The 57671-nt window shown below is 36.6% G+C and carries 66 protein-coding genes, 1 tRNA gene and 2 rRNA genes (1 of these 69 running past the window's edge); 40 read left to right on the plus strand and 29 right to left on the minus strand.

What is annotated here, in order from left to right; translation table 11 throughout:
* From N2201_01415 to N2201_01430, 4 genes are all read left to right on the plus strand, one after another.
* Positions 1-101, plus strand: a 23S ribosomal RNA gene (locus N2201_01415); the annotation flags it as partial.
* Between the two features lie 50 nt (positions 102-151).
* Positions 152-403 (plus strand): four helix bundle protein, encoded by a 252-nt coding sequence (locus tag N2201_01420; protein ID MCX7784879.1) that lies wholly within the window; start codon positions 152-154, stop codon positions 401-403.
* Between the two features lie 133 nt (positions 404-536).
* Positions 537-653, plus strand: a 5S ribosomal RNA gene (gene rrf / locus N2201_01425).
* A 251-nt stretch (positions 654-904) separates the two neighbouring features.
* Positions 905-1561 carry a prepilin-type N-terminal cleavage/methylation domain-containing protein gene (locus N2201_01430; GenBank protein ID MCX7784880.1) on the plus strand — a complete coding sequence of 219 codons (657 nt, stop codon included), beginning with the start codon at positions 905-907 and terminating at the stop codon, positions 1559-1561.
* A gap of 83 nt (positions 1562-1644) precedes the next feature.
* Here N2201_01430 and N2201_01435 read toward each other — a convergent pair whose 3' ends face one another.
* The 5 genes from N2201_01435 to smpB all read right to left on the minus strand — a co-directional run bounded on the left by N2201_01435 (position 1645) and on the right by smpB (position 5873).
* Positions 1645-2613 carry an RluA family pseudouridine synthase gene (locus N2201_01435; GenBank protein ID MCX7784881.1) on the minus strand — a complete coding sequence of 323 codons (969 nt, stop codon included), beginning with the start codon at positions 2611-2613 and terminating at the stop codon, positions 1645-1647.
* A gap of 94 nt (positions 2614-2707) precedes the next feature.
* Positions 2708-3436 carry a ribonuclease PH gene (gene rph, locus N2201_01440; GenBank protein MCX7784882.1) on the minus strand — a complete coding sequence of 243 codons (729 nt, stop codon included), beginning with the start codon at positions 3434-3436 and terminating at the stop codon, positions 2708-2710.
* 17 nt (positions 3437-3453) lie between these two features.
* Positions 3454-4269: a glutamate racemase gene (gene murI, locus N2201_01445; protein ID MCX7784883.1), complete on the minus strand. Its 816-nt coding sequence runs from the start codon at positions 4267-4269 to the stop codon at positions 3454-3456.
* 94 nt (positions 4270-4363) lie between these two features.
* The gene (locus N2201_01450; protein ID MCX7784884.1) at positions 4364-5419 is read right to left on the minus strand and encodes an N-acetylmuramoyl-L-alanine amidase; all 1056 of its coding nucleotides are present in this window, start codon (positions 5417-5419) and stop codon (positions 4364-4366) included.
* Between the two features lies 1 nt (position 5420).
* On the minus strand, positions 5421-5873 hold the full coding sequence (smpB, locus tag N2201_01455) for an SsrA-binding protein SmpB (protein ID MCX7784885.1): 453 nt from the start codon (positions 5871-5873) through the stop codon (positions 5421-5423).
* Positions 5874-6385: 512 nt separating this feature from the next.
* Between smpB and secA the strand changes: the two genes are divergently transcribed.
* Both secA and N2201_01465 read left to right on the plus strand, forming a co-directional pair.
* Entirely contained in the window at positions 6386-9424 is a 3039-nt protein-coding gene (secA, locus tag N2201_01460) for a preprotein translocase subunit SecA (protein MCX7784886.1), read from the plus strand.
* Positions 9425-9500: 76 nt separating this feature from the next.
* Entirely contained in the window at positions 9501-9914 is a 414-nt protein-coding gene (locus N2201_01465) for a hypothetical protein (protein MCX7784887.1), read from the plus strand.
* A 17-nt stretch (positions 9915-9931) separates the two neighbouring features.
* Here N2201_01465 and sppA read toward each other — a convergent pair whose 3' ends face one another.
* From sppA to N2201_01480, 3 genes are all read right to left on the minus strand, one after another.
* A complete protein-coding gene (gene sppA, locus N2201_01470) occupies positions 9932-10807 on the minus strand; it encodes a signal peptide peptidase SppA (protein ID MCX7784888.1) in 876 nt (291 codons plus the stop codon).
* 72 nt (positions 10808-10879) lie between these two features.
* Positions 10880-10953: transfer RNA gene (locus tag N2201_01475), tRNA-Ile, on the minus strand.
* A 156-nt stretch (positions 10954-11109) separates the two neighbouring features.
* A complete protein-coding gene (locus N2201_01480; GenBank protein ID MCX7784889.1) occupies positions 11110-12033 on the minus strand; it encodes an OprO/OprP family phosphate-selective porin in 924 nt (307 codons plus the stop codon).
* Between the two features lie 177 nt (positions 12034-12210).
* On the opposite strand from N2201_01480, the gene N2201_01485 reads away from it, so the two are divergent.
* From N2201_01485 to N2201_01500, 4 genes are all read left to right on the plus strand, one after another.
* Complete coding sequence (locus N2201_01485) at positions 12211-13182, plus strand: CoA transferase subunit A (protein ID MCX7784890.1); 972 nt, start codon at positions 12211-12213, stop codon at positions 13180-13182.
* A 54-nt stretch (positions 13183-13236) separates the two neighbouring features.
* Positions 13237-14001: a 3-oxoacid CoA-transferase gene (locus N2201_01490; protein ID MCX7784891.1), complete on the plus strand. Its 765-nt coding sequence runs from the start codon at positions 13237-13239 to the stop codon at positions 13999-14001.
* A gap of 6 nt (positions 14002-14007) precedes the next feature.
* The gene (locus N2201_01495; protein MCX7784892.1) at positions 14008-15183 is read left to right on the plus strand and encodes an acyl-CoA dehydrogenase family protein; all 1176 of its coding nucleotides are present in this window, start codon (positions 14008-14010) and stop codon (positions 15181-15183) included.
* Between the two features lie 87 nt (positions 15184-15270).
* Positions 15271-16413, plus strand: a complete 1143-nt coding sequence (locus N2201_01500) for an acyl-CoA dehydrogenase (GenBank protein MCX7784893.1) — start codon at positions 15271-15273, stop codon at positions 16411-16413.
* A 1468-nt stretch (positions 16414-17881) separates the two neighbouring features.
* Here the strand turns inward: N2201_01500 and N2201_01505 are convergent.
* The 3 genes from N2201_01505 to N2201_01515 form a co-directional block, all read right to left on the minus strand.
* Positions 17882-18787, minus strand: a complete 906-nt coding sequence (locus N2201_01505) for a sugar phosphate isomerase/epimerase (protein MCX7784894.1) — start codon at positions 18785-18787, stop codon at positions 17882-17884.
* A 47-nt stretch (positions 18788-18834) separates the two neighbouring features.
* Positions 18835-19071, minus strand: coding sequence for a NifU family protein (locus tag N2201_01510; GenBank protein ID MCX7784895.1), 237 nt, complete (start codon positions 19069-19071; stop codon positions 18835-18837).
* 234 nt (positions 19072-19305) lie between these two features.
* Positions 19306-20328 (minus strand): tRNA 4-thiouridine(8) synthase ThiI, encoded by a 1023-nt coding sequence (locus tag N2201_01515; GenBank protein MCX7784896.1) that lies wholly within the window; start codon positions 20326-20328, stop codon positions 19306-19308.
* A gap of 571 nt (positions 20329-20899) precedes the next feature.
* Here N2201_01515 and N2201_01520 point away from each other — a divergent pair.
* The 3 genes from N2201_01520 to N2201_01530 are packed head-to-tail and all read left to right on the plus strand — an operon-like array spanning position 20900 to position 22962.
* On the plus strand, positions 20900-21673 hold the full coding sequence (locus tag N2201_01520; GenBank protein MCX7784897.1) for a hypothetical protein: 774 nt from the start codon (positions 20900-20902) through the stop codon (positions 21671-21673).
* Positions 21674-21716: 43 nt separating this feature from the next.
* The gene (locus tag N2201_01525; protein MCX7784898.1) at positions 21717-22682 is read left to right on the plus strand and encodes an NAD(P)-dependent oxidoreductase; all 966 of its coding nucleotides are present in this window, start codon (positions 21717-21719) and stop codon (positions 22680-22682) included.
* Between the two features lie 52 nt (positions 22683-22734).
* Positions 22735-22962: a hypothetical protein gene (locus N2201_01530; protein ID MCX7784899.1), complete on the plus strand. Its 228-nt coding sequence runs from the start codon at positions 22735-22737 to the stop codon at positions 22960-22962.
* Between the two features lie 360 nt (positions 22963-23322).
* Here the strand turns inward: N2201_01530 and N2201_01535 are convergent, their stop codons facing one another.
* Both N2201_01535 and aspS read right to left on the minus strand, forming a co-directional pair.
* A complete protein-coding gene (locus tag N2201_01535; protein ID MCX7784900.1) occupies positions 23323-24513 on the minus strand; it encodes a peptidoglycan DD-metalloendopeptidase family protein in 1191 nt (396 codons plus the stop codon).
* Positions 24513-25808, minus strand: coding sequence for an aspartate--tRNA(Asn) ligase (gene aspS / locus N2201_01540; GenBank protein MCX7784901.1), 1296 nt, complete (start codon positions 25806-25808; stop codon positions 24513-24515). Before aspS ends, N2201_01535 begins: the two co-directional genes overlap by 1 nt.
* A gap of 425 nt (positions 25809-26233) precedes the next feature.
* On the opposite strand from aspS, the gene N2201_01545 reads away from it, so the two are divergent.
* The 5 genes from N2201_01545 to N2201_01565 all read left to right on the plus strand — a co-directional run bounded on the left by N2201_01545 (position 26234) and on the right by N2201_01565 (position 32764).
* The gene (locus N2201_01545; protein MCX7784902.1) at positions 26234-27679 is read left to right on the plus strand and encodes a glutamine synthetase beta-grasp domain-containing protein; all 1446 of its coding nucleotides are present in this window, start codon (positions 26234-26236) and stop codon (positions 27677-27679) included.
* Positions 27680-27756: 77 nt separating this feature from the next.
* The gene (cdaA, locus tag N2201_01550) at positions 27757-28521 is read left to right on the plus strand and encodes a diadenylate cyclase CdaA (protein ID MCX7784903.1); all 765 of its coding nucleotides are present in this window, start codon (positions 27757-27759) and stop codon (positions 28519-28521) included.
* Between the two features lie 60 nt (positions 28522-28581).
* The gene (locus N2201_01555; GenBank protein MCX7784904.1) at positions 28582-31296 is read left to right on the plus strand and encodes a DUF2723 domain-containing protein; all 2715 of its coding nucleotides are present in this window, start codon (positions 28582-28584) and stop codon (positions 31294-31296) included.
* 130 nt (positions 31297-31426) lie between these two features.
* The gene (locus N2201_01560; protein MCX7784905.1) at positions 31427-31756 is read left to right on the plus strand and encodes a hydrogenase maturation nickel metallochaperone HypA; all 330 of its coding nucleotides are present in this window, start codon (positions 31427-31429) and stop codon (positions 31754-31756) included.
* A gap of 804 nt (positions 31757-32560) precedes the next feature.
* The gene (locus N2201_01565; protein ID MCX7784906.1) at positions 32561-32764 is read left to right on the plus strand and encodes a cold shock domain-containing protein; all 204 of its coding nucleotides are present in this window, start codon (positions 32561-32563) and stop codon (positions 32762-32764) included.
* Between the two features lie 58 nt (positions 32765-32822).
* Here N2201_01565 and N2201_01570 read toward each other — a convergent pair whose 3' ends face one another.
* Positions 32823-33908, minus strand: coding sequence for a radical SAM protein (locus N2201_01570; GenBank protein MCX7784907.1), 1086 nt, complete (start codon positions 33906-33908; stop codon positions 32823-32825).
* Between the two features lie 404 nt (positions 33909-34312).
* Between N2201_01570 and rpsJ the strand changes: the two genes are divergently transcribed.
* From rpsJ to N2201_01660, 18 genes are all read left to right on the plus strand, one after another.
* Positions 34313-34630: a 30S ribosomal protein S10 gene (gene rpsJ / locus N2201_01575; protein MCX7784908.1), complete on the plus strand. Its 318-nt coding sequence runs from the start codon at positions 34313-34315 to the stop codon at positions 34628-34630.
* Positions 34627-35244, plus strand: a complete 618-nt coding sequence (rplC, locus tag N2201_01580; protein MCX7784909.1) for a 50S ribosomal protein L3 — start codon at positions 34627-34629, stop codon at positions 35242-35244. The genes rpsJ and rplC overlap by 4 nt, the downstream gene beginning before the upstream one ends.
* Positions 35245-35463: 219 nt before the next feature.
* Complete coding sequence (gene rplD / locus N2201_01585) at positions 35464-36099, plus strand: 50S ribosomal protein L4 (GenBank protein MCX7784910.1); 636 nt, start codon at positions 35464-35466, stop codon at positions 36097-36099.
* Between the two features lie 3 nt (positions 36100-36102).
* Positions 36103-36390 (plus strand): 50S ribosomal protein L23, encoded by a 288-nt coding sequence (gene rplW / locus N2201_01590; protein MCX7784911.1) that lies wholly within the window; start codon positions 36103-36105, stop codon positions 36388-36390.
* Positions 36391-36487: 97 nt separating this feature from the next.
* A complete protein-coding gene (rplB, locus tag N2201_01595) occupies positions 36488-37312 on the plus strand; it encodes a 50S ribosomal protein L2 (protein ID MCX7784912.1) in 825 nt (274 codons plus the stop codon).
* Positions 37312-37605 carry a 30S ribosomal protein S19 gene (gene rpsS / locus N2201_01600; GenBank protein ID MCX7784913.1) on the plus strand — a complete coding sequence of 98 codons (294 nt, stop codon included), beginning with the start codon at positions 37312-37314 and terminating at the stop codon, positions 37603-37605. The genes rplB and rpsS overlap by 1 nt, the downstream gene beginning before the upstream one ends.
* Complete coding sequence (gene rplV / locus N2201_01605) at positions 37605-37958, plus strand: 50S ribosomal protein L22 (GenBank protein ID MCX7784914.1); 354 nt, start codon at positions 37605-37607, stop codon at positions 37956-37958. Before rpsS ends, rplV begins: the two co-directional genes overlap by 1 nt.
* The gene (rpsC, locus tag N2201_01610) at positions 37958-38596 is read left to right on the plus strand and encodes a 30S ribosomal protein S3 (protein MCX7784915.1); all 639 of its coding nucleotides are present in this window, start codon (positions 37958-37960) and stop codon (positions 38594-38596) included. Before rplV ends, rpsC begins: the two co-directional genes overlap by 1 nt.
* A 4-nt stretch (positions 38597-38600) precedes the next feature.
* On the plus strand, positions 38601-39029 hold the full coding sequence (gene rplP / locus N2201_01615; GenBank protein MCX7784916.1) for a 50S ribosomal protein L16: 429 nt from the start codon (positions 38601-38603) through the stop codon (positions 39027-39029).
* Positions 39030-39114: 85 nt separating this feature from the next.
* Complete coding sequence (rpmC, locus tag N2201_01620; protein ID MCX7784917.1) at positions 39115-39345, plus strand: 50S ribosomal protein L29; 231 nt, start codon at positions 39115-39117, stop codon at positions 39343-39345.
* Positions 39342-39587, plus strand: a complete 246-nt coding sequence (rpsQ, locus tag N2201_01625; protein MCX7784918.1) for a 30S ribosomal protein S17 — start codon at positions 39342-39344, stop codon at positions 39585-39587. Before rpmC ends, rpsQ begins: the two co-directional genes overlap by 4 nt.
* 26 nt (positions 39588-39613) lie before the next feature.
* Positions 39614-39982 (plus strand): 50S ribosomal protein L14, encoded by a 369-nt coding sequence (gene rplN, locus N2201_01630; protein ID MCX7784919.1) that lies wholly within the window; start codon positions 39614-39616, stop codon positions 39980-39982.
* Positions 39979-40299 (plus strand): 50S ribosomal protein L24, encoded by a 321-nt coding sequence (rplX, locus tag N2201_01635; protein ID MCX7784920.1) that lies wholly within the window; start codon positions 39979-39981, stop codon positions 40297-40299. The genes rplN and rplX overlap by 4 nt, the downstream gene beginning before the upstream one ends.
* A 2-nt stretch (positions 40300-40301) precedes the next feature.
* Entirely contained in the window at positions 40302-40847 is a 546-nt protein-coding gene (gene rplE, locus N2201_01640) for a 50S ribosomal protein L5 (protein ID MCX7784921.1), read from the plus strand.
* Positions 40848-40961: 114 nt separating this feature from the next.
* Complete coding sequence (locus N2201_01645; GenBank protein ID MCX7784922.1) at positions 40962-41147, plus strand: type Z 30S ribosomal protein S14; 186 nt, start codon at positions 40962-40964, stop codon at positions 41145-41147.
* Between the two features lie 58 nt (positions 41148-41205).
* The gene (gene rpsH, locus N2201_01650; GenBank protein MCX7784923.1) at positions 41206-41595 is read left to right on the plus strand and encodes a 30S ribosomal protein S8; all 390 of its coding nucleotides are present in this window, start codon (positions 41206-41208) and stop codon (positions 41593-41595) included.
* 165 nt (positions 41596-41760) lie between these two features.
* A complete protein-coding gene (locus tag N2201_01655) occupies positions 41761-42912 on the plus strand; it encodes an ABC transporter substrate-binding protein (protein ID MCX7784924.1) in 1152 nt (383 codons plus the stop codon).
* 378 nt (positions 42913-43290) lie between these two features.
* Positions 43291-43617, plus strand: a complete 327-nt coding sequence (locus N2201_01660; GenBank protein ID MCX7784925.1) for a hypothetical protein — start codon at positions 43291-43293, stop codon at positions 43615-43617.
* A gap of 154 nt (positions 43618-43771) precedes the next feature.
* Here the strand turns inward: N2201_01660 and N2201_01665 are convergent, their stop codons facing one another.
* From N2201_01665 to N2201_01735, 15 genes are all read right to left on the minus strand, one after another.
* On the minus strand, positions 43772-44980 hold the full coding sequence (locus N2201_01665) for a hypothetical protein (protein MCX7784926.1): 1209 nt from the start codon (positions 44978-44980) through the stop codon (positions 43772-43774).
* Between the two features lie 111 nt (positions 44981-45091).
* Positions 45092-47014: a hypothetical protein gene (locus N2201_01670; protein ID MCX7784927.1), complete on the minus strand. Its 1923-nt coding sequence runs from the start codon at positions 47012-47014 to the stop codon at positions 45092-45094.
* A 223-nt stretch (positions 47015-47237) separates the two neighbouring features.
* A complete protein-coding gene (locus tag N2201_01675) occupies positions 47238-47588 on the minus strand; it encodes a C4-type zinc ribbon domain-containing protein (GenBank protein ID MCX7784928.1) in 351 nt (116 codons plus the stop codon).
* Between the two features lie 82 nt (positions 47589-47670).
* On the minus strand, positions 47671-48129 hold the full coding sequence (locus tag N2201_01680) for a PTS sugar transporter subunit IIA (protein MCX7784929.1): 459 nt from the start codon (positions 48127-48129) through the stop codon (positions 47671-47673).
* Positions 48130-48189: 60 nt separating this feature from the next.
* Positions 48190-49773, minus strand: coding sequence for an arginine--tRNA ligase (gene argS / locus N2201_01685; GenBank protein ID MCX7784930.1), 1584 nt, complete (start codon positions 49771-49773; stop codon positions 48190-48192).
* Complete coding sequence (rsfS, locus tag N2201_01690; protein ID MCX7784931.1) at positions 49770-50114, minus strand: ribosome silencing factor; 345 nt, start codon at positions 50112-50114, stop codon at positions 49770-49772. The genes argS and rsfS overlap by 4 nt, the downstream gene beginning before the upstream one ends.
* 142 nt (positions 50115-50256) lie before the next feature.
* A complete protein-coding gene (locus tag N2201_01695; GenBank protein MCX7784932.1) occupies positions 50257-50667 on the minus strand; it encodes a LytR C-terminal domain-containing protein in 411 nt (136 codons plus the stop codon).
* Between the two features lie 48 nt (positions 50668-50715).
* On the minus strand, positions 50716-51444 hold the full coding sequence (locus tag N2201_01700; protein ID MCX7784933.1) for an NTP transferase domain-containing protein: 729 nt from the start codon (positions 51442-51444) through the stop codon (positions 50716-50718).
* The gene (locus N2201_01705; protein ID MCX7784934.1) at positions 51410-51790 is read right to left on the minus strand and encodes an aspartate 1-decarboxylase; all 381 of its coding nucleotides are present in this window, start codon (positions 51788-51790) and stop codon (positions 51410-51412) included. The genes N2201_01700 and N2201_01705 overlap by 35 nt, the downstream gene beginning before the upstream one ends.
* 6 nt (positions 51791-51796) lie before the next feature.
* The gene (gene rplQ / locus N2201_01710; protein MCX7784935.1) at positions 51797-52186 is read right to left on the minus strand and encodes a 50S ribosomal protein L17; all 390 of its coding nucleotides are present in this window, start codon (positions 52184-52186) and stop codon (positions 51797-51799) included.
* A gap of 3 nt (positions 52187-52189) precedes the next feature.
* Positions 52190-53200, minus strand: coding sequence for a DNA-directed RNA polymerase subunit alpha (locus N2201_01715; GenBank protein MCX7784936.1), 1011 nt, complete (start codon positions 53198-53200; stop codon positions 52190-52192).
* Between the two features lie 57 nt (positions 53201-53257).
* The gene (rpsD, locus tag N2201_01720; GenBank protein ID MCX7784937.1) at positions 53258-53869 is read right to left on the minus strand and encodes a 30S ribosomal protein S4; all 612 of its coding nucleotides are present in this window, start codon (positions 53867-53869) and stop codon (positions 53258-53260) included.
* Positions 53870-54251: 382 nt separating this feature from the next.
* Positions 54252-54623 (minus strand): 30S ribosomal protein S11, encoded by a 372-nt coding sequence (gene rpsK, locus N2201_01725; protein ID MCX7784938.1) that lies wholly within the window; start codon positions 54621-54623, stop codon positions 54252-54254.
* 14 nt (positions 54624-54637) lie between these two features.
* Positions 54638-55027, minus strand: a complete 390-nt coding sequence (gene rpsM, locus N2201_01730; protein ID MCX7784939.1) for a 30S ribosomal protein S13 — start codon at positions 55025-55027, stop codon at positions 54638-54640.
* A 357-nt stretch (positions 55028-55384) separates the two neighbouring features.
* Positions 55385-55582, minus strand: a complete 198-nt coding sequence (locus tag N2201_01735) for a hypothetical protein (GenBank protein ID MCX7784940.1) — start codon at positions 55580-55582, stop codon at positions 55385-55387.
* Positions 55583-55694: 112 nt separating this feature from the next.
* On the opposite strand from N2201_01735, the gene rpsR reads away from it, so the two are divergent.
* The 4 genes from rpsR to tyrS all read left to right on the plus strand — a co-directional run.
* Positions 55695-55907: a 30S ribosomal protein S18 gene (gene rpsR, locus N2201_01740; protein ID MCX7784941.1), complete on the plus strand. Its 213-nt coding sequence runs from the start codon at positions 55695-55697 to the stop codon at positions 55905-55907.
* A gap of 37 nt (positions 55908-55944) precedes the next feature.
* A complete protein-coding gene (gene rplI, locus N2201_01745) occupies positions 55945-56388 on the plus strand; it encodes a 50S ribosomal protein L9 (protein MCX7784942.1) in 444 nt (147 codons plus the stop codon).
* A 72-nt stretch (positions 56389-56460) separates the two neighbouring features.
* A complete protein-coding gene (locus N2201_01750) occupies positions 56461-56943 on the plus strand; it encodes a bifunctional nuclease family protein (protein ID MCX7784943.1) in 483 nt (160 codons plus the stop codon).
* Between the two features lie 29 nt (positions 56944-56972).
* Positions 56973-57671: the 5' portion of a tyrosine--tRNA ligase gene (tyrS, locus tag N2201_01755; GenBank protein MCX7784944.1), read on the plus strand. The gene runs 507 nt beyond the window's last position; the window shows 699 of its 1206 coding nt (coding positions 1-699); it begins with the start codon at positions 56973-56975; its stop codon lies beyond the right edge, outside the window.

Here is a 57671-nt window from a genome sequence, read left to right on the forward strand (position 1 = left end):
CCCTAAAGGCTCGTCGTAGCCTACGATGTCGATAGGTCACAGGTGTAAGCCCGGTAACGGGTTGAGCCAAGTGATACTAATCAGCCGTGCGGCTTGTGATTCCTGCCATTTTTAGTTGTTAGTCAATAGTCTTTAGTCGTTAGGAGGAAAGATGAGTAGAAACTATCGACAATTAAAAGTCTGGGAATTAGCACACCTAATGACAAAAGAAATATACAAAATTACGCAAAAATTTCCAAAACAGGAAATTTTCGGACTTGTATCTCAAATGCGAAGAGCAAGTGTTTCTATCCCAGCAAATAATGCAGAAGGTTCGGGCAGGAAAAGTAAAAAAGATTTTTATCTACTGCGCTTGCTTCATGTAGTTAACTCGGTTATTATTTATACCTCTCAAAAGATTTAGGATATATTCAGCAAATAGAGCATAGCCGACTTGAAATTATATGCAATAGTGTCGGCAAAATGCTTAATAGTCTAATTAAAAGCATTGAAACAACTAAAGACTAACGACTAAAGACAAACGACAATAAAAAATTCCCGGTGGCAATACCGGAGGGGAAACACCTCTTCCCATTCCGAACAGAGTCGTTAAGCCCTCCAGGGCCAATGGTACTGCGCTGGTAACGGCGCGGGAGAGTAGGTCGTCACCGGGTTATATAGATGTTTCAATCATATAAAACTGAAGAGATATATTAATATTATTTTTTGTAGATTCAAAATGATTTGTTTAAAAATTAACAATTGGTAGTGTATAATATTTAGACTTGATATGCTAAAAATTTTTTGCTTGACAAATCATGAATTTTCTGTTAAAATAATATAGATATGAAAAATACCTCCAATTTTGCTTGGAGCAAAAATGGAAAAAGATTTTTTATTCTAACAAGAGAGGAGGTGAATAAACATGCGTAACGAAAAAGGATTCACCTTAATTGAATTATTAGTTGTGATTCTCATCATCGGTATTCTACTCGCATTGATTCTACCGAACTTTGTCTTAATGCAAGAAAGAGCCCGAAGAGCCAGTGTGAAGAATAATATGCATGTCTTCCAATTAGCAATGGAAGCATTTGCAACTGACCATATGGGAATTTTCCCCTCAGGCGATTTGTTTGCATCTGATGACCCAGCAGATAGAGGGCTTATCTGCTATTTCCCTGGTGGTGATGCTTTAGCACAACCTGACCCAACTGCTGGTCGTTTACCAATTAACCCCTATGCAACCACATTGTATACAATTGATGAAGACTTATTCTATTCTAATACCAATCCGCCGGAGTTCGGTGATGCAATTTTTGAGTCGTCTGGCGAGAATGCACGTGTTCGAACTGATGACCCAGAGGGTTGTCCGTATGAAGGATGGCTTCTTCCTGGTGATGGCGAAAATACTCAAGGAACAATTGTGGTTGGCACTTGGCCCGAAGCTGATTCAGAAACTGGTGTAAAAGAATATGGTATTGCTGGTTGGGGCAGAGTCTATTCTGCTGATGAACATTTTCCAATGTTCGATTTAGACCCAGCAGCTCCAGATGTGATGGTTTTCTTCATTCTTCACAACTAATACCTCAAATATTTTCAAGGGGGCAGAAATGCCCCCTTTTATTTTAGATTCTTTTTTGAATCTACTTAAGAGAATTTTTTTCGTTAAAAATTTACTCTAAGGAAATCCAATAGATTGGTCATATCTTCGGGTAGTGGTGCGGTAAACTCAAGATACTTATTAGTTCTTGGATGAATAAAACCTAACTTTACCGCATGTAATGCTTGGCGATGAATCATTGAGAGTATTTTCTTAAAAACCGGTGCTTCAGATTGTGAGCGAATTAAACTGGGACTTCTGCCCCCATAATCAGCATCGCCCACAACCGGATGTCCATAGTGGTAAAGATGGACTCGAATTTGATGCGTGCGACCAGTTAAAAGTTTTAACCGAAGATAAGTGGCAATTTTGAACCTTTCAATCACCTCAAATTGAGTTACTGCATTTTTAGCGGAAAATGGCGTTACGGCCATCTTTTTTCTGTCAAGACTATGACGACCAATCGGTGCTGAGATTGTTCCTTGCGACTGAGGAAAGTCTCCCCAAGCAATGGCTAAGTATTCACGAGTTATTTTACGGGCTTCAATTGCTTGACCTAAATAAGATAAGGCAAAATCAGTTTTGGCAAATACCAATAAACCAGTAGTATCTTTATCTAAACGATGGATAACACCAGGCCGAACTTTGGAATCAGGGTGTTCGGGTAAATGACGACAGTGATATAAAAGTCCTTGAACTAAAGTGCCACTATTATGACCACGCGCAGGATGCACAATAATACCTGCAGGTTTGTTAACAATAATTATGTCCTCATCCTCATAAACAATATTTAAGGCCATCGGTTCGGGTGTGATTTTTAACTCCTCTTCGATTTCAAATCGTGCCTGAATCTCATCACCGGGTTTTACTCGATAACTGGGTTTGGTAATTTTTCCGTTAACTAAAACTGCTCCGGCTTCAATTAATTTACAGACCCGATTGCGCGAAACACCAATCCCAGATAATAAGAGATAATGGTCCAATCTCTTTCCCCACATCTTTTCCGAAACAATTCGTTGAAACTCCTTTTCCATAGATTAATATATCAAGGGGAAAAATTAAACAGAGGTCTATTTTTTGTTTTGAAGGAATTGTTTTGTAAATATCCGATATATCGCTATAGACATTCTATTTAAGCACAGAACGCAGACATTCTTTTTGAAACTTTATAATCTTTTTAATTTCTTTTTGGGCAACAGTAAACATATTTTGGAATTGATGATAACTAAAAGGTCTTTTCTCGGCAGTGCTTTGGATTTCGACAATTTGGCCAGATTCCGTCATTACTAAGTTCATATCAACATCAGCCAAACTATCTTCTTGATAGTTTAAATCTAACAGAATTCTGCCATTAACAATTCCTACGCTGATTGCTGAGACATTTTCGATAATTGGATTTTTCTTAAGGATTTTTTGGGCTAACAGATAATTAACACATTGGGCCAAAGCACAAAATCCGCCGTTTACCGCTAAGGTTCTGGTTCCGCCATCGGCCTGGAGCACATCACAGTCAATAATAATTTGGGCTTCACCTAAACTATCAAGGTCAAAAATTGAGCGCAAAGAACGGCCGATAAACCGACTAATCTCTTGAGTGCGACCTTGGAGTCGTCCTGTTACTGATTCGCGCATTGTTCTTTGCACTGTGCTTCGGGGTAGTAAACTATATTCAGCAGTAATCCAGCCTTTGCCTGTGCCTAAAAGAAATGGCGGAACGCGTTGCTCATAAGTCGCCGACACTAAGATTTTAGTGTTTCCAGCAATAGCAAGACAAGAACCCTCAGCATATTTGAGATAACCGATATCCAATTCAATTTTCCGCGCCTGATTCCATTTTCGGCCATCGATTCTTAACATTTTTCTCCAAGATTAAATTATTCAGGTAACGATGCCCGCATCACATCTTCTAAATTTGACCCCAAAAACCTGCGGCCAACTTCAGAGAAGTTGGGAGTTAAGTCGGAAAGATAAAATCTAATAGGAGGATGCCTTCGGCTACGGTTTTTCAATCCAAGAGTTTCTAATAATGCTTTTGCTTCCAATGCAGTTTCTAAACCAGCATCTACAATTTTTATCTTATTCGGAAATACTTTTCGGATTGCTTTTTTTAATAAAGGGTAATGAGTGCAACCAAGCAGTAAAGTATCAATCTGTTCTTGCACTAAAGGAGACAGATATAGTTTTGCTATTTCAAAAGCAATTTTGTTGCCATACCAACCTTCTTCAACCAAAGGAACAAATAATGGTGTTGGTTTGGCGACAACTTCGACATCTTGACATAATTTTCTGATGGCTCGTTCATAAGCACCAGAAAGAATTGTGGCTTGAGTTCCGATAACTCCGATGCGTTTATTGCGGGTTGCCTTAATCGCTGCTTTTGCTCCAGGTTCAATTACACCAATGATTGGAAGATTAAATTTTTTTTTCAAGTCATCTAATGAGACCGAAGAAACCGAATGACAAGCAACAATAATCATTTTTACATCTCTACCCAATAAAAATTTTGCGTCTTGAAAAGCAAATTTAGTTATAGTCTCAGGTGATTTAGTGCCATAAGGCACACGGGCAGTGTCACCCAGATAGATAATCTCTTCATAAGGTAGAATTTTTCTAAGGGCTTTGACAATTGTTAAACCGCCGATGCCGGAATCAAAAACACCAATCGGTCTATTTCCTAACTTGACAGACATATTCTTTAGAACCTACGAATAAAATTAATCTTTGACAAGTAAATCAATGCAGTAAGGGTTTTCAGATTTAGTAGTTGATTTAGTAATTAAGCAATTATCGCAAGGCATTTTGTTCTTCATAATTTTTAATAAAATTTTGGATACCAACAAAGATTGTTTGAGCAATAGTTTCTCGATATTTTTCGGATTGCAATTTTTTCTCCTCACTTTTATTTGATAAGAATCCACATTCAACTAAGACTGCCGGCATAAAGCATCCGCGTAAAACATAAAATCCGGCTTGCTTGACTCCTCGGTCGACATTTTTTAATATTGAAACTGCTGCAGTTTGAATTTCCAGTGCCAGTTGATAGGACTCTTTTAGATATTCATTTTGGGCTAAATCAGAAAGAATGGTGCTAATATCATCATTAAGTAAGGGGTCGACATTAGAGATTTCAAATTGTAAAGACTGATTTTCTTTTGCGGCTACCGCTCGTTCCCAGTCAGTTTTGGCTTCAGAGAGAAAGTAGGTCTCAAAACCACAGGCTTGTCGGTTTCGGGCTGAAGCATTGCAATGGATTGAGATAAATAAATCGCCTTTCTTTTCATTAGCAAAACGAGTGCGTTCTGAAAGAGCAACAAAACAATCATCCGAACGAGTCATTAACACCTTTAATCCATATTTCTCTAATTTCTTTTTTAATAATTGGGCAATGCTTAAATTGACATTCTTTTCTTGGAGCCCCCTTTTGCCAATTGCCCCTGGGTCAATACCACCATGCCCGGGGTCTAAAATAATCGTTTTGATGGTTGGTATATTCTTGGGAAAAAATTTAATGGTAATACCTCCGGAGGAAAGCACTTTTTTATAATCATAAGGTTTATTAAATGTTAGTTCAAAATCTGTAGCATTGGTTTTCGGCACTATTCTTATCTGCTTAATAAAACCGCGAGCCGAGATGGTTTTAGTCTTAGTTTGAGCCTTGACCGATAATCTTAAACTTGTTTTGGATAAATATTGCCAAGCGCAATCTACTGATGAATCAACTTCTAAGACCATTAAGACAGTATCTTTTATTTGGGAGACACTGATCGATTCAATATTATAACTTCCTAACGCCAAAGAGCAGATAAAAATCAGCAATATAATTTTTAGTTTAAGATACATATTATCTGCGTCGGGCTTTTTGTTCGATGCGTTCGGTTCGTTCGATTGCCCGTGCTTTTAATTTTTCTCTAATATCGTGCATCTTTTTACCTTTACATAAAGCCAGTTCGATTTTAGCAAAACCTCGTTCATTAAAATAGAATTTCAGTGGTATAAGGGTAAATCCGCGTTCTGCAACTTTACCATATAACCTTTTAATCTCATCTTTATGTAAAAGCAGTTTCCGTTTGCGTTTGGGGTCACGGTTGAAGATATTACCTTGTTTGTAGGGTGCAATATTGACATCGTAAAGATAAACTTCTCCGTTTTCAACAGCAGCATAGCCACCATTAAGAGAAACACCGCCGGCGCGAGCGGATTTTACTTCTGTGCCACAAAGTTGAATTCCAGCTTCATACTTGTCAAAGATAGTATAATTATGAAATGCTTTTCGATTAGTAGCAACTATTTTCATAATTAAGGCTAAGTTAAAATATATAAATAAATTTCTTCCTAAAATCAAAAATATATAAATTTCTTCCTAAAATCATAAAACAATCAGTCAAGAAGTTAAGATATATAAATTTTGTGCTAAGATCATAAAATAAAGATAATGGGTTAAGTTAAAATATATAAAACTTTGTCTCGAAATCATAAGATAATAAGTTAAATTAGCCCTAAAAGCATAAGTTAAATTATAGATAACTATATTGGTTCGTCAAGTCCTAAAATATAAGGATATACCTTTATTTTTAGTATATCAAGTCTAAATTTACACAAAATATTATACACTATCAAATCCACAGATACTTTTAGATTTTGTTTGCTCGCTTGGTAATTTCCGAGGCTCGGTTTTTTAACCTTGACATGAGATTTATCTGCTATTACTATTAATATGTGTGCTAAAAGTCAGGCTTCTAATACTGGTGTTATTATTTTATTATGAGTCTGAAAAGACGGGTTTCTAATAGAGGACACTAATTTCTTATGTTAGCAAAGATTCTTAGTAAAATATTAGGCACAAAGAACGAACGGGAGTTAAAAAGGCTTTGGCTAAAGGTTGCGGAAATTAATGAGGTTTGGGAAAAGTTAAAAGACCTTCCTGATACCGAACTGCCTAAAAAAACCGAAGATTTTATTGCCCGAATACAAGATGGCGAAAGTTTAGATGACATTCTGCCCGAAGCATTTGCCTTAGTAAAAGAAACCTGCCGAAGACTGTGCGGTAAAAAATGGTTGGTTTGTGGTATTGAAACAATCTGGAATATGGTACCTTTTGATGTTCAGTTAATTGGCGCAATCGTGTTACACGAAGGTAAAATTGCGGAAATGAAAACCGGTGAGGGTAAAACTTTAGTTGCAACTATGCCCTTATATTTAAATGCCTTAACTAAACGCGGTGTCCATTTAGTTACAGTTAATGATTATTTGGCGCGTCGCGACCGCGAATGGATGGGACCGATTTATGAAACTTTAGGATTAACTGTCGGCTGTATTCAACAAGGCATGGAACCAACAGAAAGAAAACCCCATTATAATGCTGATATTACCTATGGCACTAATAACGAATTTGGTTTTGATTATCTGCGCGATAATATGGTCATAAGATGGGAAGATAAGGTCCAAAGAGGCCATTATTATGCCATTGTTGATGAGGTCGATTCGATTTTAATTGATGAAGCCCGCACGCCCTTGATTATTTCTGGACCGGTTGAAGCCTCAGACCGCGGGTTTGATAATCTGACGCCATTAGTCAAACGCGGCTACCAATCACAGACGATTTTAGTCAACCGGCTGGTGGAAGAAGGCGAAAAGTTGTTACGAGAAGGTAAGGCCTATGAAGCCGGTATAAAGTTTCTTCAAGCCCGACGGGGCTCACCGAAAAATAAACGGCTAATGAAAGTAGAGCAAGAGGAAGGTGTCAAAAAACTAATTGAAAAGGTGGAATTAGATTTTATCCGCGACAAAAAACTTCATGAACTCGATGCCGAATTACTATTTGTTGTCGACGAAAAAAATCATACAATTGATTTAACGGAAAAAGGACGCAATTTTTTAGCACCTAATGACCCAGAATTTTTTACTTTACCAGATTTGTCCTCAGAAATAGCAAAGATTGACCGCAATGAAAAACTCACACCCAAAGAACGGATTTATGAAAAAGAAAAGGCATATGAACGGTATGCGAAAAAGAGTGAAATCTTGCATAATTTTCAGGCTTTACTCAAAGCATACACTCTGTTTGAAAGAGATGTTGATTATATTGTTCAAGATAATAAAGTAATTATTGTTGATGAATTTACTGGCAGATTAATGCCAGGCCGAAGATTCTCTGATGGCCTTCATCAAGCTTTAGAAGCCAAAGAAGGCGTTCGGGTTCAAGAAGAAACACAAACATTGGCTACAATCACAATTCAGAATTATTTCCGAATGTATGAAAAACTTGCAGGAATGACCGGTACCGCAGTGACTCAAGCCAGCGAGTTCTGGTCAACTTATAAACTGGATGTGATTGAAATTCCAACTAATGAACCAGTTCGTAGAATTGATTACCCAGATGTAATTTATAAGACCCGGCGAGAAAAATATAACGCGGTATTAGATGAAATTGAAAAATGGCATCGGCAGGGTCGACCAATATTAGTCGGTACAACCTCTGTAGAAGCATCAGAAACTCTATCCCGAATGTTAAGGCGCCGAGGCATTAATCATCAAGTATTGAATGCTAAATATCATCAAAAAGAAGCCGAAATTGTTGCCCTCGCTGGCCAACCTGGTGCAGTCACAATCGCAACTAATATGGCAGGAAGAGGAACCGATATTAAACTTGGCAAAGGCGTAGTCAAAGGCGAAGGTTGCTATATTACTAAACACACAGGTGGAAGATGTCAAATCTGGGAAGAAAACGGTCCGTGTATTGACGAAGTGCCCTGCGGTCTTTATATTATTGGCACCGAAAGGCATGAAGCCCGAAGAATTGATAATCAATTGCGCGGTCGAAGTGGAAGACAAGGTGACCCAGGCTCAACCCGATTCTTTTTGTCTTTAGAAGACGATTTGATGCGACTCTTTGGTTCTGACCGATTAGCAAACATTATGGACCGATTTGGCGTTAAAGAAATGGAACCAATCCAACATCCTTTAGTCAGTCGAGCAATTGAGAACGCGCAAAAACGAGTAGAAGCCCGTAACTTTGAAATCCGAAAGCATCTTTTAGAATATGATGATGTCATGAATCGCCAGCGAGAAGTAATTTACCATTTGCGTGACCAAATCTTAAAAGGCGAAAACCTTTTTGAGATTTATTCGGCGGCAGTTGATGATGTAGTTGACCGCATAATTGAAAAATATGCTACAGATAAATATCCGGAAAATTGGGATTGGGATTCAATTAAAGGCGAATTTGGGATAATCTTTCTGGCTGATTTTACCATTGATAAAAAGGAGATACCATTAATAAAAGCAAAAGATTTATCGGAATCATTAAAAAAGATTGCGCGGGAACAGTATTTACAACGGGAAGCAGAATTAGGCAAAGAGATATTTTCTGAACTTGTCAAAGCGGTTTTTTTGCGTATAATTGACCATAAATGGCGCGACCATCTTTACGATTTAGATATTCTCCGAGAAGGGATTGGTTTAGTGGCATATGGCCAAAAGGACCCACTCATTGAATATAAACAAGAATCGTTTCAGATGTTTAATCAAATGATGGCGGATTTTAACAAAGAGGCAATAAGTCTTTTGTTTCGGGCTCAGGTGCAAACAACTGAGAGTCGAAGCGACCGTGCACGAAGACCATCTCAGCCCTTAAGAGCTTATAAACCGACAGTAATAACTGCAGTTGGTGGCCAACCTACTTCTGCAGATGTTTCACCCCACACCGCGTCTCAATCGACTTCAAATAAAAAAGAGACGCCCGTACAGACCTGGTCGCATCGCTCAGAAAAAATAGGTAGAAACGAGCCCTGTCCTTGTGGGTCAGGGAAAAAATATAAAAAATGTTGTGGCAAAAACCAATATTAAAAAAACAAATGGCAGAAAAATATTGCGAGACACAAGCACACAACTGCCATTAACAAAAATCAATTAGGAGGCAAATATGACACGAATTATTGTTTGGACCATTGTCGGAATCCTGGTTGTTGTTGCGATTATCTTTACGGTTACATCCCGCAGACAACAACGCCAAATGATAGGTGTTCTGCCAGTAAAAGGCGAAGCGTATGATGCATTCATTTCTCGGTCGGAAAAGGATTTGGCAAGGCTTACTCAAAGAAGCGAAGATGTAAAAGCAAAACTAACCGCCCCGTCTCCTGAACAGCAAGCAATGCTAACTGAATTGGATGCGAAACTGAATGAACTTTCAGCAATTGTTTCTTCATTAAAAGAGAAAGAAGACCGCAAAGAACGTGAAGATGCAGTTATCCAAATTAGAGAGTTGAAAAGAAATATTCGGCGTCTAATTCGCGATTTAGGAGGAAGAGTAGCTCCTGAGACCGAGACCGAAAAATAAAAATATACGGATATAAATTAATTAGAAGAAATTCGATATAGATACATAGGAATCGGACTGAAAAGATAATTTAGGAAGCGACTGAATAATCTTCTAAACAAAGTGAACTTCGGTCGCTCCTTAATTATATGTGGTTCACCGGATATTCCTGCCAGATTGCAAGCAATCTTTATCGCATCTTCATAAGAACCTAAACTATCTACTAATCCTAACTGTTGTGCCTGATGTCCCGAAAGGATTCGGCCATCAGCAATCTCTAATACTTTTTCTTTTGGTAAATTGCGATTTTGACTGACAACATCGACAAATTGTTGATAAATATCTGTAACCACTTCAGACAAGAGTCGTCTCTCTTTTTCGGTCATCTTTCTAAATGGCGAACCAATATCTTTGTGTTCTCGAGATTTGATTACTTCATAACTGATACCGAGTTTCTTGAGTAGTTCTTCAACCATCGGATATTCCATAATAACACCAATTGAGCCAGTCAAAGTCCCCGGGTTAGCCACAATGATATCTGCCGGACAGGCGATATAATAACCACCAGATGCGGCAACTGAGCCCATTGACACAACAATTTTTTTACCTTTTGCTTTAGTCTTATTGATTTCATTATAAATTTCCTGTGTTGCACTGACACCACCGCCAGGACTTTCGATTCTTAAAACAATAACTTTAATAAAAGGATTTTTCCCATAAGATTTAAGTTGTTTCACAATTGTTTTTGCATCCAGATCACATCCAATACATCCTTCAACTTCAATAACACCGATGGCTTTAGTTTTTAATAGACTTAATCCGCCTCTTTGTATCCGCATCATAATTAAGACCAAACCTAATATGTATATGATAACAACCAAAACAATTAATAAGACAATTTTTGGTTTCTTCATGGTTTCACCTCCTGTTACTTATTTTTGCCAGTTGAAATCATATTAACAAATCACTGCCAATAAATTAAAAAATGGGCCTAAGTAGAATTGAACTACTGACCTCGTCCTTATCAGGGACGCGCTCTAACCAACTGAGCTATAGGCCCAATCTTTATCAATATGATAAATTAAATTTCCAAAATGTCAATAGTAATTTTCAAAAGAAAAGATTGAATAAGGACACAAGTTATCAAATTTGTTTTTCGTATTTGCGGCCAATAGTTAGCAGTTAACGGTTGGAGTTATGGAACAAAATTATTTCTTTAGAAGGCAACTTGTAATTGACCAACCAAAATTTTTTGCGTTGAATTGGAATATTTTTCATATTTGTAATTGAGCATTATTTTTAAATTATCTGCTAAGGGCCGATAATTAATTCCTAATGTCAATTCACTATTTCGGTCACTGGTCTGCTTTTTATAAGTAGAAAATCTAATTACTGGTTGTAAAAATTTCCAGATATAACTTGGTTGGATATAAAAACCAGCACCTGTAGTCGAAGCATCTTTAGTGTGCAGGAATTCAGTTTTAACGCTAATCGGATTAAAGGCGAAGTTCATTTCTGCACCAATCCGATGAAATGATGTGTTCGGCTCATATTTGCCAAGATAAAAATTTATCCCCGGCACTAAAAGCGGAACCGCAATTGGTTTAGCAATAATTCTGCCAGCAAGACATTTATTCTTATTATCATCATTAGAAATATTGCGACCAACACCATTGACACATGCCAGAGTTGCTTCTAATAAATCTTGTTTATAAGACATTTGCAAACCGATATCGCGTGTTCCTTTAGGAGCTCGGATATAAGTTCTACCAATTAACGAATAATCCGTCAATTCCAGATTTTCTGATTTGGTGAGAACTTCAACTCCTAATGGTAACTTAAATTGTCCGAAAATAATGCTCAAATTAGTAATAGGTTTAATGTTGGCATATAGGTCATATAATGGTTTCCCTGAAATATCAGCAACATCAAAATAGATTCGCCCTGTCGCCCAACTGGTTAAAGTTGCCGTTAATCCGACAAAAGCACTTCGGCGATTAAAGGTAAATGTATCTTTATTCATTCGGCATTGTGCCCACAGACAACCATCAAGGGTTAATTTTCCCTGAGCAATTTTTACATCTTGAGAATAGCTAAGACTAACAATAAGTATGATTAAGATTGATAGAATCCGTTTCATTTTATTATGCTCCTTTCTTTAAGATTTCTGTTACTAATCTATTATCTAATCGCAATTATAGATAGAACGGATTATAGGTTCGCTTCTTTACAATGTCAAGGTTGACAATCAATGATTTTGAAATTATATTTAGAGCATGAAAATTGTTCAAATTAATCATAATGAATGGAGGCAACTATGGATGTCGTAGAATCTGGAATTGGTGAGTTGTTCCAAAAGCCTGATGTCTGGGGTTTTCGCGAATGGGTCCGTAAGCATAAAGATAAGACGCTGACTCCCAAATTAATGAGTGAACAAGAAGCAATTGCTAAATTTGTGCAAGATGGTGACTATATTGGCACAGAACTTTATGGCACGGTTCGTGCGCCAATGTCTTTGACTCGAGAATTGATTCGGCAAGGTAAAAAACATCTCCGCGTTGCGGGTCAAGGTATCCATGAGATTGATTTGCTTTTAGCTGCAGATTTAGTTGATACTCTGGATATTACTTATATTGCTTGGGAAGTTTATGGTATCTCTAATATCTTACGCCGGGCAGTAGAAAGCGGTCGAGTGAAAACGACTGACTGGTCTAATGCCGCAATTACTTGGCGATTCAAAGCCGCGGCAATGGGTATTCCCTTTATACCAACTTTTTCTATGCTCGGCACTGATACCTTAAAACATAGTGCGGCTAAAGTTGTCAATTGTCCTTTTACTGGTCAGAAGGTTGCATTATTGCCGGCTTTGTTTTTGGATGTCGGTCTGATTCATGTCCATCGGGCAGATATTTATGGCAACTGTCAAATTGACGGAATTTCGGGTTTTGCTTTTGAATTGGCTCGAGCATCAAAAAAATTAATTGTTAGTGCAGAAGAAATTATTGATACTGAAGAAATTAGAAGGTATCCGGAACATACAATTATTCCCTATTTTTTAGTTGATGCGGTGGTGCATGCTCCTTTTGGTTCTCATCCTGGTGAAATGTGCTATATGTATTGGCGAGATGAGGAACACCTTAAATCGTTTTTGGAAGATTCCAAAGACCCTGCCAAAGTCAAAGCTTATTTAGATAAATATGTCTATGGCGTGAAAAATCACGATGAGTATATTGAACTAATCGGTATAGACCGGCTTAAAAAACTACAATCAATGATTGGAGGGCGCTAATGCTTTCTGGTATAAAAAGACTTTACAATGACATGAAACCAAGAGGAGGTTATTATGCCTAATTATAATGAAACAGAATTTCTAATCTGTGTGGCATCAAAACTAATGGCAGATAAGACCGTAGCATTTGTCGGCACGGGTATTCCGATGTTGGCCGCAGCATTAGCCAAAAAGATGCATGCCCCTAATTTGATTGTTGCCTTTGAATTCGGTGGTATTGGTGCCAGTCTGGCAAAACTTCCTTTAGGTGTCGGTGATTCCCGAACTTTTCATAAAGCAGTAATTGCCAGTGGAATCTGCGATACAATGGAAACCGCGCAAAGAGGATTTATTGAATATGGATTTCTGGGTGGTGCACAGATTGATATGTATGGTAATCTTAATACCACGGTAATTGGTCAATATTGGCCTCCCAAAGTTCGATTGCCGGGTTCAGGTGGTGCTAATGATGTTGGGTCTCACTGTTGGAAAACTATTGCGATTATGCGTCAGCACGATACCAAGCGATTTGTTAAAAAGGTTGATTTTATTACGACCCCAGGTTATTTAACTGGTCCCGGTGCCAGAGAGGCAGCTGGTTTGCCACCTAATACTGGTCCTTATCGGGTTGTCAGTAATCTCGGCTTAATGGGCTACGACGAGAAGACGAAACGGATGATGCTTTTGGCAACTAATCCTGGCGTGACCGTAGAGCAAGTTCTACAGAATACAGAATTTGAAATGCTGATTGCGGATAAAGTAGGCGTGAATCCTGAACCGACTGAACAGGAATTAAAGATTCTGCGAGAAGAAGTCGACCCAGATAGGCTTTACATTTAATCTTTTATGATAAGATTTGTTGACGGCCCAAACTTAGATAACAAGTATGAAAAATTTCGTCAAGAGGTTTATGATTTTGCTCAAAATAACATCTTACCCTATGCTTCAGAAATCTATAAAAACGAGACATTTCCCATTGACATTGTGCAAAAACTTGCGCAAAGAGGTTATCTGGGTATTCCTTATCCTAAAGAATATGGTGGTCTGGGTTTAGATTATTTGAGTTATGCCATTGCTGCTGAAGAAATCTCCAGAGTTTGTGCTTCAACTGGATTAACTTTATGTGCGCATACTTCTTTAGGAACTTATCCGATTTATCGATTCGGCACTGAAGCGCAAAAGAAAAAATATGTGTCTCAACTGGCATCCGGCAAAATATTAGGAGCATTTGGCCTTACTGAACCTAATGCTGGTTCCGATGCTTCAGCAATTGAAACTACTGCTAAAAAGACGGACCAAGGTTATATTCTTAATGGTACAAAGCGATTTATCACTTCAGCCGAATATGCAGGAACGGTTATCGTCGCGGCAAGTTTAGACCGCACCTTAGGCACAAAAGGTATTACCTGTTTTATTGTCGAAACTAATTTTAAGGGTTTTTCAATTGGTCAACGAGAACATAAACTGGGTCTTTTAGCATCCAATACTGTGGAATTGATATTTGAAGATTGTTTCGTGCCGAAAGAAAATCTTTTGGGTCAAGAATATGATGGCTATCGAATCTTTATGGAAACTTTAGATGGCGGAAGAATTAGTATTGGAGCGCATGCTTTAGGTATTGCCCAAGGCGCTTTAGATATCGGATTAGAATGGTTGTCAAAAAATCCCGTAAGGTCTCAGCAAATATCAAAAATTATTGCCGATGTGACAACTCATCTTTATGCCGCAAGACTAATGGTCTATGACGCAGCAATGAAAAAAGATGCCGGAATGCGTGCGGACCAAGAATCGGCAATGGCAAAATTATACGCTTCAGAACTTGGCACTTGGGCAAGTGGCGAAATCATCCGAATGATTGGTTATCCAGCATTAACTAATGATTTACCTATCCAACGATTTTATCGGGATGCCAAATTATCGGAAATCGGTGAAGGAACTTCGGAAATAATGCGACTGATTATTGCTCGAGAAATGATAAGAAAATTCAAAGGCGAAGAAAAACCCGATGTCTTTCGAAAATAAAAGATTATTATGAAATCACGAAACAAAGAAAACACGAAATTCTTTTCGTGTCCTTCGTGTCTTCGTGGTTAAAAATGAGGAGAAATTATGAATTTTGAATTAACGGAAAATCAAAAGATGATTCAAGATATGATGCGTAAATTTGCGAAAGAAGAACTTGAACCCAAAGCAGTGGAACTTGATAAGACCGGCGAATTTCCCACAGAAAATATAAAAAAATTAGCAGAACTTGGTATTATGGGAATGGTTGTGCCGGAAGAATATGGTGGCGCAGGTTTCGATTTTGTCAGTTTGGCAATTGCCGTAGAAGAAATCTCCCGCGCCTGCGCTTCTACTGGTGTCATTGTTGCAGTTCATAATTCTTTAGTTTGTCATTCAATTTATACTTTCGGCACAGAAGAACAAAAAAAGCGTTTACTACCTAAATTAGCCTCCGGTGAAAAACTTGGTGCTTTTGCTTTAACTGAACCTAATGTCGGTTCTGACCCAGCGAGTTTGGAAACAACCGCAAAACTTGATGGCGATTACTATATTCTCAACGGCTCAAAACGATTTATCACTAATGCGAAAAATGCTGATGTCTTTATCGTGTTTGCAACTGCAGATAAATCTTTAGGTTATAAAGGAATCTGTGGATTCATCGTCGAAAAAGGAATGTCAGGCTTTTCTTTAGGCAAACACGAAGACTTAATGGGCTTAAGAGCAACGGGCAACTGCGAGTTAATATTTGAAGACTGCAAAGTTCCCAAAGAAAACCTTTTAGCAGAGCAAGGCAAAGGATTCAAAATCGCCTTGGGTATTCTTGATGTCTCAAGAATTGATATTGGAGCGCAAGCAGTTGGTATTGCCCAAGCCGCATTGGATAAATCAATCCAATATTCTAAAGAACGAAAACAATTTGGCAAGGCGATTTGTGAATTTGAGATGATACAAGCCAAACTGGCTGAGATGGCAATGAAAATTCAAGCAGCAAGGCTTTTGACTTATTATGCAGCATTCTTAAAAGATAAAGGCGTTCCGAGATTTTCTCAAGAATCATCCATTGCTAAATTATACGCATCAACCATTGCAGTAGAAGTAACGCGGGAAGCAGTGCAAATCTTTGGTGGCTACGGATATTCTAAAGATTATCCAGTAGAACGATATTATCGCGAGGCAAAATGTCTTGAAATCTACGAGGGCACTTCGGAAATTCAGAAAATTGTCATTGCGAGAAATCTGTTGAGTTAAAATAAATCATAGATAGCACAATTAAAACCTCATTTTTACTAGTGTTCATCTGCGTTTACTTTCTTATTTTTTTACCAACAAATTTTAATGAATTTCTATCAAAATTCTATGAGTTTCAAAAAATTAATCTTGACAATCAAATGTTAAGATTATGGTAATGTAAGATTTAATGTGGAAAATAAATAAAATAAGGAAGTTGCCCGAATATCAGATTGAAAAATCTCTATGTATTCGATTAAAAGGAGATGATAAAATATGCTATTGTGCCCCAGATGTCATAAGACACCGATCCGAAAATGTGAAAAGTGCGGAACTGTATATTGTCCTAATTGTGATGGTATAAAAGGTTATTCTTCCAAATGTCCTAAATGCGAAACTTATCAACTAAACAAATTTAATTCTCTTATAGAGATCTGTATTCATCAGATGTGATTTTTTTAATGAGAGCCTGCCGGACTCGTTATTTAACCATTTAGCGATTGTAAGATTTGAGGATTCTAAGATTAACTACACTGATTTCAGAAAGTCACAAAAAAAGACTATACAGAATAAGTATTGAAACTCGAAACATAATTCCTGGAAACTGATAGAAACGCATAAAGTCTTAACTTGTTGAAACTTATAGGAATTAGGTAGAGATTTCTCGATTTGCCCCGAATGGCGACAGTGTCGTGAAATTCGTGATTTAAAGAGGTTACTTCCTTTATTTTTCTGTTCACAGCGATTGACGATGTAATTAGTGTTGGAAGTTAAAGCATCTTTAATATGGTCAGCGCAGGGCTGAAAGACGAGTTGAATGATAAGACGAAAGGCGATTTAATTGACTGAGTTTGAGGCATAAACATTGGCAAAGACATAAGTAAATTAAGAAACAAGGACTTAGACATTATAAAAGATATACTTTTTGACCTATTAAGCGGTGTAAGGGATGGCTCCAGCACTGTACCCATACCGCACCCCCACAGCATTTGTTCTCTTTTGGCTTTTCGGGCTTTGAATATCAATATCTTAAGTTTTATCAGCAAATAGCCAACATCTCATTTATTTTATAAGTCAAATAAAGTCTGTTGATACCGATTCGCCATTGTAGAATTATCAAAGAACTACCACAGATAAACATTAGTGTAAATACTCAAGATTATACAGAAAACTTAGAATTTGTCAAGTATCGTTTTAAGAACTGTTCTGAAAAAGTGCTCAGGAACGAACTTACAGCGCACATTCATATCGGAGAGAATACAGCAAAAAAGGTAATATTTGGTAAGTCGGTATATTAATCAGCAAACTTAACTTTTTCAGGATTCGCTTTCAAGCATATTTTTCTTAAGCAAAAGTAATAGAAAATCATAAGTTGTTTTGATAAGTATGAATATATATATATTTCTTTTATACTCTTTGTTAGAGAAATAAGTAAATGGTAGTTTTTAGTGCGTATTCGTAAATCTCTTAATAGAATTAAGGGTTAAGTTTAGCGGCTTTGGTTTATTGCTGGGAAGTTTACTGAGTTTTTGTTCAATGTTGGAGCAATGATGTGGTCGAATCGTTTAATACATTCCAATGCTGATTCTTTAGGACGAACTTCAAATATAAAGTAAGTGTCTGAGTTTGCAAGTAGTTCAAAATAGGGTTGAAAATTAATATTTCCTTCGCCGATAATATTATGTTGGTCCCATTCGCCGTTGTTGTCGTGGATATGACAGTTTTTGATATGTTTATGATTATCCCAGAAGAATTTTAATTCTTGTTCTTTTTCTATGCCAAAGAAACGATTGATATGGCCAATATCCATTGTTAACCCAAATCTTCCGCCTAATAATTGTGGTAGCATGCTTAAAATGAACGGATAGCGAAAACCACCAACATTTTCCACACATAAAAACACTTTGGGCGGAATGTTTTTTTTGAGTGTGGATAAGGCTATGTAAAGATGTTGATTATAGAAATCAGGATAGACTTCAAAAGTTCTTAATTTTTGAGCCGAAACCCCAAAACTCATATCCGTGCCTAAATGAAAAGTTACGCGTTTGACACCAATTTCTTGTGCTTGGTGAAGCAATTTGACTATTGATTTGACAATAAAATTTTGAGTCGTGCGGTCTGGAATAAAAAACGACAGTCCTTCCGCCGCATGAAAAAGTAGGGTCAATTTATATTTTCTCAGATATTCGGCAATCGCGCGTCGATTTTTAGCACTTTGAATTTGATGTGAGAAATCAATATTATTGAGATTTAATTCCAGCACTTTAATCTTATGTTCTAAAGCAAAATCGCAAGCAGAAAGAATGTTATTAAAATCGAATAGGATTTGAATTCCTAATCGATTTTTAATTGTCTCAACAATTTTAGTTGTTTGATTAATTATACCATTAGTCATAAAGGACGAGTTTTAGAATTAGGTTTTGGTGAAAATTAGTGATAGTCTTATACGACTTCGACTCGTGCTACTTCAGGGATGGCGTCTTTAAGTGTTTTTTCAACACCTAAAGTTAAGGTCATTTGGGAAAAGGGACATTGGGCACAGGCGCCGTGTAATCGCACTTGAACTACGCCGTTATCTAAAATCTTAACCAATTCAATATTACCACCATCGGCTTGAAGTCCAGGACGAATCGTGTTTTCAATTAAGTGTTTAATTTTTTCTTTAGTTTCTTCAGTCATTTTTTTCTCCTATCCAAAGGTTATGCTCAATATTGAAAGCAGTTTATTTTTATCGCTTTATTCATTGTTTTCTCTTATTTTGACTTTTCGTCGAGTTTAAGATAACACAGAGTTAAAACATTATCTTCTACTCGGTCAAATTTGATTTTCTCCGAAACGAACTTTTATTATCTGGATTGAAGAACATTTCGGAAAAACAGAGAACAATTAATTATGGCATATAAAATTGTAAATTTAAATTTTCATATTGTCAAACATTTTATTATTCAGGGGTTGAGTGAGGATAATCTTTTCCGCAACAGAAATCTTTACTGGTTGACCTTGATTATCGCTATATCGTGCGCAAATTCCAGCAGCCAAAGATAAAATCTTTTCATTATGAATAATATTTATTTGGTTGGGATTTCGGATTAGGACAACCGGGCCGGGAACATCTAAGGGCTGTAAGACTAAATCATCGGGCATTTTTAATTGTAACAACTGCTGATTTTCTTTTTCATCTCGGCCAACAATAATTTTTAGCGGAGGCAGTTGCTCATTTTCTAAAGACCGAACCCGAAAATGGCGACCGAACTTCAAAAGTTCAATATCATTTAAGGAAACCTCATTATAAAACAAGGCATCACGCAGACGTTTGCTAAATTGGCTATCAGTTAAAAGACAACCGCCAGCCGGTTGGGGAATGTCTTTAATATTATACTGCCGGGCTAACAATAATTGGGTTTTTCGGGACCGGCCTTGAATATTGAGTAATCGGCTTCGGTCAATTAATCCTTGGGTTTCCAGAATCGTTGGTTCTAACAATTGGGCAGAGAGTGGTCGTAATAGTCGGCCGGTTAAACCGGCTTCGCGTTCGATTAATTTAAGAGACTGTCGGTTTTGTGACATTGGTCTTTCGCCTAAGACTTCGCCAGTAAAGACAAAATCAGCGCCGATAGATTCCATCAGTTCTTTACTCTTCTTTAACATATAGATGTGACAATCGATACAGGGATTGAGATTTTTGCCATAGCCGAATTTCGGATGCTGGATTAATTTGATATATTCATCACCAAACCAGATAATACGTAAATCAATGTTAAGTTCTTGGGCTATTGCTCTTGCGCGATGAGAATTATCAAAAAAGGGTGAGACAAAACAGACCGCAACGACTTTAATATTTAACGAATTGACCAGATGTAGTGCTAAAATACTGTCTAAACCACCAGATAAAAGGCCAATTCCAGTAAGTTGCTTTTGAGCATTGGAGTTTTGCATTTTTATTAGTATCTGAAAATTAATTATAAAATACGACTTAAGAAATTGCAAGATTAAAGATTGGTTTGTTATTTTTAATAAGACAGATAACTATTAGACTTTCATTTTTTATTATCTAAGCGCTAAATTTTAGAAGGAACTCCATTCCAATATTTTTTATTGTTTAACTAATATCTTGATAACTACACCATCTTTCTCTTAAGATACTTCACATAAGTTCTACAATATCTTGACGCTCCATCTTTTCCTTAAAATTCTTTGCACAGGTGTTACAATATCTTGACTCCGCTAACTTTTCATTTTAGTTTTCTTAGATATATAAAATGATAAAGAGGGTAGCGACAAGAGTTCTGTTAAATTTTCTTTTCTTCATTAGGAGTGTTCTTCTTTTCTTATTAAAAATTGTCCATCATAAGAGATATACCTTTATTTTTACCATATCAAGTCGAAATTTACACAAAATATTATGTACTACCTTAAAGCGAATAATAGTTGACTATTGATTTTACTCAGTTATACTGATATTAAAAAATTAAGTTACTATGGTTTTTATTTTGCAAAGAGGTAAATTATGATTTTGATAGATAGAATAATCAATAAATATTTTGTGCTGGGCATAATCGTGTTATTCGGATTTTATTATGTGTTGGCAAATGATATGAGTTCAAGAACTAAAGAGTTAGATATTGAAACCGGTATTGTTTTTAGTGGATATAATGATGTGCAAATTCCCAGGTCAACTGGAACTCGTTTTTCGCTTTCCCAGCAACTTAAAATTAACCCAGAGGTTTTTATACGAGCAAGATTCAATTTTGTTGTTAACCCTAAGCATACAGTATCAGCCTTGATTGCTCCGCTTCGACTGAAAGCAACTGGTTCGGTTGATTTTCCGCTAAGATTTCAAGACACGGTTTTCCCTGCTGGTATAACACTTAATGCGGTCTATCGTTTCAATTCGTATCGTCTAACCTATCGTTATAATTTCGTTAATAAAAGCAACTTCATCTTAGGCGTGGGTTTGACGGCCAAAATTAGAGATGCTGAGATTAGTCTCGCAAGTCATAATATTAAGTCGAAAAAGACGAATATTGGCTTTGTGCCGCTAATTAATTTCCAAATGCAATATTGGCTTAAAGAGAAATTTAATTTACTTTTAGATGGCGATGCCCTTGCTGTAGCACAGGGGCGGGCTGAAGATATTTTCATTGGTGGCACATATAAGGTCTCGGATAATCTGAGAATAAAATTAGGTTATCGGGTAATCGAAGGTGGTGCGGATGTCGAGGAAGTCTATAACTTTGCATGGCTTAATTACGGTATCCTTGGCATAATGTTAAAAATCTAATGATAGGTTGAATTCTTAAATTTCTTAAAAAGATTTTGAGTAAATGGCAAAAGTTTTAGTTACCGGAGCCAACGGGTTTATTGGCAGTCATATTGTAGAAGGATTGTTAGAGAAAAAATATCAAGTGCGAGCTTTGGTAAGAAAAAGCGCAAATTTGCAGTGGATAAAAGACCTGCCGATTGAGATTTTTTATGGTGCGATTAGTAATTATACAGACCTACTCAAAGCAGTTACTGACATTGACTTTGTTATTCACTGTGCAGGAGCGACAAAAGGAATTACAGAAAAAGATTATACAACAGCAAATGTTATTGGCACCCAGAATCTATTAAAAGCCTGTCTGGAATATAATCAGACGCTTAAGCGGTTTATATTTATCTCGACCATTTCCGCGGTAGGACCGTCGCCAACTCATTGGCCGATCACTGAAACTAAAACTTGCACTCCCGTCAGTATCTATGGAAAGACGAAGTTACAAGCCGAGTCTGAGGTGTTGGCGATAAAAGACATAGTTCCCTCCGTAATTCTTCGTCTCTGTGCAATATACGGACCACGAGACCATGAAATGCTTGCTTTTTTTAAGTTTCTTAATATGGGCATTTGTCCTGTTTTCGGTGGTTTGGTTTCGATGTGTTATGTAAAAGATGTTGTTTCAGCAACAATGTTATGTTTAGAAAAAGAGATTTTGTCAGGAACGATATATCATATCTCGGACGGTAAATGTTATAATGTTATTGATGTTGCGAAAGTTATAGAAACGATACTGGGCAAAAAGGCCATTAAAATAAAAGTTCCCAACGCGATGCTTAAACTCTATGCCGATATAATTAATTTCTTTAGACCTAATTCTACGGTGCTAAATTCTGATAAGATTAAAGAACTTATTCAACCATGTTGGGTTTGTGATATTGATAAAATAAAGACTGAGATTGGATTTATGCCACAATATAGTTTAGAGCAAGGATTAAAAGAGACGATTCAATGGTATAAAGAACATCATTGGCTCTGAGAATAAATTGGAAAGTGTAACAGTGATTGTTGTCGAAATTATTTAAAACAAAATGAATCGTACTGAACAACTTCAGAAGTTAGAGGAGATTTTAAGAAAAAAATCAGTCCGCTTAATTTATGATGTGATTAAAAGTGAAGGCGGTCTATGCCGAGTCAAAAACCAATATTATCTGATTGTCAACCGTAATTTGACCTTAGAGCAAAAAATTGCTCTTTTATCTAAAAGTTTATTAATTTTAGAGAACAATACAAAATCTTCATTCTCGGGCTCTCAATAAAAATCCCAATAGGTTATTTCTCTACTGCTATTATTAGTAAATAAGATAGAGTGTTTTTTTCCCTTTTTAGATGTGATATAATTGAAAGAATTTTTATTCGAAATGCAAAACTATTACGATACGCCCCTAATTTCGGGTGAGAATTTAATAATTAAAAAATATTCTTGTTTTCTTGGATGAACTTTATAGGTGTCTTAATAGTTTAGATAGACTATCACGATGTTAGGCGTATATTTAAAAATTAGTAAATGGGTATGATTTTTTGATGAACTTTATTGGTGTTTTAATAGTTGAGTTAGGCTATCACGATGTTAGGCGTATATTTAAAAATTAGTAATAGGCATGATTTTTTGATGAACTTTATTGGTGTTTTAATAGTTGAGTTAGGCTATCACGATGTTGGGCATATAAAGAAAAATATTCAGGTTTTACTGGTTCGGCTCGAGGCGGAATTATTTTTAATGGATTAACCCATTGTCCATTGCGCAAGATTTCAAAATGAAGATGCGGTCCGGTGGCTAACCCGGTTGCACCAACATAACCAATAACTTGCCCTTGGTAGACTTTTTTGCCAGTTCTTATGCCGGCACCAAAACCACTTAGATGGCCATAGCGTGATTTGAATCTTTGAGCATGAGCAATCTCGATTAATCGACCATAACCTTGTTTCCAACCAGCAAAAGTAATCGTGCCATCGCCAATCGCAGATACAGGAGTTCCTTGGGGCGCAACATAATCAACACCGTGATGGGGACGGACAATTCTTAAAATCGGATGATATCTTCTTTTACTAAAAAAAGAACTGACGCGAGAATAGCGCAAAGGTGATTTTAAGAATGCTTTGCGCAAAGATTTACCTTCTTTGTCATAATAGTCTTTATTTCCTTTGGGGTCAATAAAATAAAATCCATAGAAATCGCCAATTCTTCCTTTATACCTTACTGCTTTTATTTGTCCATATGCAACGCATAACGAATCAACATATTTTTTTTCTACTAATACAAAGAAAGAATCACCGGTCTGGGTTTCTGTAAAAAAATCGATTTCCCAGGATAATATATCTGCATAATCAGATACCAGTTCTGCAGTTTCTCCTTGGTTAAGCATTGACTCGTATAATGACGAGGATATCGCACCTTTTACTAATTTAGGTTCGGTTTGGACATTGATATACGCCATTGCAACCGAAGGGGTGTCATTTTGTAGGCGGATGAGATAAATGTTAGCATAATTTTTCTTATACTCGATTTTTATTAAAGTATCGTTCTGATAAAAAAACTTAAAAGTATCTGTGGTTCTAATGCTTTTGAATGGAAAGTTTATCAGTGAAAGCGATTTCATTATTTTTTCATTAGTTGATGGCAAGATTCCTACGCGGTTTAAGAGTGTGCTTAGAACTTCACCGGACTTAATTGTGTAATTTTGTATAGCAATTTTAGGCTTTACTGGCTTATGGGTGGGCTTTTGACTGCAACTCCCAATTATCAATGATAAGGCTAAAAGTGATTGGTAAAAAACAATGCGCGTGATACGAACAATGAATGACATCATTAAGGCGTTAACCGGTATCGGTCGCGGGGAAATAGACTTGCTTCGCGAATATTTTTAAGATTTAAAATCTGTTGAGTTAATCGTTCAGTGCCGATAGCAAGTCCACCATGGGGTGGCATACCGAATTTAAAAATCTCAAGATAAAATTCAAAATTTTCTGGGTTTAATCCAAATTTTTTCATATTTTCCACAAGCATATAATAATTATGGATACGTTGACTTCCAGTCGTTACTTCCAAACCTTTATACAGCAAATCAAACCCTCGAGTTAAACCGTTTTCCGCAGGCATTGTGTAGAATGGCCTGGCTTCAGCGGGATAATGAGTGATATAGATAAAATCAGAATTAAATTCTTTTTTCGCGTAGTCACAAATCAATCGTTCTGCTTCGGGGTCTAAATCACCTTCTGATGCCATCTGCTTATGATACTTGTCTTTAAGAATTTTTATTGCTTCAGATAATCTTAATTGGGGAATGTCGTTGATTTCGGGTAATTCGGCGTTGTGTAATTTTAGTTCTTCGGCGCAGTTTTTGCGCAAAGACTCAAAAATATACTTCAAGAGTCTGATTTCTTGATTTATTACATCTTGTTCCGAATCGATAAATCCCATTTCAAAATCGAGACTAAGATATTCATTAATATGGCGAGAGGTCGCATGGTCTTCAGCGCGATAGACAAAACCGATCTCAAAGACTCGTTCATAGCCAGCGCCGACCAGCATCTGCTTATAAAATTGTGGGCTTTGGGCTAAATATGCCTTTTGTTCAAAATACTGAATCGGAAAAAGATTAGTTCCACCTTCAGTGCCCGCAGAAATTATTTTAGAAGTATGGATTTGGAGAAATCCATCATTGCGCAGAAAATCAGCAAATGCCCGAACAATTTCGGCTTGGATGCGAAAGATACTTCCTAATTCCGGATTTCTTAAACTAAAAGGTCGATGGTCAAGAATTGTGTCTATCTTTACATTAGTTAATTCTGTTGCGCGGTTGACCTCAAATGGTAAAGGAGCAATACATTTTTCAATTACTTCGATGCTGGTTACTTCAACTTCATAGCCACCAGGGGCTTGTTTTTCAACTTTGGGTTTACCATAGATAGTGACGACGCTTTCTCGTTCAATATCAGAAATATCGATTTTCGGGTCTAAAACAATCGTTTGAACAATTCCGGTTCGGTCTCGCAACAATATAAAATTGATTTTTCCTAAAGCGCGGATTTGATGAACCCAGCCTTTAAGCATTATGGTTTCACCAATATGATTTTTGACTTCGTTGGCAAGCGTTCGCTTCATAATTTTTATATTATAGTATTATATAGTATTAATTGACTTTTCAATCACTATCTGGGCTCCACAGTCAGCGGTTTGTGGTTTCCTAATTGGGCGATTGCTATTTTTGAAAAAAGATTTAATCATTATTTAATATCCTATTTAAATTTTTTAAGATGTCAACAAAAAGTATTAGCAACTTCTAAAAGATAAATTTTTATTTTCCGCAAACATCCGTAAAACCGACTTCATTCTGATTAACAAAAGTCTATTTACCCCGGTCAGGTTTGAATATAACACTATATAATTAAACATTTTTTGTGTCCTATCGCCCGTTTTCCAATGCTCACACGGTAGCGTCACGAATTTGGGTAAATTCTTTTTCTTCCACAAAGGCTTAACTAACTATAACTCTTGACTTTTTATTTTTATTGATGATAATAGTTTTTATGACATCTTCAATTAAATACGATGACCGAGGAAGTCTCCATTCATCTAATCCTAATAAATTAAAGGCATTAACAGATGCAGATTTTATTGACCTTAAATATGTTGACCTTTTAGGAAAATTAAGACATCTTACTTTTCCCATATCCTATCTGAGGATTGCTAAAGAAAAAGGTGTCGGGTTTGATAGTTCTTCTTTAAGAGGCTTTAAGCGAACGGAACGGAGTGATTTAATCTTAGTGCCAGACGAAACTTCGTCTTTTGTTGACCCCCTTTTTTCTGCAAAGACCTTATCATTTTTTGCTAATATCTATTATCCCTACAAGTTCCGAGACGAGACAAAAGCTGCTAATTATGCTATGCGCCAACGATATGAAAAAGACTCAAGATGGATTTTACAAAAAGCGGTTGATTTAATTAAGAATGAAATGAAAGTAGATAGAATTTTATTCTTACCGGAACTTGAGTTTTATGTCTTTACCCATATTTCGGCAATAAGTGGTGGAAATCGAATTGGTGAACAGTTCATCTGGGAGGAACAATTTTCTGACCTGAAATCAAAATCTTATCTTAGTGTTCTTCAAGAGGCAGTGGCAATTTATAGTGATGAGCGAACTTCAGGCATAACCGGTTCTTATCATCAGGCACCACCGGCTGATGTTTATGCTGAAGACCGTAATCAATTAGTCAAAATGCTTGAAGGTTGTGGCGTGAAGGTAAAATATCACCATCATGAAGGTGGTGAATTTGGTCAGTCCGAGATTGAAATAATTTATAATGAACCGTTGTCAACAGCGGACAACATTGTAATTGCTAAATACATCATAAAAAATTATTTTTATCGACTGAATAAATTTGCAACCTTTATGCCGAAACCACTTAAAAATCGCCATGGTTCAGGACTGCATTTTCATCATATTCTGGAGCGAGAGGAAAAATCTCTATTCAAAGGTAGAAACGGAAGTCTTTCTCAATTGGGCGAGAATTATATTAAGGGCATTTTGTCGCATCTGGCTTCACTTTGTGCTTTTTGTAATCCCACAACTAATTCGTATAAACGATTAACTGGCGGTTTTGAAACTCCCCGTGCGCCAACCGTGGGGTTTGCGGACCGAACTTCAGCAATAAGAATACCGGGCTATGCGGAAGATTTTCCCATTGAATATCGGGTGAGTGATGCTACTTGTAATCCCTATTTAGCCTTAGCTGCTTTGCTTTTAGCCGGTCTGGATGGAGTGAGAAATAAAGGAAATTTAAAATTTAGTAGAATTCCAAGTTCTTTAAAATTTGCCGTGGATGCCTTAAAAAATGATTCCGCATATTTGACCCGCGATGAAGTCTTTCCTCAAGAAGTCATCGAGTTTTGGATTGAAACCAAATCCGAGGAAGCCCAAGAGATTAACCTGACACCCAGTCCCATTGAATTCGTTTATTATTTTGATTTGTAAGAATGTTCCCATTATTTTGATTTATAAAAGCGTTCTCAAGGAAGAAGATTTTTTAATCTCTTCTGAGTTTTCTTTATATGCTATCTTTTCTTAAACCGGCTTACCGCGATATCATCGATATTCTTGTTGTTGCGGTTGTCTTCTTCTATTTTTTAAGGTTTCTTAAAGGCACACGGGCTTTAAGAATGTTTTATGCATTGATTATTATTCTGGTGCTTTCGGTGGTTGTGCGCTGGCTTGATTTTAAGGCGCTGGGCCTAATTGTTGATTCATTAAAGACAGTCTGGGTGGTTATTTTTGTTATTTTATTTCAGCCAGAAATTAGAAATGCTCTGGCTCGATTCGGTCGGACCCGGGCTTTTCGGTTTTTGCTTAAGCCAGTATCAGATAAAGAGATAATAGAAGAAATTCTTAGTGCTTGCGCAATTTTAAAAGAACGGAAGTATGGTGCGCTAATTGTGATTGAACGCCAAATCGGGTTAAAAGATTTTATTGAAACCGGCACAAAGATTGAAGCAAGAGTTTCTTCTCCCCTCCTTATTTCTATCTTTAATCCAACTTCACCATTGCATGATGGCGCTTGTATTATTTCTGGTGACCAGATAATTGCGGCATCTTGCACATTACCTTTAAGCGAACCCGGTGCTGGTCTTTTTTCCAAAGGTGTTTTTTGGGGAATGCGGCATCGGGCAGGAATTGGGATTACCAATGTCTCAGATGCAGTGTCAATTATTGTTTCAGGCCAAACCGGTAATATTTCGTTTGCGGAAAAAGGCAGAATTGATTCTGACTTGACAATTACCCAACTTCAAGATAAACTATCAAAAACAATTAGTAAATAGTAAATGATGATAAATTACTACAAAAGTAAAAACAGATTTTTGGTTCGTTAATTTTATTTTATGAAACCAAGATTAGTTAAATTAATTGTTAGTCTCGGTATTTTCGTAGTCGTTTTAGGGGTTTATCTCTATTCGATTGCACCGACAGCTTCATTTTGGGATTGTGGCGAACTTATTGCTTGTTCTTATATTCTTGGAGTTCCCCATCCACCGGGCACACCGTTATTTGTAATGTTGGGAAGAATTTTCTCATTAATTCCTATTGCTCGGGAATATGCTTTTCGAGTGAATTTCTTAACTGCGCTTTTTGGAGCAATTTCCTGTGTTTTAGTTTATCTTGTTATTTTCAAACTTATTTCTTTACAGAAAGCGGGTCAGATGCTTCGTCAGAGGATACCATATTTACCCCATATTGCCGGCATTGCCGGTGCAATCGGATTAGCCTTTGCTTATTCTTTCTGGGATAATTGTGTTGAAACCGAAGTATATACCCCTTGTGTCGTTGCGGCATTATTAGTAATTTATTTGGAATTACTGTGGCGGGATAAGGTTGAAGCCGGTGTCGGTGATAACCGAATAGTATTATTTGCAATTTATCTTTTATTCTTATCTGCCGGTATTCACTTTACGCCGTTAATGCTACTTTTTCCATTAATCATCTTTGCATTTATTGTTGACCGCAAATCTGTCCTACAACTTCACATTATTGAATTAATCGTGCTTTTTTTGATTATAGTAGCCATTGCAGGTTTAGACTTAATTGACTATTTTGTATTATTCTTAGCCTCACCAACTGTCTCGGTCATTCAAATATTACGAACCAATTTCTTATTGTTCATTGTCTTTGTAGCGGTCTATGCCGGTTATCTTTACTATCTTCACACTCGCAAAAAACTTGACAGTCGGTATGTGTTTTGGGGTTTAATATTTATCTTTCTTGCCGGCACGGTTCAATTTTATCTTATTGTCCGGGCTAAGCAAGAGCCATCAATTAATGAAGTCAATCCGCAAAAATGGGAAGATTTTGTCAGTGTGCTGAAACGGGAACAATACGACCCAATGAAACTCTATCCGCGCAAAACTCAGTTTTTAACGGAAAACGATTATCGAAATTATCCCAATAGTTATCCGGCTTATGGTTTAGTTAGAGCCTACTTTGAGCAGATAAAATTTTATGTGCGGTATTTGCTCTGGCAATGGGGCAATGAAAGATATTTTGACATCTTTTATCGAATTCGCTGGCAGGCACTAATTGGCATTATTCCTATTATTCTTGGATTTTACGGTATGTGGGACCATTTTCGAAAAGACCGCAAGTCCTGGTGGTTGATCTTTTTATGCTTTTTAGTAGCATCTTTAGGCTTGATTACTTATCTTAATCTGAAATATTCGCCATCAGACCCAAGAGAACATCTAAAATATCGTGAAGTCCGAGAGCGTGATTACTTTTTTGCTTTCTCATTTGTCTTCTTTACCATTTTTATTGGACTGGGATTTAATGCCTTGCTTAATTATTTAATTCCCAAATTAAAATTCCATAGGATTTATACTAAAGCGGTTGCGGGATTATGCGTTGTCTTTATGTTTATTCCAATGTTCTTTAATTATGGTACGGTTACGCGTCGGGGAAATTGGATTCCAGCAGAATACGGCTATAATATGTTAATCTCGTGTCAGGGAGAGAAGAGTATTCTCTTTACGAATGGTGATAACGATACCTTTCCTCTTTGGTTTGTGCAAGAAGTGCCGAACCGCATTGCTAATTATGACCCGAAATTTGGTAAAAATGTCGCAGTTGCCAATCTTTCGCTATTAAATACTAACTGGTATGTCAAACAACTTAAAAAATGGGGTGCGCCGATTTCGTTCTCTTTAGAGGAAATTGACCGATTGCCTCAAGGCTTTATGGGTGAAGGTAGAAGAACTTTTCTTTTGAAAGATATCATGCTTCGAGATATTATTGCGACTAATGCCGGCATTAAACTCAAATGGCCTGAGGATTATGCTTCGTCAGCCGAAAAATTTATGGCCAAGGTGATGGACAATTATAAAGAAGGCGTGATGCCCATTTATTTTGCGACAACTGTTGACCGGGCAGAAAATCTCAAAGATGTTGAGCCATATCTGCGTTTAGAAGGTATGGTTAACCGCGTTACCAATGTTAAATCGGCCAATCAAATCGATGTCGCCCGAACCGAGTATCTGGTAAATGAAGTTTACAAAATGAATAGTATGCTTGACCCCAAAGTGGTAAAAGATGAAAATACCAAAGGTCTCTTCTTAAACTATATTGCTAACTATGCGGCATTGGCACAAGAATATCAAAGAATGGGCAACTTAGATTTAGCCATTGCTACCTTGAGCAAGACCTTAAAATTTGATATTGAACCGCAAAGAAAAGTTCCCATCTATTATAACCTTTCGGTATTTTCGATGTTAAAACAAGATTATAATAATGCGCTTGCCTTTTTAGATTCTGTAGAAAGACAAGGCATTTCAGACCCAGATTTAATGCTCAGAAGAGGGTGGATATATCAGAGTCAGGGCAATTATTCTTTAGCCGAGCAGTCTTATCAAAAGGCAAGGACTATAGCACCCAATCAACCCGAACCAGTGCAAAGTTTAGTTAGTTTATATACAGAAAATTTGCGCGATACGGCAAAAGCAATTGCAGTATTACAAGATTGGTTGACGCGTAATCCCAAAGATGCGACCGCACAACAAATCTTACAGTCCTTAATGCCTAAAACCCCAACCCTTCCTAAATCAAAGTAATCAAAGATCATTAAGTCGTTAGCCATTAGTCATTAGTTTTTGGTAAAGAATTTTTGCTGTGGAATTCTCTTGACCATCTCAGCGTGACATATTATGTTAGTGTTAAGTTTTGAGTTCAGAGTTTTCCAAAATGCATGAGTTCACGATAACGCAGTCAATCCTAAATCAAGTTTTAACTACGGCGCAAAAGCATAAGGCTAAAAGAATCAATAAAATCAAACTCCAAATCGGCGAAGGTTCAGCAATAATACCAGAGTGTGTAAGGTTCTATTTTGACCAGATAAAAATCGGCACCATTGCAGAAAATGCCATCTTAGATTTTGAAAAGATTCCTGTCAAAGTTCAGTGTCCTCAATGTAAAAAAGAATTTTTAGGACTGGAAATTACCTGCAATTGCCAAAAGGGTGTAGAAGTTGTCTCGGGCCAAGAGATGATTATTGAATATATTGATATTGAGTAATAAGAAAATAATATAATCCAATATAAATCTTACTACCATCTAAAAAGTTATACATATAGTTTAATAAAAAATTGACCATTTTTTTCATTTAAGTCTTTGAAACAAAATGTGATATTCAAAAATAGGTATAACTGGATGGTATGATTCCCTCCGCTGAGGGGTATGTTTTGAAGGTTATGGAAAAGGTTTTCTTAAAGCGCGCCTCAAACCATTTTTAGCACCTTGGCTAATACCGCATTTCTTAAACCATCAGTAAAAGCAGCTATGCGTAGGTTCATTAAAGTGGCTTAAAGCACATTTTCCCGATTGCCTAATAGGTCGTGGTTACCGAGATGAAAATGCGTCTCATTGCGCAAAGCAGGTGCTTTATTCAGAAAAATTTTATTATCGTAGTTATAAAATTCTCATCAGAAACTTTTTAATTGCAGTAAGGTTTTTAACAAGGTCGAATTACTTATGTCAAAATAACATTCAGTAAAGTTTTTTGGTCTTTTGTTGTTATGCTTTTTATTATGCGTCAATGTGAGTCAGCCCAGGTATTTTCAGTTTCATCGCTTTCTTTTATTGTTATACTTTTACTAAGTGTCAATATCTTTGAATACCGATTAAAAAGCACACGGAAAAGGTCAATTTTTTGATTGAATAGGTTGAACTGGCTAAATATTTTGCTTATTTTTTTCTGTGACACTTTTCCAGCACGGTCTTTAAGTGATTATTGACAATTGCTAAATCCTAAATATAATAGTATATTGCTATAAATCAGTAATGATTTATAATTTTAGCAGGAAAGGCGGAATTAGTAGTTTGGCAACAGGTAAAATAAAGTGGTTTGATGAAAAAAAAGGCTTTGGCTTTATCGAAGCAGAAGACGGTAGTGGCGATATTTTTGTGCATTACAGCGATATCGTTGGTGAAGGTTATAGAACCCTTCGAGAAGGCGAAAGAGTTCAATACGAAGTAGAAAATACGCCCAAAGGTAGAAAAGCGGTTAAAGTATCCAAACAGTAAGATTTTTATCTAAGGTGCGGGATTAATTTCTCCAGCACCAAAATTATATTTATCCATCTTACACCAAAAGATGGATATTTCCTAACCGAACATTTTTAAGACCACAACTCTGGGCAATTTTTAATGCCTGTTCTGCTTGGCTTTTGGTAGTTATCGGCATATCAGAAAAATAGAAACAAGGATAAAAAGCCAAAAGTATCCACGGAATATTTTTGTCAATATTAGCAATAAATTGAGCAATCTGGGAAATTTCAATCTGGTCAATGTAACCAGGAATTAATAAGGTCGAGATAATAAGGAGTGGAGGTTTGGGTCTTCGGTAAATATATTTGGCGACTTTTTTAATATTTTTTAGTGTTTGTTTATTGGAAACACCACATAAAGCATAATTTAATGCTTCATTATAGGCTTTAAGGTCAAATTTAATACAACCACCGCTGTTTAATGATAAATCAATTATGCGATTTAATAAGGTTTCAGTCATAGCACCATTAGTTTCCCAACAAATGGGAAGAGGTCTTGGAATTTGCGTCAAAATTTGTTCAGATACCTTGATAGCAAAAGGTAGATTAGGTCCTGGGTCACCACCAAAAAAACAGAGGCAAAAGGTTTTATTATCTACCGCATCTACTAATTCTTGAAAACTAATCATTCGGGTTGGTTTTTCTCGATAATGCCAGTTTTGGCAGAAGAGACAGTTAAAATTACACGAGCAGAAAAAAACCGCTAAGTTTTTATAACCATATGTCGAATTAGGTAAATAGGCATATGGGGCAGAATCTGAAATATTAGCCGAGCAAAATCCTTCAGCAACACAATTAGTCGGTAGTGGGTCATAATACCACTGAAGATAAGTAAAATCTTTTGATGCACCAACTAAATTACCGCTTATATTCTTATATATATTACAATAACCCGTTTCAGCCTCACCGAGAATACATTGATTAATACATTGACCACATTTTAAGCCTCCTTTGGTTCGAGATGGTCTTAATGGTAAATTGAATTTGATGCGACTTCTTTGATGAATCAAATCAATCTTATCTTTTATTTTTAGGAAATGCGTTCTAATACAATCAACACAAAAACTTAAATATTGAGAAATAACCGGCGAGTTTTTTTGGCAGAGTTGGCATTGTGCCATATATAAATGGTAAAACAAAAATCTATGTTCTGTCAATTGTAATCTCCCAAGCACTTTAAGAAATCGTCACGATTGTAAAGGAACGAAAATCCGTAATGTCAACCAACGACAATTTATAGAAGAGTCTTTTTTTGTGTTTTGCCGTGAAATTCTGCGGCGTCTGTTAGTTTTTCTTTTTTGGGCTAAAATTCGCTTCATCTTGGTTAGACTTGTTGGCGCTTAGTATAACAATGATGTTTTGCAATCTATATTAATAAAGACTTTAGTGAAATCCTTATAGTATAACACTGATATTTTGCAATTTATATTAAAAGACTTTTGAAGTCCTCAAAAAAACACTTGACTAATTTTGAATTTTCAGTATACTAATCGATTATTGCCAATTTTGGTGATATGTTAAAATTATGTTAAAGAAACAAGAAAAGATTAGAATTAAACTAAAAGCCTACGACCATCGGATTTTAGACCAGTCGGCAAAGGATATTGTTGATGTTGCCCGGCGCACTGGTGCCTTGGTCTCAGGACCAATTCCTTTGCCCACAGAACGCAGTCTTTTTACAGTATTACGTTCACCGCATGTGGATAAAAAGTCGCGAGAACAGTTTGAATTAAGAGTGCATAAACGACTGATTGAAATCTCAAATGCAACACGCGAGATGGTCGATGCTTTGATGAAGTTAGAAGTGCCGGCTGGCGTTGAAGTGGAGATTAAATCGGCATGATTGGTTTAATTGGTCGAAAAGTTAGGATGTCACAATTGTTTTCTGATGCGGGAAAGGTGATTCCCGTGACAATTGTTAAAGCCGGTCCTTGCTTTGTAGTCCAAAAAAAGACCAAAGAAAAAGACGGCTATGATGCCTTACAATTAGGTTTTGAACCAAAACCCAAGGCCAATAAACCAATCACCGGCCATTTTAAGAAGAGTAATTTAGAACCGATGAAGGTTCTGAGAGAGATTCGATTAACTGATAATGAGATTGAAAAGTATGCAGTTGGTCAAGAATTACGAGTAGATGTTTTTAGTGAAGGTGATTTAGTATCTGTAACTGGTTTAACCAAAGGTCGTGGTTTTGCTGGTGGGATGAAGCGATGGGGTTGGCATGGCGGACCTGCCTCGCACGGTTCAATGTCGCATCGCCGAATCGGCTCGCTCGGTTCTGGTAGTTCTCCAGGACATCCTTGGCGAGGCCGAAATTTACCTGGTCATTACGGTATGGAAAAAGTGACGATTAAAAACCTTAAGATTGTTAAAATTGATAACGAGAATAATCTTTTATATATTAAAGGCGCAATTCCTGGTTCTTCGTATACGCCTGTAATTATAAAGAAACAATGAGTAAAATAAGCGTGTTAATGGTATATATTAAAGGCGCAATTTCTGGTTCTTCGTATATGCCTGTAATTGTAAAGAAACAATGAGTGAAATATTATCTTTAATGGTAGAAACTATTATTAAAGGCATAATTTCTAGTTTTTCTCATATGCCTGGAATTGTAAAAAAACAATGAGTGAAATAAGCGTGTTAATGTCATACACAATCAAAAGGTGAAGTAAAATGTATGCTGATTTATTAGCCGTTGACGGCACAGTGAAAGATAAAATTGAGTTATCCGAACTTGTTTTTGGCCAAGCAGATAATAATGGATTGATTTGGGAAGCAGTCTGTAATTATTTGGCTAATCAAAGACAAGGCACGGCTAAGACGAAAACTCGAGGTGAAGTTCGGGGTGGTGGTAAAAAACCCTGGGCGCAAAAACATACTGGTCGGGCTCGAGTTGGTTCGATTCGTTCACCCATTTGGGTCGGCGGCGGTATCGTTTTTGGTCCGCAACCACGAGATTATTCCTATAAAATACCGAAAAAGAAAAAGAGAAAAGCAATGTGTGTTGCTTTGTCGATGAGACTGAGACAACAAGGAATCAAATTTGTTGAAGATTTTGAACTGGAAAGTCATAAAACTAAAGAGATGTTAAAAATACTTAAAAATTTAGGATTAAATTCTGGCAAAACCATTTTTGTTAATGATACGTTTTCACAAAATATGATTTTGGCAAGTAGAAATATTCAGAATCTGGAATTAGTTTCAGCTCAGGATTTAAATATTTATGATTGTGTTGTTGCAGATAATCTGGCATTCACTCAAAAAGGGCTCTTGGCATTACAGAAGCGTTTAGTTAAAGAGGAAGCGTAAACTATGATTGACCCGACCAAAGTAATTATTCGACCGATTGTAACAGAAAAATCGGAACGATTGAAGGCAGACAATAGTCAGTATGTATTTGAAGTTGGCCGAAAGTATAATAAGATTGATATTAAAAGAGCCGTGGAGGAAGTATTCCGGGTTAAAGTCGAAAAGGTTCGAGTGATGAATTATTATGGTAAACCGAAACGAATGGGTGTTTTTCAAGGTAGACGCTCCGAATGGAAAAAAGCCATTGTGACCTTAAAACCAGGACAAAAGATTGAAAGTTTGGAACGATAAAATGGATATGATTATAGGATTTATTAATGTGCACATCAAGATATTAGAAATTAATCTGGTATTAAGCAACGATTATAATCACATAAGGAAATAGTTTATGGGAATTAAAACTTATCGACCAACTCCGTTATCGAGACGATATTATACGGTCTCCACTTTTGAAGAGATTACGACAACAGAACCGTATAAACCGTTATTAGTTCCAGCACCGAAGAAAGGTGGCAGAAATAATCTGGGTCGAATTACTGCAAAATATCGCGGTGGCGGCGAAAAGCGACATTATCGGATAATTGATTTTAAGCGGGATAAACATAATATTGAAGCCACAGTCAAAACAATCGAATACGACCCAAATCGTTCGGCACGGATTGCTTTGGTGTGTTATAAAGATGGTGAATACCGATATATTTTGGCACCAGAAGGCTTAAAAGTGGGGGATACAATTATGTCTGGAGAATCAGCACCGATTAAACCCGGTAATGCGATGCCGTTATCCGCAATTCCGGTCGGAGTAGAAATTCATAACCTGCAACTCTATCCTAACTATAATTCGTATTTAGTTCGTAGTGCTGGAACTGCTGCCCAGATATTAGCCAAAGAAGGAAATTATGCAGTAATTAAATTGCCTTCTTCGGAAATTAGAAAGTTTTCTTTAGATTGTTATGCCACGATTGGCAGAGTATCTAATCTTGACCATAAAGAGATTTCGATTGGTAAAGCCGGACGTTCTCGTCACCGTGGCATTCGACCGCGGGTGCGAGCAGTGGCAATGAATCCAGTCGACCATCCGATGGGTGGCGGTGAAGGAAAATCATCAGGTGGTAGACATCCCTGTTCGGAAAAAGGATTAATTGCGAAAGGTAAAAAGACCCGCAAAAGCAAAAAACATTCATCAAAACTTATCCTCCAGAGGAGAAAATAATGGGACGCTCAACGAAAAAAGGACCATATATTGATGAGAAACTACTGAAGAAAATCAAAGAGATTACGGAACGCGGAGAAAGAAAAGTTATTAAGACCTATGCCCGCAGGTCACAGATTCCACCCGAATTTGTCGGTCATACCATTGCCGTGCATAATGGAAATCGATTTATTCCGGTTTATATTACCGAAAGAATGGTAGGTCATCGTTTAGGTGAGTTTGCACCAACGAGAACCTTCCGCGCTCATTCTGGCCAGCGACGAGAAAAGAAAGAAGAAGAGGAGAAAGAATAATGGAAGCAGTTGCTCGAGCCCGATACCAACGAGTGTCACCTAAGAAGATGAACCGAATTTTAAGATTAATTCGAAATAAACCCGTTCCCAAAGCAATGGCCATTCTGCGCTTTCTGCCGAAACCTTCCAAAACACCGATTGTTAAAACATTGAAATCAGCCGTAGCCAATGCGATGGTTATAGTGGGTAAAGCAAAATTAGAGGAAAAAGATTTGTTTGTTAAATCAGCAACTGCTGACCCCGGACCAATGATGAAACGATTCCGGGCCGGTCCCAGAGGTTCAGCCAATATGATTTTACGCAGAACCTGTCATATTAATATCACGGTTGCCACTAAAGAGGAGATTCGGTAATGGGCCAAAAGACACATCCCATTGGATTTAGATTAGGCATTACTAAAGACTGGAAATCTTCTTGGTTCAGTTCCAGAAACTATCGCGATTATCTTTTAGAAGATTTGAAGATTAGAAGATATATTGAAACAAAACTACAAGATGCAATGATTGCGAATATTAGAATCGAACGCGTGGTGGCGAAAACAACTATTACGATTTATACTGCTCGACCCGGCGTTGTCTTTGGTAAGGGTCGACAAGCATTAGATGCCCTCCGACAAGAAATAAAGCAACTTATTAACCGAGATGTCCAAATCGTGGTTGAAGCCGTTCGCGTACCAGAATTAGAAGCCAAATTAGTAGCAGAAAGCATTGCCCGGCAATTGGAACAACGCGTCGCCCACCGACGAGCAATGAAACGGGCAGTAACGCAAGCAATGCGATTAGGCGCTCAAGGTATTAAAGTTATGGTATCAGGTCGGTTAGCCGGTGCGGAAATTGCTCGCTCCCAATGGTATCAAGAAGGTCGAGTTCCCCTCCAAACCCTTAAAGCCGATATTGATTATTACTGTGCGGTCTCGAAAACGATTTACGGCACAATTGGTTGTAAAGTTTGGATTTATAAAGGCGATGTGACACCAGAAGCAAGGAGTTAAAACTATGTTGATGCCCAAACGCGTAAAGTATCGCAAACAACAACGAGGTCGTCGAAAAGGTAAAGCCACCCGGGCGAATAAGTTGGATTTTGGTGAAATTGGCTTACAGGTATTAGAGCCAGCCTGGATTACCGCACGACAAATTGAAGCTGCACGTATTGCCATCGCCAAATTCTTAAAAAAGAGCGGTAAGGTCTGGGTTAGAATCTTTCCGGATAAACCGGTTACGAAAAAACCAGCCGAAACGAGAATGGGAAAAGGCAAAGGAAATCCGGAATTTTGGGTTGCCGTGGTAAAACCAGGCAGAGTCATTTTTGAATTAGAAGGTCTGCCAGAAAATGAGGCCGCTGAAGCCTTAAGACGCGCAGCCAGTAAATTACCATGTAAAAGCCATATTATCCATCGAGAAGAGATAAGTTATGAGGCTTATTAAAGATTATACTCTGCAAGCACAGCTTAAATTAATGTGTATTATTGCCCGGAAAGATAATATTGGTGCCAATAGTAAGGAATAGATTATGAAACCTTCAGAAATTCGTAATATGACTAAAGAAGAAATTGCGCGGATGATAAAAGAACTGAAAGACGAACATTTCAAACTTAGAATGCGACGAGCAACAGAAGAACTTCCCAATCCCCTGCGTCTCAGAATGTTGCGACGAGATATTGCACGCTTAATGACAATTCTGAAAGAAAAGGAACAAGAACCGGCAAAAACTACTGCCGAAACTAAACCAAGGAAAGAATAATGGCAAAACAAGTAATGGGAAGAGTTATCAGTAATAAGATGAATAAAACTGTTGTCGTGATTGTAGAACGAAAAGTGTTGCATCCGAAATATAAAAAATATATTACTAAACGGACTAAACTTTATGCCCACGATGAGAAAAACGAGTGTAAAATTGGCGACAAAGTGCTTTTAGAATCGACCCGACCACTTTCAAAATTAAAACGGTGGCGAGTCGTAAGAATTTATGAATCAAATGCGTAAATTATTAAAGACAAGACATAAATAGTATGATACAAGATTTTACACGCTTGACTGTTGCTGATAATACAGGTGCGCGCGTCGCAATGGTTATTAAAGTATTGGGCGGTTCCAAAAGAAGATTTAGTTATGTTGGTGATGTCGTGGTCGTTACAATCAAAGACGCTTTACCGAATGCTCCAATTAAAAAAGGCGATAAAGCCCGAGCAGTAATTGTCCGCCAAAGAAAAGAATATCGACGCCCGGACGGAACTTATATTCGCTTTGATGATAATGCTTGTGTTTTGATTGATGATAAAGGCGAACCAAGAGGAACCAGAGTCTTCGGACCAGTAGCTCGGGAAGTTCGAGACCGCCAATACACTAAAATTGTTTCATTAGCCGCAGAGGTAATATGAGTATTAAAATCAAAAAAGGTGATTTAGTTGAAATTATCTCCGGTGAGTCAAAAGGCAAACGGGGAAAAATCTTAGAAGTCATTAAAGAAAAGGACCGAATAAGAGCAATCGTTGAAGGCGTCAATTTGGCGAAGAAACATAAAAGGACCATAAAAGCCAATCAACCCGGCGGTATTATCGATTTACCCAACCCCTTAGATATTTCCAAATTGGCTCTATTATGTCCCAAATGCGGCAAAATGACAAAAGTAAAAAGAGAAATAATTGAAGGTAAACGAACCAGAATCTGTAAACTTTGTGAGGAGATTATTGATTAATGGTGCCAAGATTAAAGGAACTGTATTATACTAAAATTAGAAAGAGTTTGATGGAACGATTTGGTTATAAAAATATCCATCAGGTGCCAAGGTTATTAAAAGTAGTGATTAATGTAGGGGCCGGTGAAGCGGTTGCGGACCCAAAAATATTAGAAGTTATCAGTGAAGATTTAGCGGTTATTACAGGACAGAAACCAGTTATCACGCGAGCACGAAGAGCAATTTCAGCATTTAAGTTAAGAGCCGGTTTACCGATTGGAGCTAAAGTTACCTTGCGGGGTAATCGAATGTATGAGTTTATTGACCGCTTCTTTAATTTTGCAGCACCACGGATTCGTGATTTTCGAGGTTTTTCGCCCGAATCCTTTGATGGTCGCGGCGGTTATACCTTAGGTATCTCAGAACAGATAATTTTCCCAGAGATTGAGGTCAGTAAAATTAAAAAAGTTTTCGGAATGGATATTACACTGGTGACGAATGCAAAACATGATGACGAGGCTAAAGCCTTATTAGAAGAATTAGGTATGCCGTTTCGAAAAGGAAAGTAAAATGGGAAAAAGAATAGACCAGATACTAATTTCACACCAGTTTAAGCGTAATCTCAAGAATTGGCCACAAGATATAAGTATAATTTTGGTATTAATAAAGGAGAATGAACAATAATGGCACGAAGATGTTTAATTGTTAAATCTCAGCGGGAACCTAAATTTGCGGTAAGAAAATATAATCGCTGTCAGCGGTGTTTTCGTCGTCGGGCCTACTATCGAAAATTTGGTTTATGCCGACTTTGTTTACGCGAATTGGCATTAAAAGGAGAAATTCCGGGTTTGCGCAAAGCGACTTGGTAAGCGTTAAATGGTAACAAACAAATTGCTAAACTACAACCAATTAAACGGGAGATAAGATATGGACCAAATTGCTGATATGTTAACACAAATACGTAATGCCTTAAAAGCGAAACATAAAGAAGTTAAAATTCCTTATACGAAACTAAAATATGAAATTGCCCGGATCTTGTTAGAAGAGGGTTATATCAATAATTTCACTGTTGGTGGGAGCAAGGTAAAAAAAACTATCAATATTCAATTGAAATATGGTGAAGATGGTAAACCTGCAATTTTCGGACTCAAACGAATTTCCCATCAATCACGCCGGGTTTATTGTAGTTATAAAGAAATTCCCTTAGCCATTGGGGGATTAGGCATTACCATTCTTTCTACACCCAAAGGCGTATTAACTGACCGTGAAGCGCGAAAAGAACGCGTTGGCGGCGAAGTCATCTGTCAAATTTGGTAATTAGAAAACTCGGTTAATGCCATTAGATAATGTTAGGTCCTTTCTGTAGTTGGCTTTTTTCTATTATGCATTCTCTGAGATTTTGTTTGCAGGTTGGGAATGCTTAAAATAAAAATTAGCCAAGGATGTATTGAGATTTAAATATAAAAATTAAGGAGTCGCTCTATGCAAAAATCATTTATTATTAGCCTATTAGTCCTCTTGGGTCTTTTTATTTTTAATATTAGTTGTGGTCCGAAAGAGGGCAATATAATTAAGATTGGTTTGATTGTGCCTATAACCGGTGATGTTAAGACTTTTGGCGAATCCGTGCGCAATAGTGTGCTTTTAGCCATTGAAGAAGTTAATCTTAAAGGTGGTATTAATGGTAAGCAGTTAAAAGTAATCACCGCGGATGACAAAAACGACCCCACCGAAGCAGCGAATGCTTGCAGCAAACTCATCAATCAGGATAAAGTTAAATTTATTATTGGTTCTGTGGCATCGAAATCTTCGATTCCGCTTTCTGAAATATGCCAACAAGCCAAAGTTGTTATGATAACTCCGACTTCAACCAATCCCAAAGTAACTGTCAGAGATAATGGCGAGCGTAAAGATTATATCTTTCGGGCTTGTTTTATTGACCCATTTCAGGGAACCGTCGCAGCAAAATTTGCCATCGAAAACTTAAAAGCCAAAACTTCGGCCATCCTCTACGATATTTCTAATGATTATGTTAAAGGACTGGCTGAGTTCTATAAAGATGCTTTTACTAAATTAGGTGGCAAAATATCGGTTTACGAATCTTATGGCAAAGATGATGTTGATTTTTCAGCATTATTAACTAAAGTGAAAGCAGAAAATCCTGATGTTTTGTTTATCCCAGATTATTATAATAAGGTAGGTTTAATTGTAAAGCAGGCACGGGCTTTAGGGATTAAATCAGTGTTTTTAGGCGGCGATGGCTGGGATTCACCAGAGATGACAAAAATTGCTGGCGATGCAATAAATGGGGGCTATTTTACCAATCATTATTCACCTCAAGACCCGAGACCTGAAGTTCAAGAATGGGTTCAGAAATACGAAAAGAAATATGGGGCAAAACCTGATGCTTTAGCAACACTCGGTTATGATGCAACATTATTACTTATCGAAGGGATTCGACTTGCCGGTAAAGATGACCCAGCATTAGTGCGTGATGCTCTAACCCGATTGTCAAATTTTCCCACGGTATCAGGAAATATAACTTTTGATGCATTTGGCAACCCAGTGAAAAATGCCGTGATTTTGCAATATCAGAACGGTGAACAAAAATATATTGCAACAGTCCAACCATAATTGAAATAATAGAGAACTCGTATAAGCCTCATAGTCATATTTTATTTTCATCTGGTCACTAATAAGATAGGTGCGTTTCGATATTGGAACTTAATCTAAAACAGATTAAAGTTAGTCATATAGAAAATCACCCCAGTCATCAGAATATAGTCAATACTCCAAAGGAAACTTCAAAGCCTTTTATCCTAAACAGGTGTGAACTCTTAAAAACTTATATCAGTTTTCCTGTTTAACCGAGTAAACGGAGTTGTAATCAAATTTTGGGGGAAAATTGAAAATTATAGTATTTTATGAGTATAATAAAGAAGTTCAGTCAACCTTTTGTGACTAAGATGTTTTATGAGATAATAAAGAAATATCATCAAATTTTGTGAAAAATTGGGACTATATTATTTTATTGGTATAATAGAAACAACAGCACTTATCAAACGAGCCACAGGCCTGTTTGACCGAGGGGGTAAAAGAGTAGGCGATTTTATCTGCTATCCTATTGATAATTCAGAGGTTAAATCATTCGGTCACTTAAAGGGTAATCTAACTATCTGTAGATTAGGCGGTCAGAAGGGTATGCCGGCGGGTTGCCGAGGGGTATGCCCCCCGGCCTGCCCCCTGGCTTGCCGACCGGCTTACCTACCAGATTATCGAGAAGGTCAATCAAGCCATCCGAAATGTTTAGTAACAAAAGACAGCGGGATGGAACATTAAAAATGAGCGATAAAAAATATGTTTATCTTTAATTTACCAGAATTTTCCCAAACATTGATAATATCTTATTTCTTATGACAACTACCCGCTAATATTGGCAGATATTCTGTGTGATATGATATTATGAAAGAATATTATCTTAATATGAAGAGCCTTACCAATTTTGAGCAAAATTTAAGTCAAGTCCCAATCCTTTTGATTTTGTAAAAAGTCCATTTCTTTGGACTACTCCCAGGTTGAAATTGAAGCCTTTTAGGGCAAATCTAAAATTTGTTTTAATACTGATATTTTTGAAGTCAGTTTCAAAGGTAAGTTCAGGATTAAAGAACCGCTTAACTAAGAAATCTAAATTTAAGTGTATCGAGTGCGCAATATTATCAACAAGTTTACTACGAGAAAGATAATAATAGTAGTTAGAAGAAAGAATCAAAAAATCAGTCGCTTGATAGCCGACCTGCAATAGGATTTTTGCAGGCATTCCAGTCTTAAATGGAGCAATTGGGTAGGATGTATCCTCAGAGTGAACAAAGACATTAATATCCGAGGTATCTAAATATCGTTGTAGGCTTAGTGAATCAATATCAACTTTAAGCAGCATCTGTTTTGGTTCTTGAGTCCAGTAAAATCCATTATTAAGATTAAGCATTGCTAATCCTAACATAAGATTTGTTAAGGGTTGAACTGTCATTCCGAAATCCAATGCATAACTAATATTAGAGCCAGAAGCGGTTGAGATTAATAGTTTTTCGCGAGCGATAAAAGCATCTGGTGTGGTAATTAACATTCCGTAAGCAGTGTCAGTAGCAATAATTCCTCTGCCTTTAAGTCCATGAATCCGGCACCCGATATTTAATGACTGGATTTCAGGAAGTTTTAGCAATTCAATTTCACGCTCTTTATTTATTAAAGGATAACCCAGATATAATGCCAAGTCAAAATAACCAAGCTCATTGACGGCAATATTAGATAGGTCATATGCACGATTAAGTTCGTTTCCCAGTAAAACCAATTCAAATAATTCTTTGGGAAGTCTGGCTGAGACTAATTCGTGATATTGAAAAGAAATGCCAGCCCAAGGTGTAAAAAAGGCAATTGGAAGTGCTGTTCCTGAACCATTAATCTTAAAACCAGCATTGGGCACGCTATTAAGAATTGTTCTCTTTTGAATGCTGTCCCAATCTGGGTCTTGGTTAAAATTACGATTATAACTTGAGAAAGAAATCGAATTATTGAAAATCCCAATAGCAAAGTTTAGGTATCTTAACGAATATGCCGGTTTATTCGACATCGGCCAGTATGCTGGATTGGGCTCAAGAAATCTTGAAGTCGTATAAGAAAAACCTCCGATAGAATTGGTAATCAAAATTAAAATAGTCAAACCATAAAATTTTTTGTAGAAGATGTTATTCTGATAAAGACAGAATTTCATATTATTTTCGATAGTTAATTTTATGCAATTCGATTTTTTGACGATTTAATCCGGAGGTAGCCCAAGTCTAATTTTAGCATATGAGTTTTTGACTTGAAAATAATCGTTACCCATCACAGTTATTGTATCAGTTTGGGGAATATATAAATAGAGACTAACTTTTATTAGAGAATCAGCAAAGATTTTGGTTTCCGATTCGCTAAGGGCTAAAGTAATATTAGTGTCTACCGGAGCCATAACAATTCCAGCATTATTTGTCAGTCCTTGAGGAACCGCAATTTTTATTCTTACGGAATCACTAAACGAATTTTTAAGTAGCAGTTCGCCTGACATCCCTGCGGGAAAATGATTAGAGATAAGTCCATTAAATGTTCCGCCATATGTATTTTTTCTAATCTGTTCTCGGGTATCTTTATCAATCTTTAGAGTCTCAGGACCAAATACTACTGTATCCGATTGCAAAAATAATCGCATCGGACTTGCTACTTCATAAGTAGCGGTGTTAAACGAATGTCGACTCATCCAACCGTGACCAAAAGATGCGATATTTAATCTAAAAATCACATTATCGGGATGAAAATTAACGAAGCGCGTAAAATTGATTAAAGGCGTCTCGATGTCTGGTTGTTGAGGTGTTCCTCTTTCAAGATAAAAAGTCGTATCCAGCACTAAACTATCACCATTATTATTCAAGGCACACATATTTAATGTTAAATAAATCGGAAACCACACACCATTTATTAACATTAAACTTGCATAAGCATTTGCCACATTGACATTAGATAGAATGTCAGGGAGTTTAATTTTAATCGTTTCAGCAGGGAAATAGTGTTTAAGCGTATCTTTAATTCTACCGGCAAGGGAATCAACTTTAAGATTACTGGTTAAACAGGATACTTTGACAAAATTATCTGAAACAAAGTTGACAAATTGTGGACCGAGTTCAAATTCAATGATGGTTCTTAATGTTAAAGGAGTCGAATCTAATGAGAAGTTTTGATAGAGTCGGTTGGCTAAATCAATTGCTATATGGGTACTATCAAAATCTTCAACAAACAGAGTGTCACCAAATGACAATTCTGGGACTATCACTCGGACTGAACAGGCAACAGGAAAGCCATTATGAAGGGTAACTGATAAATCGCCGTCGTGAAAAATCAAATCACTAATTGTAATCTGATAGTTCATGGGCAGCGTATAGATTTTTTGTTTGGTGACTCGAACCGTGCGTGGCTGTAATGACCGAAAACTACCGGAGTCAATTTTTACTGAATCAAATTTAACATAAAATCTCACTGAATCATATTTAGAAACTGGAATTAAATTTGTGCCAGTGCCGCTGGAAGCAAATTTTATCTGAACATCAAACATACTATCAATCTTGGCATTTTCTATGCGGTGAGAAAACTCTACGCCTGCCATTGAATCGGGTCCTAATAGGTTTATAAGACTTATATTAGAGATTGAGCAACTTACAGAATCAAAAGGTAAATGAGAAAAATTCCATAAAGAAATCCGCAGAACCGCTGAACGAACAAAGACGCTTCGGATATTATCTGTCTCAAGCAATGTATCATAAATTCGGGTAAAAGCCGGGACGCTAATATGCACAGTTGTGTCCGGTAAGACTAAACCAGGAACAATCTGGGGTATCTTTAAAACTACATTACCTGAAGCCAAATTAGAAAAAGTAAAATCTGGTAATCTGGTATAGGTTGAATCTAATCGGTCACGAATCTCAATTGAGTCTAATAAACAAAAGGTATCTAATTTGCCGGCTTTATAAAATTGCAATGATGAATCGTTATTAATTCTAAAGTAACTGGTATCAATAAAATCCCGAATGGAAAAGAGTTTTGCATACAAAGGTATTGTAATATCTGAACGCCATTTTGGGGGCTTAAAACAATTGAAACCTAAGAAAAAAATAAAAATTAGAATACCACAAATAATTTTTTTAATCGGCATTTTTTAGACTCATTATATGTGTTATTCATAGTTTATCAAGGATTTGTTATTATACCAAATAGGAGAAAAATTTCATCTTACAATAAAATTTTTTTAATTAGCATGTTTCAGTTTCATTATATGTGCTGATGCATAGTTTGTCAATTAAAATCCGGATGTGTTACTATGCCAATTGTGTTTTAATAGGAAAAAATTATCTTATGGTCAATTATTTGGGATAACTTTACTTCACCCAATATAGAAAGCGACCGCAGTTGGGGCAATTAACAATTTCGGTTCGACACCGATAAACATATTCCGAAGGTAATTTCATAAAACACCCACCACAGAATTCATTAATTACTTGAACCACAACCCGACCACCATATCGTTTTATAATTCGTTTATATGTAGCGAGTAGATTTGGGTCAATTTTTTGGGCGATTTCTTCACGTTTTTTTTCTGCGGTTTGAATAAAATCTAAAGTAGGCTTGGGAGTCTTAAAACCAATCTTTTTGTAGTCAGGTGAAGCGATATCCTTTAATTGCAGATCTAATTCTTCTAATGCCCGCAAAAGGTTCAGTTGTTTTTTCATTGACGAAAATCCTTTGGTCTGTACCTAACTTATTACCGTATCACAATTTATTTTTGTCAATCAATTTAATGTTTAGGACAGACTATTTTATCTTTTCTTCTAATGATTTTATTAAAGCAATAAATTCTTCAGGAGTTTGTGGCTCAAAAATTCGCTTTTTTGAGGTCAGTTCTTGACAAATCATTGCCACTCGGCCTAATGTGATTAGATATTGATTACCGGGGTCTTGAGGTGGCGCAACAATAAGAAATAGTAGATAAACTGGTTTCTTATCAATTGCATTAAAATCAATACCCTTTTGTGAACGGCCAACAGCAATTTCCAGTTTATCGATTAATAAAGACCGGCAATGAGGAATTCCGATTCCTTTACCAATACCAGTGGAACCTAATTCTTCTCGAGTTAATAATGTTTCTAATAACGATTCGGCATCACTACCGGATTTTAATAAACTGACAAGTTCTTTTAAGGCATCAATTTTCTTTTTTGCTTTTAAGTTTAAATTAATGCGTTCGGGTCTTAATAACGATGTTAATGTCAAGATTACCTCCTACAATTACTGACTGAAAAGACTAAGATGAATTCTTTTCATAATCAGGATTTACATCTTTTCTGGTGCAGAAACACCAATTATCGATAAAATGTCTTTTAAGATTTTTTGAGTTGTCCGGCAGAGATAAATTCGAGCCAAGGTTGTTGGAACATCGTCGGTTACCACGCGAACATTCTCATAGAATTTATGAAAGGTCGTTGCAAGTTCTAAGGCATAATAAATAAGATGATGCGGTTCAAAATTATTTGCCGCAGTCGCAATGACCTCAGGATAATGTAAGAGCATTCTTATTAATTCTCGTTCCTCGGTAGTGTTCAAATAGTTCAAATCCGGAATGGCGCAACCTTCGGTAATTTTTTCCTGAGCAAATCTAATAATACTATTGATTCGAGCGTGAGCATACTGGACATAATATACGGGATTTTCTTGTGAGGTCTTCTGGGCTAAGGCTAAATCAAAGGTTAAATGTTGTGACGCTTTGCGCATTAACAGAAAAAATTTTAACGCGTCGGCGCCGATTTCGGATAGAACTTCATCCAAGGTGATAAACTCGCCCTGTCGTTTCGACATCGCAATTTTTTGATTATTACGCGTTAAAGACACTTGTTGCGCAATAATAATTATTAACCGATGGGAGTCAAATCCCAGACATGCAATTCCTCCTTTCATTCGGGCAATGTAACCGTGATGGTCAGGTCCCCAAATATTTACTAAATATTCAAAATGCCGTTCAAATTTATACCAATGATATGCCAAATCCGAAAGAAAATAAGTTGGACGATTGTCCGCGGTGATTAAGACGCGATCTTCCGAATCACCGAATTGTGAAGACTTAAACCACAGTGCATCATCTTTCTTATAAGTCCAATCGGTTAACTTTTCTAAAACTACTTTTTGGTATCGGGCGACCGAACTCTCCCGCACGAAGTTATCAAAGATAATTCCGAATTTTGTTAAAGATTCTTTTTGCATCTGGATAATTTGATTTAAGAGAAATGAGCGCCACTCAGAATTAGGGAGATTATTCTTTAATATTAAATTGCCAATTTCTACTAAATAACTTCCAGGATAACCATTTTCGGGCAGAGTCGCAGATTCTCCTTGAATTTGTTTGATACGGGCTAAAAGCGATTCATAAAGTAAATCTATTTGCGTTCCCATATCATTAATATAGTACTCTGAAGTAACATCGTAATTGACATAGCGTAATAAATTTACTAAGGCATTACCTAAGGCACCAGCCCGAGCTTGGACAACATTTAAGGGTCCAGTGGGATTTGCTGAGATGTATTCCACTAAAATCTTTTTTCTTTTTCCAAGGTCTAATTTGCCAAAGTCAGGTCTTGCGGCTTTGGCTAATTCCTTGAGCAATAATTGGCGGTTAAGAAAAAAGTTAATAAAACCCCGACCTGCTACTACCACATCGGAAAAAATATCGCGATGGCAAAGTAGTTTCTTTTGGAGTTCGTTTGCGATATCTGTCGCCGGACGATCTTGGATTTTACTTAAGAGGAATGCAATATTTGAAGCATAATCGCCGATTTTAGAATCTTTGAGAAAAACTATTTCGTGTTGCGTTGGAACTTGAGGAACATATTGATTGATTAAATGATTTATGGTCCTGCTAATCAAACAAATCTCCTTTGAGGCGCATCACCCCAGAGTCTTTCTAAACCATAGAACTCTCGCACATCGGCTAAAAAAATATGAATAATAAAATCCCAATAGTCTAAGAGAATCCATTGACCTACTTGATACCCTTCAATATGATGAGGGAAAAGATTAATCTTTTTTAATTTTGTATCTAAATCGCGACAGATTGCTTGAGCGTGAAGTGTAGATTGCGCAGTACAAATTATAAAAAAATCTGTGATGGGAGAGATGTGGCGCAAATCTAACAATAAGACATTTTCAGCTTTTTTCTCTAAAATAATATTTATTATCTTTTCTAATTTTCTTTTACTAATTGCCATTAAAAAAGTATTTTAGGTATAGATGAACCCAATATTTAGTTTTACTGCAATTAATATACATTGAGTAATAAGCATAATATGTTTTAATTACACTTTAATCTTGGAAATAGAGCCGGTCGATTACTAAAAAAATAAATTTTATTCACGGCAGTTGAACAGATTTGATAAATTTTTCGGCATCCCGACCAAGAACAACAGTAACTTCTATATACAATAGAGAATCAATGTCTTTTTGGATTTCCGGAAGGACTTTTCGACTAATAGGCAAAAATCCTAATTTCTTTTGATAAGACATTATGTTCGCTACGGCCATAGCATTAGACAGTTGAGGGTTGACTCTCTCAATAACCGTAGTCCGGTCAATGATTTGTTTTCCGGTTCTTAATTCATAAACATCAAAACCAAAATTTCGCAGAAAATCTTGGGTCTTTCGAGCTTGTTTTTCAATACCCGAACAGTTTATGATTTCAATTCGAATTTTACTAAAATCAGAATTAATGATTTTTTTCGGTTTGCAAAATCGGTAGGCAATAGAAAATAATGCTAGGCCCAAACAAACGGTCAGCAAGATTATAATTATAGTTAAGAACCGCTTCATTTTTTAATCACATTGAGTATTAAATAATTTTTTTACGCGTTCCCATTCTTCCGGTGTATTGATACCAAAACTTTCTTCCGGTGTTTTTGTTCTTACAGAGTTTACCTTACCACCTTGTTTAATAATTTCGGTTAATGCCGAAGTTAGATAATATTCGCCATCTTTGGAACTGGCGGGTAAGGTATCTAAAATCGGTTTTAGTTTTGCAAAACGAAAAGCATAAACGCCGGTATTAATCTCGTTAATCTTCTGAATTTCAGGTCCGGCATCTTTATGTTCAATGATAGCAATGATTTCTTGTTGCTCGTTGCGAACAATTCGACCATAACTTGACGGGTTGTCTAAAATTGCAGTCAATATTGTCGCATCGGCTTTTTCTCTATAAAAGACCTCGATTAATTCTTTAATCGTGGATAATTTTAATAATGGAACATCGCCGTATAATACTAAAATGTCATCATTTACTGATAATAACGGCGCACAAACCCTAACAGCATCAGCAGTTCCTTTCGCCTCAGGTTGAATAACAAACTGGATACCATAATCACTAAAAATATCTTTAATTTCAAGATTATTAGGAGAAATGACGACAATAATTGGGTTTAGTGAGGCTTTTTGGGCCAGTTCTATAATCCAGGCGAGTACGGGACGACCTTTTAGAGGCAGTAACACTTTCGAATGGTTAAGTCCCATTCGTTTACTTTTCCCGGCTGCGAGAATTATTCCGGTCATTAATTATACAATTGTTATTAGCGACAGTTATTTTTTTGGCTTCAAAACTTCTGGCAGTAACGGTTTCCATTGCCGCATAAGATAAAACCGTTAGTTCATCGCCAATTTCTCCCAAGGTAGCAGTTCTTCCATTAAGACACACGGTGCCACTACCTTTTTCACCTTTCGTAACATAGGTTTCGAATTGAGCGCCATTGTTGTTATTGATTACCTGAACCAATTCTCCTTCTAAAATATCAGCGCGTTGAATCAATTCTTCGTCAATGGTAATACTGCAGTCTGTAAGAAGATTTTTATCCGTTACTTTTAAATGTTGGATTTTAGATTTCAAAAGAAACCGTAACATTCACATTTAAGTTTTCTTAGTTCCTTCCTTTTCCTTCGTTTTTTTGATAGTGAGTTCTAACAGCGCCATTTCGGCACTATCCCCTACTCGGTGCTCTAATTTAAAAATTCGGGTATATCCTCCTTGTTGGTTTTGAAACCTTGGGGCTATTTCATCGACTAAATGTTTTACTAACTGCTTGTTTTGTAAAAATCTAAAAACATAGCGTTGATGGGCAACTGATTTATTTTGAGCATACCGAATTAATCGTTCAGCATGTTTTTGTACCAGTTTCGCTTTGGCTAAGGTGGTTTTAATTCGTTCATGGATGAATAAGGATCGGAGCATATTTTTGATTAACGCTTTTCGATGTGCAGCAGTTCGGCCTATTTTTTTTATTTTTCTGCCGTGACGCACAGCTCACTCCTTTTTCATTATTTCTGTAACATCCATGCCAAAACTTAAGCCATGTGCTTCTAAGATTTTACGAACTTCTTCCAAAGACTTGCGACCGAAATTTTCGATGTCAAGCATTTCGCGTTCGGTACGGCTGACCAAATCGCCAACGGTTATAATATTTACCTTTTCCCCAGTTTTTTTCGAGCGCCCTTTTCGGAGACAATTAAGAGCTCGATTTGAAAGTTCCAACTCTTCGATATCCATTTTAAGAAGGTCAATTAATCGTTGCTTTTCTTTGTCATAGCGTTCAGCCATAATAAATTCCGGTTCTTTTTCAGTAGGAATAAGGTTTATGAGATGATTTTTTAAGATTGTGGCACTTTGAATGAAACACTCTTCTGGAAATACCGTTCCATCAGTCCAAATTTCTAAAATTATTTTTTCATAATCAGCTCGGTCCGCAACCCGAGTGTTTTCTACCCAGAAATTCACTTTTTTAACTGGTGAGAAAAAAGCATCAAGGAAAATGGTGCCTTCAGGATAACTGCCAAGTTTTTTTAATCGTTCCGCAGGAATATAACCCCGTCCATTTTCAACACGTAATTCAATGTGGACGCTTTGATTGGCATCGGTAATATTAAGAATGGTTTGCTCAGGATTAGCAATAATGATTTCAGGCGGCACAGTTAAATGTTTAGCCTTATATTCATTTATGCCTTTTGCATGGAGATAACAAAGTTTAGGAGTTTCGGAATCTAAGCGCATACGAATCTTTTTTATATTTAATATGATTTGTGATACATCTTCAATAACTCCGGGAATAGTAGAAAACTCGTGGAGCACATTATTAATACGGACTTGAGTTACTGCCGCACCCTGAATTGATGAAAGCAGGGCTCGACGTAAGGCGTTACCGATAGTATGCCCCCAACCTTTTTCTAAGGGAGTAATAGTAAATTTTCCGTAATTACTGGTAGCAGTTTCTTTTTCGAGAACTGCACTTTCCGGTAATAAAATGGGTGTTAATTTCATAGGTTTATTAACTTATTGTCTGTTCTTTGCGAATTAACATTATAATATCTCATAATTTTATTTTGAATAGAGTTCGACAATTAATTGAGTATTTACTGGTATATCTTTAATATCTTCACGAGATGGTAGTCGTAGTACCTTACCGATAACATTATCTTTATCTAATTGGAGCCAATCGACCGTAGTCGGTTCTTTATCGATCAGGATTTTCTTTGCCATTTCTAACCCTTTTTTATCTTTGATCGAAATCGTATCATCAGGATTTACTTCATAAGAAGGAATGTTAACCTTTTTACCATTTACTAAAATATGTCCGTGACGCACAAACTGTCTTGCCTGTGCTCGGGAATTGCAAAAACCTAAACGATATACAGTGTTATCTAAACGACGTTCTAAAGAGACTAATAATTGTTCTCCAGGATTCTTTTTCTTTTGAGCACGCAAAAAGATGAGATGAAATTGTTGCTCTAATACACCGTATATTGCTTTAAGTTTTTGTTTCTCTTTTAATTGGATAGAATACTGTGAAAGTTTTTTACCGCGGTCAACCTGTTTTTCTAACCGCTTAGGCAATACACATTTATCAGTGTAACATTTTTCGCCTTTGAGAAAGAGTTTCTCGCCGGCGCTGCGACACCGTTTACAAATAGGACCTATGTTTCGTGCCATATAAGTGTCTATTTTAATATAAAAATTGTTTTTTGTCAATCATTAAAAATTGATTTAGTAGAATTTTATTCGGATTTAAGAGACCCAAAATTTACCATAACAAGATTACCTAAAATCTATATCATTATTTTATATTTGAATGTTGAGAGTTTTTATTTCGTTAATCTCAGCAGCTTGTAAATGTCTGGAGTTATAAAAATGTCTGCAGTTATAAAAATCTCTGTAGTTATAAAAATCTCTGTAGTTATAACAATATGACTAAATTTGATTATTTTTTTGTCATAAAGCATTTGGTTCTTTATGGAATTTCATTAGGATTAATTTAAGGTGGAACGAACACAGAATTATTCGAGAGGATTTTTAATTTAGCAAGTAAGAAATACTATACTCTTCTCGGCTTAGGTGGTCGGCAGCCATTATGGGGAATTGGGGTTACATCTCGGATAGCGGTAATTTTTAATCCGGCATTCTGTAAAGAACGAATTGCCGCTTCACGACCAGGACCGGGCCCTTTTATTTCAATGATAACTTTTTGGACGCCTAGTGTAACTGCTTCACGACCAGCGGCTTCAGCGCATTGTTGTGCAGCAAAGGGAGTCCCTTTTTTAGCACCTTTAAAACCAATCCGGCCAGCCGAGGACCAGCATAAAACATTGCCTTCCGGGTCAGTAATAGTTACTATTGTGTTATTAAAAGTAGATAGGATATGAGCGATACAGGTTGGCGGAACTTTGCGTTTAACTGATTTTTTCACTTTGGTCTCCTTTCTTACTTAGGTTTGGTCGTTTCGCGAACCTTTATGACACCTGCAGTTTTTCTTGGACCTTTTCTGGTTCGGGCATTAGTTCGAGTCCGTTGACCACGAACAGGTAAACCAGCACGATGCCTTAATCCACGATAAGAACCGATTTCGATGTAGCGTTTGATGTTTGCCGCAACCTCTGCTCGTAGCGCTCCTTCAACTTTGTAATTAGTCTCAATTTCTTTACGAATTTTTGCAATTTCGTCATCTTTCAATTCCATAACTTTTTTGTTAGGGTCAACACCTGTGCTATCAAGTATCTTCCGTGCCGTACTTAGACCAATCCCATAAATATGGGGTAAAGCGTAAAGGATTTTTTTAGTATCTGGTAAATCAACACCAGCAATTCTTGCCATTTAAATTCTCCTAATTATTATTTCTTAAATTATTATTAAGAGTCTTAGTTTTGAACAAATAATATAATTTATACATAAAATTTGCTGTTTTGTCAAGGATAAAATGCAATGTGTTCAAGAGATACTATACAGTTTATGAGATTTAATTATAATGGATATGTGAAACAGGTCTTGAAATTAGCAAAAATTAATTTTAACCGTTTATTCAAAAACATAGTGTTCTGGAAAAGCGCTCTGGAACTATTTAAAAACACAGCAAAATAAGTAATGTGGGGTAAGTTCCTTATATTAATCGGCAAAACTTGATTTTTCAGACTTCTTTTCAATGAACTCACTGGACGGAAATGTCAATTCTTGCTATTGGATAAATAAATTGAACTTATTGAATATGTTTCTTATTTTTTCTGTGAGTTCTCTGATACGGATGCGCACTGTAAGTGTTTCCTTAGCACTTTTTATAATACTCTTTAAGATAGCATAAAGAATTTTGTTTAATTTCTTTTCTCTTCCATTAGGGGTATTTTCTTTTTTATTGTTATTAAAATTGTCTGTCATAGGAGAATACACTTTTATTTTGAAAATATCAAGTCTAAATTTACACACAATATATGCACTGTCCCCCTTTAACTAATACTTGACAGAAGCAAAAAAATTAAGTATGCTATAAATGATGATAAGAAAACGAAAACATTGTTTCTTTTGTGAACGCAAAGAACAGGTAATCAGTTATAATAATCCAGTGCTGAGAAACTTCATTAGCGAACGCGGCAAAATTCTTCCTGCGCAGTATACTGGGACCTGTCCTCGGCATCAAAGGCGATTAAAGAAAGCAATAAAATTAGCACGTAATCTTGCGATTCTCTCATATGTAAAAAGATGACCGAAGTGGTCTATTTTTAATATCTTTATATTATCGGATGAAGATTATTCTAACTCAAGATGTAGAACGTTTAGGGAAAAAGGGCGAAGTAGTTGAGGTCCGAGATGGCTATGCCCGAAATTATCTTTTACCCAAAGGGCTAGCGATTTATGCAACCAAGGAGCGGTTAAATCAAATAGAGGCAATTAAAGCTGAGTTATTAAAACGGGAAGAACGGAAACTTAAAAAACTTAAAAATTTAGCAGAGAAACTGGAAACACTTTCGCTTAAAATTGAGCTAAGGATGGGGGAAACTGGTGCCTTCGGTGCGATTACTAATGCCGATATCGCCCAATTACTGAAAGCAAATGGATTTGAAATTGACCGTCACAAAATTGAATTATCTTCACCGATTAAAGAACCAGGGATATATGATATTCCTGTCAATTTAGGTGCAGTCTCGGCAACTGTTAAACTTTGGGTTACTCCAGTCCAAGTATAATTCAATTTTGACAATATCCAGAAAAAGAATCATTGTCACAGACTTATAGTCTAAAGTAATTCAGAGATTTTTATGATAGAGGTAAAAGTCGCAGGCGTTCTATTCGATTCTCAAAATAATTCACCCGTGATGTTATTAAAAGAAGTAGACGGTAATAAAATTTTACCAATATTTATTGGTCCAATTGAAGCCGCGGCGATTGCTTATGTTTTAGAAAATGTAAAATTATCAAGACCGATGACTTTAGATTTGATGAAATTGATAATTGAAGGTTTAAAAATTAAGGTCAAACGCGTAATTATTACAGCCTTAAAAGACGATACATTCTTTGCAGAAATAATCATTGAAAACGATAACAAAATTCTTTCAGTAGATGCTCGGCCATCAGATTCGGTAGGATTGGCTTTACGAGTTCAAGCTCCGATTTATGTTGCGGAAGAGGTTATGGATGAAGCAGGAATCACAATGACCGAAGAAGAGGAGGCGCGGTTATCAGAACTTCGCCAGCACCTTCGTAATATTCCACCGGAAGAATTCGGTAATTATAAAATGTAATTATAATACAAATTAGAATATAATTTCTAATGGACCAAAGACAAATTCTGGCTGAGTTGATTAGGGGAACCGAAAGAATAATAAGTGAAGAAGATTTACAGAAAAAACTTGATAGAAGTGTAAAGACTAACAAACCTTTGCGAGTAAAATTAGGCATCGATGCGTCAGGGCCAGATATTCATTTAGGTTTTGCGGTTGTTTTAAGAAAACTAAGACAATTTCAGGATTTTGGACATACTGCGGTATTAATCATCGGTGATTTTACAGGTAGTATTGGCGACCCAACAGGTCGTTCTAAGACCAGACCACAATTGACCGAAGAAGAGATAAAAAGAAATATAGCAAGATATCGAGACCAGGTATTTAAAATTTTATTACCGGAACGAACTGAGTTTCGTTATAATTCCGAATGGTCAAATCAATTAACCAGTAAAGATATTATAAATTTAGCATCTAAATACACAGTTGCAAGAATATTAGAACGAGAAGATTTTAGTCAAAGGTTAAATCAAGGCATACCGGTTTTTATTCACGAAATCCTTTATCCTTTGTTTCAAGGCTATGATTCAGTGGCGGTTAGAGCCGATATTGAATTAGGTGGTGCTGATCAGTATTGGAACCTTTTGGTCGGTAGAGAATTGCAGCGAGAATTTAATCAAGAGCCGCAGGTTGTTATGACGATGCCGCTTTTAGAAGGGACGGATGGCAAATTAAAAATGAGCAAGTCT

Source organism: candidate division WOR-3 bacterium, assembly GCA_026418155.1.
In the GTDB taxonomy this organism is placed as follows: domain Bacteria; phylum Hydrothermota; class Tepidihabitantia; order Tepidihabitantales; family CAIPLT01; genus JAOABV01.

What these genes read in the sequence shown, in the direction of transcription:
- N2201_01500 (MCX7784893.1), top strand. Translation starts at nt 15,271, where the DNA reads ATGAATTTTGAATTAACGGAAAATCAAAAGATGATTCAAGATATGATG.
- rplI (MCX7784942.1), top strand. Translation starts at nt 55,945, where the DNA reads ATGAAGATTATTCTAACTCAAGATGTAGAACGTTTAGGGAAAAAGGGC.
- N2201_01705 (MCX7784934.1), bottom strand. Translation starts at nt 51,790, where the DNA reads ATGTTACGGTTTCTTTTGAAATCTAAAATCCAACATTTAAAAGTAACG.
- smpB (MCX7784885.1), bottom strand. Translation starts at nt 5,873, where the DNA reads ATGAAAATAGTTGCTACTAATCGAAAAGCATTTCATAATTATACTATC.
- N2201_01670 (MCX7784927.1), bottom strand. Translation starts at nt 47,014, where the DNA reads ATGCCGATTAAAAAAATTATTTGTGGTATTCTAATTTTTATTTTTTTC.
- N2201_01555 (MCX7784904.1), top strand. Translation starts at nt 28,582, where the DNA reads ATGAAACCAAGATTAGTTAAATTAATTGTTAGTCTCGGTATTTTCGTA.
- rplB (MCX7784912.1), top strand. Translation starts at nt 36,488, where the DNA reads ATGGGAATTAAAACTTATCGACCAACTCCGTTATCGAGACGATATTAT.
- rplC (MCX7784909.1), top strand. Translation starts at nt 34,627, where the DNA reads ATGATTGGTTTAATTGGTCGAAAAGTTAGGATGTCACAATTGTTTTCT.
- rpmC (MCX7784917.1), top strand. Translation starts at nt 39,115, where the DNA reads ATGAAACCTTCAGAAATTCGTAATATGACTAAAGAAGAAATTGCGCGG.
- N2201_01515 (MCX7784896.1), bottom strand. Translation starts at nt 20,328, where the DNA reads ATGCAAAACTCCAATGCTCAAAAGCAACTTACTGGAATTGGCCTTTTA.
- secA (MCX7784886.1), top strand. Translation starts at nt 6,386, where the DNA reads ATGTTAGCAAAGATTCTTAGTAAAATATTAGGCACAAAGAACGAACGG.
- N2201_01560 (MCX7784905.1), top strand. Translation starts at nt 31,427, where the DNA reads ATGCATGAGTTCACGATAACGCAGTCAATCCTAAATCAAGTTTTAACT.
- aspS (MCX7784901.1), bottom strand. Translation starts at nt 25,808, where the DNA reads ATGAAGCGAACGCTTGCCAACGAAGTCAAAAATCATATTGGTGAAACC.
- N2201_01535 (MCX7784900.1), bottom strand. Translation starts at nt 24,513, where the DNA reads ATGATGTCATTCATTGTTCGTATCACGCGCATTGTTTTTTACCAATCA.
- N2201_01655 (MCX7784924.1), top strand. Translation starts at nt 41,761, where the DNA reads ATGCAAAAATCATTTATTATTAGCCTATTAGTCCTCTTGGGTCTTTTT.
- N2201_01435 (MCX7784881.1), bottom strand. Translation starts at nt 2,613, where the DNA reads ATGGAAAAGGAGTTTCAACGAATTGTTTCGGAAAAGATGTGGGGAAAG.
- rpsM (MCX7784939.1), bottom strand. Translation starts at nt 55,027, where the DNA reads ATGGCAAGAATTGCTGGTGTTGATTTACCAGATACTAAAAAAATCCTT.
- rplW (MCX7784911.1), top strand. Translation starts at nt 36,103, where the DNA reads ATGATTGACCCGACCAAAGTAATTATTCGACCGATTGTAACAGAAAAA.
- N2201_01450 (MCX7784884.1), bottom strand. Translation starts at nt 5,419, where the DNA reads ATGTATCTTAAACTAAAAATTATATTGCTGATTTTTATCTGCTCTTTG.
- N2201_01505 (MCX7784894.1), bottom strand. Translation starts at nt 18,787, where the DNA reads ATGACTAATGGTATAATTAATCAAACAACTAAAATTGTTGAGACAATT.
- N2201_01495 (MCX7784892.1), top strand. Translation starts at nt 14,008, where the DNA reads ATGATAAGATTTGTTGACGGCCCAAACTTAGATAACAAGTATGAAAAA.
- rpsD (MCX7784937.1), bottom strand. Translation starts at nt 53,869, where the DNA reads ATGGCACGAAACATAGGTCCTATTTGTAAACGGTGTCGCAGCGCCGGC.
- rplV (MCX7784914.1), top strand. Translation starts at nt 37,605, where the DNA reads ATGGAAGCAGTTGCTCGAGCCCGATACCAACGAGTGTCACCTAAGAAG.
- rpsC (MCX7784915.1), top strand. Translation starts at nt 37,958, where the DNA reads ATGGGCCAAAAGACACATCCCATTGGATTTAGATTAGGCATTACTAAA.
- N2201_01490 (MCX7784891.1), top strand. Translation starts at nt 13,237, where the DNA reads ATGCCTAATTATAATGAAACAGAATTTCTAATCTGTGTGGCATCAAAA.
- rplN (MCX7784919.1), top strand. Translation starts at nt 39,614, where the DNA reads ATGATACAAGATTTTACACGCTTGACTGTTGCTGATAATACAGGTGCG.
- rpsS (MCX7784913.1), top strand. Translation starts at nt 37,312, where the DNA reads ATGGGACGCTCAACGAAAAAAGGACCATATATTGATGAGAAACTACTG.
- sppA (MCX7784888.1), bottom strand. Translation starts at nt 10,807, where the DNA reads ATGAAGAAACCAAAAATTGTCTTATTAATTGTTTTGGTTGTTATCATA.
- N2201_01570 (MCX7784907.1), bottom strand. Translation starts at nt 33,908, where the DNA reads ATGGCACAATGCCAACTCTGCCAAAAAAACTCGCCGGTTATTTCTCAA.
- N2201_01675 (MCX7784928.1), bottom strand. Translation starts at nt 47,588, where the DNA reads ATGAAAAAACAACTGAACCTTTTGCGGGCATTAGAAGAATTAGATCTG.
- rph (MCX7784882.1), bottom strand. Translation starts at nt 3,436, where the DNA reads ATGTTAAGAATCGATGGCCGAAAATGGAATCAGGCGCGGAAAATTGAA.
- N2201_01465 (MCX7784887.1), top strand. Translation starts at nt 9,501, where the DNA reads ATGACACGAATTATTGTTTGGACCATTGTCGGAATCCTGGTTGTTGTT.
- rplX (MCX7784920.1), top strand. Translation starts at nt 39,979, where the DNA reads ATGAGTATTAAAATCAAAAAAGGTGATTTAGTTGAAATTATCTCCGGT.
- N2201_01480 (MCX7784889.1), bottom strand. Translation starts at nt 12,033, where the DNA reads ATGAAACGGATTCTATCAATCTTAATCATACTTATTGTTAGTCTTAGC.
- N2201_01545 (MCX7784902.1), top strand. Translation starts at nt 26,234, where the DNA reads ATGACATCTTCAATTAAATACGATGACCGAGGAAGTCTCCATTCATCT.
- murI (MCX7784883.1), bottom strand. Translation starts at nt 4,269, where the DNA reads ATGTCTGTCAAGTTAGGAAATAGACCGATTGGTGTTTTTGATTCCGGC.
- rpsR (MCX7784941.1), top strand. Translation starts at nt 55,695, where the DNA reads ATGATGATAAGAAAACGAAAACATTGTTTCTTTTGTGAACGCAAAGAA.
- N2201_01735 (MCX7784940.1), bottom strand. Translation starts at nt 55,582, where the DNA reads ATGACAGACAATTTTAATAACAATAAAAAAGAAAATACCCCTAATGGA.
- N2201_01525 (MCX7784898.1), top strand. Translation starts at nt 21,717, where the DNA reads ATGGCAAAAGTTTTAGTTACCGGAGCCAACGGGTTTATTGGCAGTCAT.
- N2201_01700 (MCX7784933.1), bottom strand. Translation starts at nt 51,444, where the DNA reads ATGACCGGAATAATTCTCGCAGCCGGGAAAAGTAAACGAATGGGACTT.
- N2201_01420 (MCX7784879.1), top strand. Translation starts at nt 152, where the DNA reads ATGAGTAGAAACTATCGACAATTAAAAGTCTGGGAATTAGCACACCTA.
- N2201_01715 (MCX7784936.1), bottom strand. Translation starts at nt 53,200, where the DNA reads ATGAAATTAACACCCATTTTATTACCGGAAAGTGCAGTTCTCGAAAAA.
- cdaA (MCX7784903.1), top strand. Translation starts at nt 27,757, where the DNA reads ATGCTATCTTTTCTTAAACCGGCTTACCGCGATATCATCGATATTCTT.
- N2201_01510 (MCX7784895.1), bottom strand. Translation starts at nt 19,071, where the DNA reads ATGACTGAAGAAACTAAAGAAAAAATTAAACACTTAATTGAAAACACG.
- N2201_01430 (MCX7784880.1), top strand. Translation starts at nt 905, where the DNA reads ATGCGTAACGAAAAAGGATTCACCTTAATTGAATTATTAGTTGTGATT.
- N2201_01530 (MCX7784899.1), top strand. Translation starts at nt 22,735, where the DNA reads ATGAATCGTACTGAACAACTTCAGAAGTTAGAGGAGATTTTAAGAAAA.
- rpsH (MCX7784923.1), top strand. Translation starts at nt 41,206, where the DNA reads ATGGACCAAATTGCTGATATGTTAACACAAATACGTAATGCCTTAAAA.
- N2201_01520 (MCX7784897.1), top strand. Translation starts at nt 20,900, where the DNA reads ATGATTTTGATAGATAGAATAATCAATAAATATTTTGTGCTGGGCATA.
- rplP (MCX7784916.1), top strand. Translation starts at nt 38,601, where the DNA reads ATGTTGATGCCCAAACGCGTAAAGTATCGCAAACAACAACGAGGTCGT.
- N2201_01485 (MCX7784890.1), top strand. Translation starts at nt 12,211, where the DNA reads ATGGATGTCGTAGAATCTGGAATTGGTGAGTTGTTCCAAAAGCCTGAT.
- rsfS (MCX7784931.1), bottom strand. Translation starts at nt 50,114, where the DNA reads ATGGCAATTAGTAAAAGAAAATTAGAAAAGATAATAAATATTATTTTA.
- rplD (MCX7784910.1), top strand. Translation starts at nt 35,464, where the DNA reads ATGTATGCTGATTTATTAGCCGTTGACGGCACAGTGAAAGATAAAATT.
- rpsJ (MCX7784908.1), top strand. Translation starts at nt 34,313, where the DNA reads ATGTTAAAGAAACAAGAAAAGATTAGAATTAAACTAAAAGCCTACGAC.
- N2201_01750 (MCX7784943.1), top strand. Translation starts at nt 56,461, where the DNA reads ATGATAGAGGTAAAAGTCGCAGGCGTTCTATTCGATTCTCAAAATAAT.
- N2201_01645 (MCX7784922.1), top strand. Translation starts at nt 40,962, where the DNA reads ATGGCACGAAGATGTTTAATTGTTAAATCTCAGCGGGAACCTAAATTT.